This window comes from Dendronalium phyllosphericum CENA369 (assembly GCF_016056275.1).
In the GTDB taxonomy this organism is placed as follows: domain Bacteria; phylum Cyanobacteriota; class Cyanobacteriia; order Cyanobacteriales; family Nostocaceae; genus Dendronalium; species Dendronalium phyllosphericum.
Genome location: NZ_JAECZA010000025.1, coordinates 1 through 48,125, shown reverse-complemented (window position 1 = coordinate 48,125; position 48,125 = coordinate 1). Strand labels below are relative to the sequence as shown.

Sequence of the window (48,125 nt, the reverse complement as noted above, 5' to 3'; positions counted from 1 at the left end):
GAAAAGACATAAAATGCTTGGGAGATAAAGGTTATCAAGGTATTCAAAAACTACATAGCAATAGTCAGATTCCTAAGAAAAAACCTAGAGGAGGTAAGTTAACTTGTGAGGATAAAAAGAGCAATCAAGAATTAGCTAAAATCAGAGTTTTAGGTGAGCATGTAAATCGGAAGCTGAAGGTATTTAAAATTTTGTCCTTCACTTATAGAAATCGTCGAAAAAGATTTAGTTTGAGGTTTAATCTGATTGCTGCTCTCTACAATTACGAGCTTCGTCTTCCCCAAACCGAATTTGCTTAAGCGACTTTTGCAAGAGGTCTAATGATTTTAGAAATAAGTTATGAGTTATTATCCTTCTTTTATCCCGCAATCTGACCCGCCGCTTCCTCCTTGGGAAACTCTACCAACAATGTATGATTTACCAAGTGACAACCTAGAGGAACCAGGTTTGCCAGACGAATTTCACTTTTTACAACCCTTACTTTTATATTTAACTTTTCAACCAACTAACTGGAATCCCGAACTAGTTTATAGTGCTGCTGACCTCAATCTTTACTACACTATCCAACATCCTTTGTTGTACAAACGCCCAGATTGGTTTGGTGTAGTAGGAGTACAAAAACTACACAAAAGTCAAGACTTACGTTTAAGTTATGTAACTTGGCAAGAACCAGCCAATCCCTTTGTAATTGTTGAATTATTATCTCCAGGCACGGAAGAAGAAGATTTAGGTATTAGGAAAAGTTCAGAAGATAAACCTCCTAATAAATGGGAAGTTTACGAACGGATTTTAAGAATTCCCTACTATATTGTTTTTAGTCGCTACACTAATGAACTTCAGGCATTTCAGTTAGTAGGCGGTCATTATGAACCGATAAATTTGACTGATGGACGCATACTAATGCCAGAGTTAGGTTTAAGTTTAGGAGTGTGGCAAGGATCGTTTCGAGATATTGACAGGTTGTGGTTGCGGTGGTTCACCTCAGAAGGAGAAATAATTCCTGCGCCCACAGAGTCAGCCGTTGCTGCTAGTGAAAGAGCTATGATTGCAGAACAAGAAGCTAGGGATGCTAAACAAGAAGCTAGGGATGCTAAACAAAAAGCCGAACAAGCAAAAAGAAAAGCACAGCAATTAGCAGAACGTTTGCGTCAGTTAGGCATAAATCCAGATGAGATACATTAATTATTGGTTGCAACTCTAGGTATCTTGTGTTTATTGCTTTATTCACCTCTAGATAGACCTGCGATCGCTCATAACTTGTCACAATAATGGCGACAACCATTACTTAAACTATTAATCTTATGGGCTTCGGTATTGGCGATTTATTCTGGATTTTCCTCCTCCTATCTTCGCTACAACCAATCTGGCAAAAACGTCAAATAGAATATCGGCGCTTACGTGCCCTCCAGGAATTTCAACAGGAACGCAAAAGTCGAGTCATTTTGCTAATTCATCGCCAAGAGTCCATCAGCTTACTAGGAATTCCTTTATCGCGCTACATTACTATTGAAGACTCAGAACAAATACTGCGGGCAATTCGCCTCACACCCCCAGATGTCCCCATTGACTTAATTTTGCATACTCCCGGAGGTTTGGTACTAGCTACAGAACAAATTGCTAGGGCATTAATTCGCCACCCGTCAAAAGTCACTGTCTTTGTGCCTCACTATGCCATGAGTGGCGGCACAATGCTTGCCCTCGCAGCTGATGAAATTGTCATGGATGCTAATGCTGTTTTGGGGCCAGTTGACCCCCAACTCGGTAACTTTCCAGCAGCGAGTATTATCAAAGTGGTCGAAGATAAACCCATTAGTGATGTGGACGACCAAACCCTAATCATGGCAGACTTGGCACGTAAAGCAATTCAGCAGGTACAGCGCTTCGTGCGGACTCTATTGAAAGACAATATACCCAAGCAAAAAGTTTTGCCGGAAAATATCGAACCGATTATCGAAGCTTTGACAACAGGGCGCGTTACTCACGACTATCCCATCACTGTTGAAGAAGCAACAGAAATGGGGCTGCCCATAACTGTTGGACTGCCCCGTTCTATCTACGAACTGATGGATTTGTATCCCCAACCACAAGGCGGACGACCCACTGTACAGTACATTCCTATGCCTTATGATGACCGCCGCCCGATTCTACCCACACCTAAAGGTAGACCTTTAGAAGAACCAAATCAGAGAACTTGAGGTTTTGGCATCAGAATTAACTTTAGCGATGCTTAGGGTGTAGAAGTAGGTGTGGCTGTCGGAGTTGGCGTAGCTGTGGGGCTTGGTGTAGCCGTCGGAGTTGGTGTAGCTGTCGGAGTTGGTGTAGCTGTCGGAGTTGGTGTAGGGCTTGGCGTAGCCGTCGGCGTAGCTGTCGGAGTTGGTGTAGCCCCAGAAGTTGGCTTAGTTGTTGGTGTAGTCCTAGGAGTTGGCTTAGTTGTCGGTGTAGTCCTAGGGGTTGGGGACGGACTAGATGTTGGTTGAGGCGATGGCTGAGAACTAGGCTGGCTAAAGGCTTTTTTGGCCTCTTCATTCAGCTTCTGCCGGAGTGCTAAATTAGCAATTCCAGTTTCTTGCAAATTATACTTTTTCTGAAACTCCTTGACTGCGGCTTCGGTACGCGGCCCATAAAATCGATCGCGGGGTAGAGGAGGATTAGGTTTAAGCGTCGCATTCAAATTGGCTTGCAGAATTTGGATGATATTAGCAGCATAACTTTGAGTTCTGGGCCCTGCTATGCCATCAACAGGTTTCAACTTGTAACCGCTCTGAAATTCACGGATTGCTTTTTTAGTTTCTTCATCCGTGAGAGGTGTATTTGTAACCTTAACGTTGTAGCCTAATCCTCGCAAAACAGCACGGAATTGCTGTGGCGAATAATTACCCACGGGGGCTGCAAAAGTTGTATTTGAAATTACTAAACTAGCAGTTATCAAGCAAGTCGCAGTAATTGTTGCGCTTGATTTTCCAAACCCACACCACATAATCGAAAACTCCTTCGGGATGAATCAGCAGAATATATTAGTTTAACAGGTGCATTTTACGTTTCTTTAAAGTTTTTGTCTCAATTATTCATGATTTTTGATTAATTGGAACACGATTGATTAAATGTAACTAGCATTAGAATACCAATTTTTGGCATCTACCTACAGAAATATCTTGACTTAAATAGTAGTAATGAGATAGAAAAACTGAAAGCTCTATGCAAATGTGTATAATTCAAAACTAAAAATGACTAAACAAAAACCTATAAAACAGCGAAACCTATATTTCGAGAGATTAATGGCAATAATTGCCACAGTAAATTTGTGTTTGGTTTTGTTTAATTTGAGTTACGTGCCATTGCGAGATTTCTACTTGCGAAGAATGCCCGAAATTACCCAAATTTATGACCCAATTAAGGGCATTGAACCCAATAGAGAAACAAACAACTATCTCGAAAAAGTAAAGGCATTAGAAGAACAAGTAAGTCAGACAGGGTTAACATCAGCACAGGTTAACACTCAGATAGAAGAAATCCGTCGTCTTAGCAGAGATATGATTGATGGCAATCCTTTTGCAGCAGCAGATAAGAGTGGTACTCTAGAAAAAATCAAAAATCGGATGCGCGATCGCACCAATCAAGAATCGGCAAAAGTTGCATTTGCTACATTTTGGAGTCAAAATTATTTATCTCAAAAAGGCTGGCTGCAAGAAATTAATTTTTTTAACCAGAAAATTAAACCTTTAATTGCTACCAACTACTACCGTAAAATTGGGGAAAATGGCGAATTTCTCGATTCTTTTTGGTTAATCGACTTACCATTTGTGCTTTTATTTGGTATTGAGTTACTAGCGCGTTCTTTTTATATCCAGCGTCGCCATCCGAGCATGAATTGGTTAAATGCAGTTTTGTGGCGCTGGTACGACTTATTTTTGTTGCTACCTTTTTTGCGCTGGTTGCGAGTTATACCTGTATTAATTCGTCTCGACCAAGCACGCTTAATCAATCTTCAGCCATTACGACGGCAAATCAATCAAGCATTTGTCGCAAATTTTGCGGAAGAACTCACACAAATTGTTGTAGTGAGAGTAATTAATCAAATCCAGGGTTCAATTGAGCGGGGTGACATAACGCGCTGGTTGTCGCAACAACAAAACCTGCGTCCTTACATAGATATTAATAATGTCAACGAATTAGAAGCGATCGCTGGTATATTCGTGCAAGCCGTAGTCTATCAAGTTCTACCTCAAATTAAACCAGAAATTATTGCTTTGTTACGCCACAATATCGCCACAGTGTTCGAGCAAGTCCCCATTTACCGCAACCTCCAGAATTTACCTGGTATAGGAGGAGTACAAACTCAGTTTAGCGAACAGCTAGCAACTCAACTGACAACTAACCTATATAATGCTTTAGTCAATGCTGTTGAAGATCCCACAGGCGCAAAACTTTTCAATCAACTGGTGCAACAGTTCAGCAAAGCTTTAGGCGCAGAAGTACAGAAAAAACACGTACTCTTAGAAATTCAGAGCTTGCTATCTGATTTCTTAGAAGAAGTCAAGATTAACTACGTCCAGCGTTTGTCCGAAGAAGACATAGAGCAAATTGTCGAGCAAACCAGACAGCTAAGACAAAAAGCACCCGTTCAGCCATCGGTAGACAAAAATACTGCTCTTTCCAAAACAAGGGAAAGATAAAAAGCAGAAGCAGGAGGAAACAAGGGAGCAAGGGAGAAATAATAACTACTTCTGCCTGCTGACAACTGACTACTGACTACTGACAATTAAAGAAATGCGCTAAACTCAAATTAGAGGCGAACCAACATTAGGTTCGTTACAAGGCTTCTTGGAAGATATCCTTATCGCAGGAAGTGGGTCGATGCCCACTTTTTTTATTGATTTCTCACATGACTCATCCTTTAGTCCCACAAATTATCGATTTGGCGACACCAGTAGCAGAAGAACTGGGGTTAGAAGTCGTTGGCATAGTTTTTCACACTAACCAACGTCCACCAGTATTGCGGGTAGATATTCGCAATCCGCAGCAGGATACTGGGTTAGATGATTGTGAGAAAATGAGCCGTGCTTTGGAAGCTACCTTAGATGCGGCGGAGATTATTCCAGATGCTTATGTCTTGGAAGTGTCTAGTCCTGGTATTTCGCGGCAACTAGTAACCGACAGGGAGTTTATTTCCTTTAAAGGATTTCCTGTAATTATCTCCACTTCACCACCCTACGACGGACAACAAGAGTGGACTGGTCAGTTGATTCGCCGGGATGAGACAGCAGTTTATTTAAATCAAAAAGGACGTGTAGTTGAAATTAAGCGCTCCCTAATCACTAGGGTGCAGCTAGATGAGCGACGGTAAGAGTTGAGAGTTAGGAGTTCAAAGTTAAGAGTTAAGAGTAGAGACGCGATTATACTCTTACGAGAAGCCGCTCGTCAGAGCGTCTACGCGTCTGTACAAGAGTTAAGAGTTAATTATGAAGTTTTGAGTTTTGGGTTTTAAATTTTAGATTTAAAACTCCTAACTCCTGACTCCTAACTCTTGACTTTCGACTCTCAACTCCTAACTTTTAAATTTTGCTGGATGCCTAAATAAAATTTAAGGAGAACGCTTATGTCAATGGTTACTTTACCAGGATTAAAAGAATTAATTGAAAGTATAAGTCGGGAACGTAATTTACCTCGTCTAGCAGTTCAATCAGCGATTAGAGAAGCACTTTTGAAAGGTTACGAAAGATATCGTCGCGCCCAAAACTTGGAGCGAAAACAGTTTGAAGAAGATTACTTTGATAATTTTGAAGTAGAACTTGACATTGATGAAGAAGGTTTTCGCGTTCTTTCTACCAAAACTATTGTTGAAGAAGTCAACAACTCCGACCATCAAATTTCCCTAGATGAAGTACAACAAGTCGCTCCCGAAGCACAATTGGGAGATTCTGTAGTTTTAGATGTCACTCCCGACCAAGGTGAATTTGGGCGGATGGCGGCGATGCAAACCAAGCAAGTACTGGCGCAAAAACTTCGGGATCAACAACGCCAAATGGTACAAGAAGAGTTCCAAGATTTGGAAAGTACAGTACTGCAAGCAAGGGTACTGCGGTTTGAAAGACAATCAGTCATTTTGGCAGTAAGTAGCGGCTTTGGTCAGCCAGAAGTGGAAGCGGAATTACCAAAGCGAGAACAATTGCCCAACGACAATTATCGGGCAAATGCCACATTCAAGGTATATCTTAAGAAAGTTTCTCAAGGTCAACAACGAGGGCCGCAGTTATTAGTATCTCGAGCTGATGCAGGTTTGGTAGTTTATTTATTTGCCAACGAAGTGCCAGAAATCGAAGATGAAGTGGTACGAATTGTTGCCGTTGCACGGGAAGCCAATCCTCCTTCGCGTTATGTTGGCCCCCGAACAAAAATTGCTGTAGATACCCTAGAACGCGATGTAGACCCTGTTGGTGCTTGTATTGGAGCTAGGGGATCGCGCATTCAAGTAGTAGTCAACGAATTACGCGGTGAAAAAATAGATGTGATTCGCTGGTCTCCAGACCCAGCAACATATATTGCTAACGCTTTAAGTCCTGCACGGGTGGATGAGGTGCGTCTCATGGACCCGGAAACACGACAAACTCACGTACTAGTAGCAGAAGATCAACTCAGTTTAGCAATTGGTAAAGAAGGACAAAATGTCCGTTTAGCAGCGCGATTGACCGGTTGGAAAATTGACATCAAAGACAAAGCTAAATACGATCATGCTGGAGAAGATGCCAAGTTCGCCGCTGCTCGTGCTAAATATCAACTAGAGGAAGATGAGATTGAGCAAGAGGAACTAGAATATGAAGATGACAATCAACAAGATTTAGAAGAAGAATCTTTTGAGCCTAGCGATGATGAGTAACTTCTTAGCTGCCTGAAGTTCCGGTAAAATTAATCTCAATACTAGTCTTAATGATTATTTAGGATTGAGAATAATTGGTTTAGTAGAAATAAAGATTGGCATCGCCAACTTGATTTTCCCAACCAAAATGCTAACCTGGGGTCATTAAAGACCAATGAAACCGAATTATCGGCGCTGTATTAGTTGCCGCAAAGTCAGTCCTAAAGAAGACTTTTGGCGGATTGTCCGCGTCTTTCCTGAAGGAAAGGTACAATTAGATCGGGGCATGGGGCGTTCTGCCTATATCTGTCCCCAATTAAGCTGCCTACAAACAGCTCAGAAAAAAAATCGACTAGGGCGATCGCTACATGCGTCAGTGCCAGAAACACTGTACCAAGATTTGTGGCAACGTCTAGCCTAAAACAATACCCCAAAATAAAATTAAGTTGAACAACTTGGTGGCGGTAATCCCCAGAGGATATGTGCCAAAAGCCGAACTAATCGCGCTATAATCGCAGCCTCTGCAATTGTTATGGTTAATGTCAAAATAGTAAATGGGTGTAGTTAGCAAGCGGCTCTTTCAAAAAAAGAGAGGCAAAGCAATACTCCCTCCAATTTTCACTCGATTGTGTTGTGGAAAACTCAGAATCAGCAAAACAAGAAACTACAGAATGGCAACCTGGTAGCGCTCAGGCGCAGTTCGGCAACCATCACTCTTGGTGGAGCCAGCATTAAACCGAAACATCTCTCTTTCCTGATTGGAGGCACCGGCAAAATCTTAACGGCAACCTAAAAACAGTAATCAAAGGATGGAGATGTCGCACTCCCAGGCAACCATCCACAAAAAAACTGTAAATTAAAGGGGAAGAGTGGATGAACAACGGCAAAGTTAGAATCTACGAATTATCAAAGGAATTGAATTTGGATAACAAAGAGCTATTAGCAATTTGCGACCAGCTCAATATTGCGGTCAAAAGCCATAGCAGCACAATTTCAGAATCGGAAGCAGAACGTATCCGGACAGCTGCCGAAAAACTGGCATCTACGAATGTGATGCCAAAAAAGGAACTAGGTTCATCCAGTCATAAACCAAATTCACCACAAACTGGCTCTCGCAACCGACCTGCACCACCTCACAAACAACAAATTTTGGAAATTCGCAAGCCCAAAATATTGAGAAATTCTACCTCCAACGCCCCAGAGGCGTCAGTTGCTACCGACAATCAAGTTGCTTCTTCTGAAGTTAATTCTCCTGCACCTCCACGGCCCTTCGCTACACCTGTCTCGCCCATGAAGCCGACGGCACCAACTCGACCTGTACCCCGGAATCAATCTGAGAATTCCCCAGAACCCGCTGTAACAGAGGCAGAACAAATGCCCCAAACACAGGTAACGGAACAGATACCGGAAACAATAGCAGTACAAAAACCAGAAAAAGTAGTTACACCCAGACCAAAACCGGAAAAACCCCCGAAACCACAGCTGGTTTCTCCACCCGCAAGACCTGCGGCGGAAAAAACTTACATAGTAAGCGATCGGGAAAGTCCGGCAGAAAAACCAATTCTCAAACGCGAACGGCAACAGCGCGTCGAAGACGAACGCGACAGCATTAAGCCCAAAGTGGGTAAACCGACGCAGACGGAAACACCACAAGCCCCAGTTCAAAAACAGGCTCGTCCCACTCCGTCGCCAATGAAGCCGGAGCAAAGAGGGAATAGGCCTCCTGGAACAGCTCCATTAGGAGATGGACAAAGACCGACAAGACCAGTACGCCCATCGGAAGCAGTAGCAGCCATGCCGATTGCTACTCCACCCAGAGCGACTCCCGGAGGATCGGGAAAAGCAGATGGTGGAGATGATGCGACCGCACCCGATCTCCTCGATCTCAAACGCCCAACACCACCTCGCATAGCTAAAGGTGGTAAAAAGTGGCAAGAAGAGGAAATCATTGAGGAAGTCAAAGAAAAAGCTGGCAAGGGAGCTGTTAAAGGCAAGCGAGTCAAGCCGATCCTCGATGACGATTTTGAAGAAGACGATCTCCTTGATGATGAAGATCCAGATTCACCAGCAACCGTTCAGGTTAGCCTTTCTATAGCTCGTCCTCCCAAACCCAAGGCGACTCGTCCCGCACAAACAGCAGCCACAGCGCTTGCAACTGCCCCAACAACAGCTAGAAGTAAGAGAACTAGTTCTAGCCGCGACCAAAATCGTCGCCAAGAAGCAGAAACAAAACGCGAGCGACCAGAAAAAGTTGTGGTGACAGGGCCAATGACAGTCCAAGAACTAGCTGAACTTTTGGCTGTTGCCGATACAGAGATTGTAAAAATCCTGTTCATGAAAGGTATGGCGGTGAGTATCACCCAAAATCTGGATATTCCGACAATTACCTTGGTAGGCAAAGAGCTAGAAATCGAAGTCGAAACGGCTGAACCCGAAGCAGAAGCCCGCAAAGTCACTGAAATGATTGATGTGGCCGACCTGGAAAATCTCCATCGCCGTCCGCCAGTAGTGACGATTATGGGTCACGTAGACCATGGTAAGACTACTCTGCTTGACTCGATTCGCAAAACTAAAGTTGCAGCGGGCGAGGCTGGTGGTATTACCCAGCACATTGGTGCTTATCATGTGGACATCGAACATGAGGGTAAGAAACAGCAGATAGTATTCTTGGATACACCTGGTCACGAAGCCTTCACCGCAATGCGGGCACGAGGAGCAAGGGTGACAGACATTGCCGTTTTGGTAGTGGCTGCTGATGATGGTGTGCGTCCCCAAACTATTGAAGCCATTAGTCACGCTCAAGCTGCCGAAGTGCCGATTGTTGTAGCCATTAACAAAATTGACAAAGAAGGGGCACAACCCGATCGCGTCAAACAAGAACTCACCCAATACGGTCTCACACCAGAAGAATGGGGTGGTGAGACAATTATGGTTCCCGTGAGCGCGATCAAAGGTGAAAACCTAGATACCCTCCTAGAAATGATTCTGCTAGTAGCAGAAGTAGGAGAACTCTCAGCTAACCCGGATCGGGTTGCCAAAGGAACTGTAATTGAAGCACATCTGGATAAAGCCAAAGGAGCTGTTGCTACCTTACTCATTCAGAATGGCACTCTCCATGTGGGAGACATGCTAGTAGCTGGCTCAGCATTTGGTAAAGTCCGGGCGATGGTCGATGACAGAGGCAAAAGAGTAGATATTGCTTCTCCTTCCTTTGCAGTCGAGGTGCTGGGCTTAAGCGATGTCCCAGCAGCAGGCGACGATTTCGAGGTCTTCGAGAACGAAAAAGAAGCACGATCCCTAGCAGGCGATCGCGCCGACAAACAACGCCTATCTCGTCTATTACAAGGACGCGTCACCCTCACAACCCTCTCGGCACAAGCACAAGAAGGCGAGTTGAAAGAACTCAACTTGATCTTAAAAGCAGACGTGCAAGGTTCCGTGGAAGCCATTGTGGGAGCGCTCAAGCAAATCCCCCAAAACGAAGTCCAAATTCGGATGCTGTTGGCTACTGCTGGAGAAATTACCGAGACAGATATCGACTTAGCATCTGCTAGTAATGCTGTAATCATTGGTTTCAACACCACCTACGCCAGTGGAGCCAGACAAGCTGCTGACGAAGCTGGTGTGGATGTAAGAGAATACAACATCATCTACAAACTTCTAGAAGATATCCAAGGAGCCTTGGAAGGTCTCTTAGAACCAGAGTTAGTAGAAGAACCTTTGGGACAAACCGAAGTCCGTGCCGTCTTCCCAGTCGGTCGGGGTGCGGTTGCTGGTTGCTACGTTCTATCTGGTAAGCTAATTCGTAACTGCAAACTGCGGGTACGTCGTAACGGTAAAGTGATTTATGAAGGTGTTCTTGATTCCCTCAAACGGATGAAAGAAGATGCCCGTGAAGTCAATGCCGGTTATGAATGCGGTATTGGCGTTGATAAATTTCATGACTGGGCTGAAGGTGACATCATTGAAGCCTATCAGATGGTAACTAAGCGTCGTACTCTCACACTCACAAAATAGTGGTGGGTAAAACGTGCTGAGGAGCCACTGGGGTCTTGGGATTTCCCCACAGGGAGCAAGTGGCGTTGCTGAGTAAAAGTTTAAAAGTATTGAGTTAATTAAATACCGCTCAAAATTAAAAACTTAAAACTCAGCACTCAGCACTCAGCACTCAGCACTCAGCACTCACTATATGCGCTCATTTCGCTCTGAACCAATTTTGTGGATTCATGTCGCTGGATTAGCGACTTTACCAATTCTATTGGTAATGTGTTTATTGTTTCTGTCCGTGGGCAAGCCAGTTTTGCCAGTATGGATGGAGATATGCCTCGTGGCAACCGTTGGTGTTGTACCACTGCTATGGATGCAATTGCGTCGTCCTTTTTACATATTTGCTATCTTGGGAGTAGCGCTCAAGCCAGAAAATCTGACTGAGCAGCAACGAAAAATTCTTTGCTTAATTAATACAAAAATAAATCGCTTATTAGCCTTAGTGGCAGCAATATTATCTATTGGGATGCTGTGGCAACTTTATCAAATTGCTCCACGGGTCATCAATGTAGGAAGTTTTTTGCCCCAATGGCGTAGCCTAGCTTTACTCCTAGCTGGTTTAACTTTTTTAGCAAGCAATCTGTTTCTACAAATTCCCGTGAGCGTCATGCGGATTTTAGTGACAAAAGAGACAGAATTTGCTGCTCTAGAACCATTATCTTTAGAGAAGATTAAGCAGGATTTTACGATATTAGGGGTGCGGGTGAATCACATCTTGCCCCAACGGACTGTTAAAGTTGAAACTGAGGAATGAGAAACTATGGCTAAAATTACAGCTGCTAGCGATCGCCAATTTTCTCGTGATACTGAAATCTGGGACAATCTTCAAGATGCGATCGCTGCTAGTTCTGGTTTCCAGCGCTGGCAGTTAGAAGGCACTGCTCAATTGCAAGAACTGCGTCTAGAACAGCAGGTACAGCGCTATTTGCGAGAAACCCTAGAAACCTTAGCTTATTGAGGGCTGAGAATATCTTGCAAACTGTCTTGCAAGCGACGCAGTTGACGGTAGGCATCCTCTAAGCGGTCTCCTTCAATTTCCACTTCTGCGGTGGGATAATTTTGAATTATCTCTAACAGCGTGATTTGCCGATCTTGACTCGCAGAAGCTACAAAAGCAGAGCGCAAAGCCTGCCGATCTCCTCTTTGAGACGGTGGATGAACAACTTGACTTAATCGGTCTAATGTAGCGACACCAATCTCGCTATTTAAAACTTTTTCTAAAACAACAGGATTTATTTTTACTGGTGTAGTCAAATACTGCCGAATGATATCGGGGTCTTGTCGCGCCAAAGTTATTGTAATTAGCAGTTTATTTGAAAGTTTACCAGTTTGGGCGAAGGTAGATAATTCTTGTAGTGAAATAGACTCACGTAAAACACTATACTTTATTAACACTCGTTCAGCAGCAAAGGCTGGAGCGCTAAAGAATAAAAAACAGCTAGTAACTGCTACAACTAAGAATTGACGCAGCGATAAAAATTGATAACGCATTTCCCCTGATTTCCCAAAAACTTACTTTTTCTAAGATAGTATCCAGCACCATTAGTTGTAGCATCTGACTCTAGGCATCTGTCTTAGGGGAAGTAGCAGGCTAGCTTTGCCAAAGAAAAAATTAGAAGAGCCGTCCGTTTTCCAGCATCCTTATAGAAATACAGGACTTACGCAAGAACTCTCTGACACCCTCTTTACTTCGTGTCCTTTGCGTCCTTTGCGGTACCCTTCGGGTTCGGCAGTTCCTCTACTTGGGGAGACCCCAAGACCGGACTGCCTCACCGCTTGCGCGTCTACGTTTTTTCATAATTTTGCGTAAGTCCTAAAATATATAAATAGCGCTCATTACGGCTTTAAGAGGAAAAGGGAAAACCGGAAGAGCCGTCCATTTTCCAATTTCCTTGTCCTACTCGTAGAGCACCTTGGTAAAATTTTGTGAGCAGAGCAAAATTATTTATGTGTTTTCTTGCGAAACATAGCTGATTAAATGCTGGTCATCCGGTATAGTTTTGCATGGGTTTCACAGCTACACGGCTGCTACATTCAACCCTGTTTAACCAACTGTTATTCAGCACATCACAAACACAAAAATGAAATATCGAGGTTTTCACACTTTCTGTGCAAAAAATTTTCGCCCTTTTTCTAGTATTCACCTCGGTTCTACTTTACAGTTACGAGCTGGACTAACGGCTTTGTTATTTATTGGCGCTACGTCTGTGCTACTGCTTAGAGAAGCAAATGCTGGTATCGCCAACCAAAAAGCAATTGCCCCAACTTTAAACGCCCAAGTCCCTACAACTGCAACAGTAATTTATGTCAACTCAACAACTGGTGCAGATACATCTGGTGCTGGTACAACAGCAGCGCCTTACAAGACTATTACAGCCGCCCTCAGTCAAGCTCAAGCAGGTACAGTTATTCAACTCGCTCCTGGAACTTATAATGCGGAAACTGGAGAAAAATTTCCCCTTTTACTCAAACCAGGCGTAACCTTACAAGGTGATGAAGCGAGCAAAGGTCAAGCAACATTGATTACAGGTAGTGGTTTTTACACTAGTAAAACATTTGCTAGACAAGATATTACTATCCTTGCGGAACAAAATACAACTGTCACAGGCGTGAGTGTCACCAACCCAACTCAGCGTGGTAGTGGTGTTTGGGTAGAATCAACTAATCCTACTATCAAAAACAGTACTTTTACTGCCAGTGGCAGAGAGGGGGTTTTTGTTACAGGTACAGGTAATCCCAAAGTTGAAAATAATATCTTTGTGCAAAACAAAGGTAATGGGATTTCAATCGCCAAATCTGCCCAAGGTGAAATTCGTAACAACTTATTTCAAGATACTGGTTTCGGTCTAGCGATTGGCGGCACATCCACACCTCTAGTAGCGGAAAATCAGATCGTCCAGAACAAAGTTGGTATTTATATCTCGGAATCCGCTCAACCCGTACTGCGTAAGAATGTAATTCAGAACAATACGCAGGATGGTATTGTGGCTACGGTGAAGGCTTTACCCAACCTCGGAACCAATGAAGATCCTGGTGGCAATCTCATCCGCAATAACACTCGTTATGACTTGAACAACGCTACTACAAGTAATAAGATTATCGCTATTGGTAACGATATCGATCAAAAACGAATTGTTGGTCAAGTAGAGTTTGTAGCTGCAACTGTTGAGCCGCCTCCTGGAGGGCCTGTTGCTTTCAAGGATGTGCCAGCTAATTACTGGGCAAAAAGCTACATTGAAGCTTTAGCTTCCCAAAATATTATTGCTGGCTTTCCTGATGGCAGCTTTAAACCCAACGATCCGGTTACACGTGCCCAATTTGCCACTATTGTTACTAAAGCCTTAACACCACCAGTAAAACGTTCGGCAACTGAATTTAAGGATGTAAAAAGCAATTTCTGGGCTTACGCTGCGATTAAATCTGCTTATCAAAGTCAATTCGTATCTGGATATCCCGATGGTACTTTTAAACCGCAGCAGCAAATTCCGAGAGTGCAGGCTTTAGTTGCTTTAGCTAATGGTCTGGGCTTAACTGCAAATAATCAGAATGTGATTTCTTTTTACACTGATGCAGCCCAGATTCCTAATTATGCGATCGCTCCTGTAGCTGCCGCAACTACACGGCAACTAGTGATCAACTATCCCGCGCCGAAGCAACTCAATCCTAATCGGGAAGCGACTAGAGCGGAAGTTGCTGCCTTTGTTTACCAAGCACTAGTTAATGCTGGACGCGCTCAACCAATTCCCTCTACCTACTTGGTAACAGTTCAGTAAACCATTTTAGGAAAATTAAAAACGCCAAGGCTAACAAATAGTTAGTTTTGGCGTTTATAGCATTGTAAGTTTTTCTTACTCTAGGGTCTTTAAATATGGCTGACCCCATTTAAATTTGGAGTTTATATTCAGGGTCTTTATATTGGCTGACCCCGTTTGAACAATTATCAGTGTCTCAGAAATTTTCGCATTTTGAGATTTCATAATATTTTTTTTATTTTTCTCTCTTTATATTTCGGAATTTATCAATAAGTTAATTTTTATCAAAAATATAAAGATATATAAAGCTAATTTAAAGCTGAATCAGATAAATTCCTTTAGATAAAATAAGCAATTATACTTAATATTATTAAGGTCGTTGCCGACGTTGCTCCCAACGCCAAAGAAAGACCATTAAAGCAATGATTCCTACTTGGAGAGCGAAGTTAGGTAAAGCGCTGTCAATATTTCGTCCAGCAAGAAGTTGAAAAAAGAAAACAAATGCGCCAATAAAACCAGAAGCACCGACACCAAAATAAATAAATTGTCGCAACCCCCGGTAAGGAGTTTTCATTTCTGCTTTAAGTCGCGCGTATTGTTCAGGATTAAGACGATTTTTGGAATTCGGTTCTACCATAATGTTAATAATGCTATAATCATTAGCCGTGTATGCCGATGTGGCTCAGTGGTAGAGCACTCGATTCGTAATCGAGCGGTCGCGGGTTCAAATCCCGCCATCGGCTTTAATAAAAGTATTGCTGAAATGTGAGCTTGCAACCAAATGGTGTTGCAGAAGCGATCGCCTCTTCATCAAGTAAGTCTGGAATCACTCAAAATCTGTTTTGCAAAAGGCTTTTAACAAATCGATACAGTTAGCGATCGCTCCTAAATGGGCAATTTCATAGCCGTGGGTGTTTTGTGTGGGAAATGCCAAACAAGCAGCACGACCAACATGACCAAATTTCATGGCGATCGAAGCATCACTACCAAATTGACTCAGAGTTGTTAGCTGTACTGACATCTCTAGTTGTTTGGCACTACGGCGCAGCTGTCCATTTAGGTTTTCATCATAAATGCCATATGCATCTTGAGAAAGAATTACCGGACTTTTCCCATCCTCAATTGGGTATTCATCTGCTAGCGGACAAATTTCTAAAGCAATTAAAGCATCTAGGCGCTGGTTTTGGGTAAAAAATAAAGCCCCAATTGCTCCGACTTCTTCTTTAGCTGAGGCTACCAAATAAACATCAACTACTGGTTGTTTTAATGTTTGAGCCAAAGCCAGCAAAATAGCAACAGAGGCTTTGTTATCTAAGGTGTAACTAGCAATATGATCCCTTAAGCGAATGGGATGTTTGCGATGCTTACCAATTACCATTCTCGTTCCGGGTCGAATGCCAGCCGCTTCTAGTTCAGCTGTGGTAAGTTTGGTTTCAATCCAAGCATTTTCCCACTTAAGAATAGTATCTTCCTGCTGAACTTTTTGGGGGGATTCATGGGAAACGTGGCGGGAACCAAAGCTGAGGATACCGCTGATAGTTTCGTTGTCTCCTAGTAAATCGACAACGCCTTCACCGTAAACCCAAGGAAAAGCACCCCCAAGCTTGCGGACTTCCACGCGACCTCGATCGCCGACAGTTTTGACAATTGCCCCAATTTCGTCTTTGTGTGCTGTGATTGCAATCGCTCTATCTGGATTTAACCCTGGAATTTTAGCAATGATATTATCGGCGCGATCGCACCAGACTTCTACACCTGGTGCCGCAAATTGCTGGAGCAAAAACTGGTTAATTTCAGCTTCTGCACCACTAGGAGAATGGTGCATCACCAATTCTTCGATAATTTCAAATAGGCGATCGTAATTCCACATGGATATATGATTTAGAGTCAATAATACAGTATAAATATTTTCACTTTAAATGATATATCCAATGGCAATATCTAACCTATAGAAGTAGAAAGCAGTCCCGATGAAAAATTTTTCATCACCATACATGAAAAAGGAATATTCCCTACACCCCACACCCCACACCCTTTTTCAAGTCAGAAGGCAGGAGGTAAATGCCAGCTTATGACAGCGTTTCATCGGTTGGCATTTTACATTTAATTATGTCCACCTATTTACCAAGAAACACTAAACTTTCTTAGCAACCAACTTTTGTTTTATTAGGTGTATTAGGGACTTGACCTGCTATGGTCACTACTAACTTTTTGCGTTTGTACTTCATGAATGCGATCGCACCTAAAGTACCAATTCCCAAGGTTCCCAATGCCGTTGAAGGTTCGGGAACAGGCTGGGCTGATTTTTCAACTATTTCAAAGGCCCGATCTCCGATAATCTTATGAGCCGCAGCTGTCGGATGGATTCCATCCCAAAATAAATATTCTTTCTGCTTTGATGGGTCAATTGCACAAGATGGAGTCGATTGGTCAAAGATACAAGGTTTTGTCACTTCTTTGAAACCATATTTACTCGGTTCATCGATTACATTTTCTAAGACAGAATTAACATCAAAGGAAATGAGGTTAACGTCAGGAGCTAGAGCTTTGTCCAAATCTTCAATTACTTTGGATAAGTCAGAGTTATGCTCTTGAGTCAAATCGCTTAAACGTGGGGAAGTGCCGCTAGGTACGGGCAAATTAGCATCGAAATTCTGAGCGCGAGGAGTCAGACCTAAATTAGGTAAATTCACTACCAGAATATTTTTCGCACCAACATTGGTTAGAGATACAAGCGCTGTCTTTAAATTATTGATTGTTTGCGTAGTGTCAGTAAAGGGCTTGAAATTTGTCGCGTCAGTAGGCAAATAATCATTGGCCCCAGCCCATAATACATACAGTCCATTTGAGTCAGCTTTTTGATTAGTTTGAACTAACGGTTGTGTAAAAGCTCCAATTTGCTGCTGCAAGCCCGGTAAAGCTGAGGAGACTGTGTTTATACTTGTGGTGGTAGCTCCTCCGAAGGCAAAGTTAATACCATTCTTGGGGGTAGCACCATTTACGACATTAATATACGGTGTTGGTGTATCTAATTTCAGCTTTGTGGCCAGCTCCTCTATCCAGATAGGGCCATTAGAAAAGCGTCCTTGATAATACGGAGCAGGAGGGAAAGTTTCCCCAGAAGCCGCAAATACGTTACCTGTATCTGATAAACTATCGCCAAATACATAAAGGCTATCAATATTAAGACTGGCAGCTAAAGCTTTTAGCGGCAACATGAAAGAGAAAAGAACAAATCCTGCCGCCATGAGTTGCTGTTTCATAATATGTTAATTGCTGTATTACTTGCTAGACACGGAAATTCAAAAGTCAATAAATCCACAGCTTTCGCTAATGGGTTATTGCGAATTTAAGCACTTTTAATTAACTTGATGTGCGTAATTCTATTGAATTGATAATTAATAATAAATATATAGGTACGATTGCTCTCAATTTATAGATTTACTCGATTTTTACGATCGAAGAACTATATTGCAAAGAAATGATGAAGTTGACATCCAAAAATATACTAGGGTAGACAAATAGTCTACCCTAGTTTTAGGTATAAATTAGTTGTAATAAATTCAACTGGTCGCGGCGATAGCGCAGCGAAGCGCGAGTCATCGAACGTCGGAATCCCCCACCATACTTTTATGTTGGTGGCTCTAGGTACGCCGAGTCGTGGTACTGGGTACTGGGAAATTGTGACAAAATTTGGCAGGGTTTAAAGCAGAATTCCATAATTTTTCATTTGATAACCCAATCCCCAATCCCTAATCCCCAATCCCCAGTCCCTTTTACGTTGGCGATCGCTTTAACTTCAGGGCATCAACAGCTGATACACCTTCACCCTGCGTACCGAAATACCACAAAGCCCCAGCTGCTTCAGCGCGAGTCACAGGTTTTTTCGGTTGAAACAGTGTTGTATAACCAAACACCCGCCGAATATTAGATTGTTCGCCATTTTGAAAATCAGCTAAGACTGCGCGTAAAGCCTTGGGGTCAATCTTCCCGATATCTTGAAAACCCCAAGTTTGCTTAACTGCATCCAAATTCGCAGTGGGTAAAGCTTGGCGGGTATCTAAAGGTACTTTCCACAATACTAACTGCTCCCGCGTCAGGGGTGCATCTGGACGAAATAAAACTGTTGTCGAATCGCCAGACAAAGGACTAGGAATTAACCCAGCTTCAGCTAACCCCTGAATTTCTGGAAAATTAGGGTCAGTTTTTGACACATCGCTAAAAGCAGGTTGAGTACTTTCCGCAGCTAAACGAATCTGCTTGGCTGGATTGTTAGCATACATAGCATTATTGGCAGCAACTAACCAACGAGCATATTCTCGACGGGTAATAATCTTAGTTGGTTCAAATTGGTTAGTTGTCGCATTATTGCTCTTAGTTGTAGGAGATTCTACAGACAAAACACCTAAAGAGGATAAGTCTTGGATATGTTGCCGTAGTTCTTGCGGTGCTTTATTCAGATCGTTAAATGTCGCAGATGTAGCTGTAGCAGTCGTTTGGTCGTTAGACGTGCTTTGTGGTTGTGTTGCCAAGTTTGTCGGCAATACAGGGCCAATAAACTGAGGATCGCTCGGTTGGGGAACGTTGTTAGTAGTTTCAGTCGGATTTACAGTTGGGTTGGGTTGTGCTGTTGCTGTACTATTGGGTGTGTACTCAATTCGTAATCCAGTCGCTGTTTGTGGTTGATTGGGGGTGGGGTTAGTAACCGATTGAGCTTGAATCGACACTTTCACCAGCAAATCGTTACGACGTGCTTCAAAATCTCCTCCCACCTCATCTGTCGGCTGTTGCAAAATCTGCCAGTTGTTTGTCTGAAACTGGCTGCGATAAAAGCTAGCGATAAAATTGCTGGGGTCAGAACTAAACCAGCGCGTGGATACTTTATTTTCTGAACCACTGACTGGTGTAATTTCCTGGAGCTGGGCGTTGGGATATAAAGGGATATCTTTGGGAAAGTCAGCTGGTAACTCAACTTTGGGGTCATTTTGCCCTGTTTGTGTTTCACCCGCTTTCGCTTCCTCAAAGATACCAGTGTTATTTTGCAATCTCGGATCTGCCGCCAAAGATTGTTCGAGGTTTTTGGCGGTTGGACTGTTAGCACAGGCTGTTAAAGAAGAAAGTAAAACAGCCAAACTTAAAAATACAGCTGGATGTTTAAAGGGAAGCACAGGCAGTCAAAAATTGCGTGTCAATTCCTACCCTAGCGCAGACTATCAACTGAAAGCTAAAGTCTGAAGTCTGAAGTCGGAAATTTTTCAACCAACATTTATCTCTTTTAGAGGGAACGGGTTTAGCATAAAGCCTGTTTCACTTCAAATTCTGCCTTCTGAATTTTGGTGTATTTATTAAAGTTGCAATGAGAAATGCCGGAGAACAGCAAAACCGATAAGCCTCGTAGGTACGCTAGAACCTCGGATAACTTTCACTCGCAGAAAGCGTCCAGTTGCTAGCCGAGCGATTCCCTTAAGACGAGCTTTTAACCTCACCGTTAGCAATTTCATTTTGCTTTTTTCGTGGCTGGCGTACAAGGGCGTGAAAGCCAGTTTAGCGTAGAGTACATCAGCACGATGAGTTCTACTAAGCTTGTTTTGGAAATGTTCGGGATTTGGTAAACCTCCATGTTCGCCATAGTTCCGCCATCCAATGTAGTTCTTTAGTTTTCGGCGGCGGAGAAAAGAATCAACAGTGGAATCCCAAGTTGAGTAGTTAGCAGCGCCGACTTGTTCTTTAACTTGCTCTGCCAGCTCGATCAAATAGTTAGCACTTTTTGGTGTGACTATATAAGCTACCGTTGAAGTTGAAAACCCTTCAGCATAGCCATCAACTGAGACATGGTACACTTGGGGCGCACAAGTGTATAACCAGCTAACTCCCACATCACTTTGGTTGGGATTAAAAGGTAGAGGAAGCTGGCCAAAATTAACTACTGGAACAAAATCTGCTTCAATGATGATAGTTGGTTTCTTCTCTTGAGTGGCTTTGGCCCAAGCTCGTTGATGGTTCAGCAAGCATAAATAACTCCGAGAACAATGCTGAAATTCGGGTTTATTTTCCTGCCTGAGAACTTCGTACTGCAACTTTTGTTGAGTTAATACTTCTTCGAGTTGTCGAGTTGATTCTTGATAGGCAATTATCAAGACTCTACTAATGCAGTTTACTAGGTGATTTTTACCAATTTGGTTAGCAAGCGTTGCTGCAATTGCCTTCATGTCGATCCGAAGATGCGATCTAAGTAAAATCTGGCAAAAATATTATACAGAATATTTACTCTACATCTACAAATTGCGGTGCTGGTAATCGATCTAAAATTCGCCAAAGCACAGTGTAAGTGACATCAGAACGGCGACGCACTGCTCGGAAGGCAACAATTGTGTCACTGCTTTGGATTTGCTGCAATTGGTCTAGATAATAGGGACGTTCTTGCTGGGAAATTGGTTGACCGATCGCAATTGTCTTAGGAACTTGGAATTGTAGCGATCGCACCAGATAAGTATGATTTAATTCGGCCGTCGCATCTGCTAAAATCGTTTGGCTTTGATTCCAGTTCTGGTCTTTGCCAGTCAAAAATCGCCGCTTTTCTACTTGTAAAGCATTTAACTGCTTGGGAGGTTGGTAGTTAAGAAAAAATTGTCGCGTCGGCGATGCCAAAGTTTGCAACTTTCCATCCAACTGTTCTAACGGCACATCGCCCACATCCACCATGAAGCTATAATCTACTCCTTGGTGTCGGAGTTGGAAGCGATCGCCAACTAACTCAAGTGCTAAACTGGGATTAAATTCTCCCCCAGCATTACCCAACAAAGGAAAAGGATAGCGCTGGCTAACGTTAGGTTGCAATCGATTCTGGAGAGTATTCAGCGGACGTTGGTAAGCCGAAGAATGCAACACGCGGAAAATACCAGTGTCGGGCAATCCCAGAAACTTGGCGTAAGTTTGTGATTCTTGGGGGTCGAGGTCGTAGGCAAAACGATCGAGTCTCACCGCAGTTTCCTGGGGATCTGTAAATTTAGTCTCTGGGGGAAATGCCTGTTGTGTTGCGATTAAAATCTGCTTGGCATTTGCCAGAATTGTCAGTGCTTCTTTTGGCGCTGCGATCGCAGGTTGCAAAGGCGGTGTATAGTTAGCTATAGCTGTTTTTGCAGTTCTAGCGACAATTGCTGATGGGGAAGATATCTCTGTAAACTGTTGCTCGGTTGCTAAAGCGTCCATTGATATATTTGGTTCCCTTGTAGAGAAAGGTGTAGCTACCTGGCTCAAGTTTGGATGCTGTATGGGCGCAATCGAAAGCACAGGATCGAATTGGCGTTCCCCAGTCACTAAGGGTAGCTGTCTGACCAAGCCTAATTCGCCGCGTCGAGATAACAGTCTATTCAACACTGGAGAAAGTTTTGATAATTCTTGGTTAGAAGTGTACAAAGAGCAGTAAATTTGTGCTTGTGACTGAGTTAATTGGTTGGGTAAGGGGGAAGCTGATAAATCCACTCTGGGAACACACAAAGTCATAGGACTTTTGTACTGGCGGTTGAGAAATCCATCTACAGTCTTGGTTTGGACAATCGATTGTCCCCGCACAGCTCGCAAGCGATTAGCATCTGGGTCGATAAGTGCTTGCTCAATGCGAGCGATCAAATCGATTTGTTGCTGAACTAACTGACTTGCCTTAGTATAAAAATTTTCACCACTTGAGTTAGAAGCAAAGTCGTAATTGGAGGAATATCCGGGCTTATATTCCAAAGCGAGAGTGCTTTTAGCGAATGAAGTCAAGTAAAAAGGAAGTAAAAGGCTAAAAAAGATGTATTTCATGTTAAAAACCCAGATCGGATAGGAGTACGAAAAATCTAAAATAGATATTAAATTGAAAAAAGAACGGCCATCGACAACCGTCTGTCCATTTTTTCTGTAAAGCGTCGTCGGGTTGTTACCAGTGCTGAAATACGATTACATGCAAGTTTCCCAGGATCGGCCTATTCATTCTGAAGCACCACTCCAACTGTTACTATTTGTCGATGGACGACCCAAGTCCCGACAACAAGTACAGCGACTACGTGCTTACTTAAAAGAATTGCAGGCTCAGTATAAATTTGAACTACAGATCGTCGATGTCGGGCAACAACCCTATTTGGCAGAACACTTTAAATTGGTAGCGACACCAGCTTTAATTAAAATCCACCCGGAGCCTAGGCAGATTTTAGCTGGGAGCAACATTATTGCTCAATTGAAAAACTGGTGGCCTCGTTGGCAAACTGCTGTAGATACTTACTTAAAATTCCAAGAAGATTTACAAGAACGTATTGATGAACATGGTCGAGTGCCGTCTCCCAAATCAACAATCAGTTCTGTAGCCGTTTCTGCGGAACTTATGCGCCTCTCAGATGAAATTTTTCTTTTGAAACAAGAAAAAGATAAACTTCAAGAGCAGCTCCAGTTTAAAGATCGGGTGATCGCGATGCTGGCACACGACCTCCGCAATCCCCTAACCGCTGCTGCGATCGCCATTGAAACTCTGCAATCTAACTACAATACAGAAACAGGAAAATTCGAGCGCCTCAAACCAGCAATGTCGGCGCATTTATTAAAACAGTCCCGCACTCAAACAAAGATCATCGATCGGATGATCGCCGATCTTTTGCAAGTGGGTCGAGGGGACGATACAGAGTTTCCAATTATACCGCAGAAAATAGCACTCGGTCAACTTTGCTTGGACGTACTGGAGGAATTGCGCGATCGCTGCATTGCCAAATTACTACACGTAGAAACAGATATCCCCAAAGATTTACCTAGTGTATATGCCGATCCCGAACGGATACGTCAAGTAATAGTCAATCTCTTAGACAATGCGATTAAATACACGCCACAAGGTGGCAAAATTAGCGTCGCCGGATTGCACCGCACAACTCAAAAAGTTCAGTTTAGCGTTGGCGATAACGGCCCTGGTATTCCTCTAGAAAATCGCGATCGCATCTTTGAAAATCACTTTCGCCTGCAACGAGATGAAGGTACAGAAGGTTACGGCATCGGTCTTTGTTTGTGTCAACGCATAATCAGAGCGCACTACGGTCAAATTTGGGTAGACACTGCCCCTAATGGCGGAGCATGGTTTCACTTCACGTTGCCAGTATATCCTTCTTAGTCAGTGGTCAGTGTGGGAGAAAATAACAACTAACCCTTTGGGTTCGTCAGTTGTTCATGGGGGAAACCCCCAAGACCACACTGACAACTGACAACTGACAAATACTCACTTGATAACAATACGGTTTCGTCCTTCTGCTTTTGCTTGATAAAGTGCTTTGTCCGCTGCCACAATCAAATCTGAAGGTGAAGATTCCCAGGTAGGAACAGTAGTAGCTACTCCCATACTTAGGGTGACATACTGACTGACCATAGACCCATCGTGAGTAATTTGTAAATTTCTAACCCCTGCCTGCATCGTCTTAGCAACGTAAACTGCACCAGTTGCATGGGTATATGGCATAATTACAGCAAATTCTTCACCTCCATAACGCGCTACTAAATCTTGATGTTTCTGTGCTTTATTGTTTAAAATAGCGCCTACCTTTTGTATACAAAGATCCCCTGCTGGATGACCGTATTGGTCGTTATAGAATTTAAAGAAGTCAATATCACATAAAATCAGCGACAGGGAAGCTTCTTCCTGCGCTAAATTAATCCATTGTGTATTTATATAATCATCAAAGCGGCGACGATTAGCCAGCCCAGTTAAGCCATCGACGTTGGCAAGGTGCTGCAAAGCCAAGTTTGCTGCTTCTAGCTGTTTGTATATTTGTGCTTGTTGCAGCAGTCTCCGTAACCGCTGGCGTAACACTGCCCAATGAATTGGCTTGGTAACATAATCAGTTGCACCTGCCTCAAAAGCTCGGTCTACCGACTCTTCATCGTCTAGACTTGTGATCATCAATATAGGAGTACGTTCCCATATTTTTGAAATCACAGTATTGCCTAAGGCAGAGTCAGTATCAAGGCTTGCGAGTGCTGACATCAAGTTATTTCTGGCAATTTGGAGTAATTGCTTGCAGCAGGTAAACCCATCCATTACGGGCATAAGAGCATCCAGTAAAACTATGTCTGGTTTAACTGTTTCATAAGCATCTAAACACTGCTTTCCATCAGTAACCTCGACCACTCGATAGCCTTCTTGTTCCATAGCTTCACGCAATAGTACTCGGATGGTCTTGTCATCATCAGCCACCAGAATTACGGGAGGTTGTTTAGAAATAGTAAATGGGCTTATGGCTGACATGAGTTGCGTTCCACAGAAAATGAAAGTATCGGGGAGCAGTAAACCAGGAAAAACCCGGACTATTAACCAAACTGCCTACTAGCAATTTTTTTACAGCAGTCAAAATCCTACTGAAAGAACTATGAGTGAAACGGTTCGGTTATTACCAAATTGAAAAAACAGGTGAGCTATCGCTCTTCAAATGACTCATTTGTTGAAAATCAGATGGTACTTAGCTCTGGTTGGATGATTTATCTGCCCAGTGAGGTGCAGGAATATCCAGAAAATAGTCTATGATGCGATCGCATAAGGGCAATTGCTTTCCTATGGAGACGAGAAATTGTAGTAAAGGTCTACATACCTTCACAATCAATTTTTTTCGAGCAATTAACTGCTTGATGGTTTGAAGCCAAAAAAAACGTAAATAACTAGTTTGCATAGACAATTGATTGAGAACGCAAAGGTAATTGTTTCCTTTTTGTCCAGATGCAGTTCTGTGAGGAAATGTTACTTTTATATTTCCCTGGCGATAAAGTGTAATTACAATTATGAGCAAAACTTCAAATGTACACTTTATTTCTTTGGTTCTTTAGTGACTTTGGACACCAACTAATACAAAGTAGAGTAATTGCGAAAATCAAGTCAAAATATAGCTAATACTAGATCCTGCGATCGCTCAACTTCCATCCATTCAGACTAGTCAACAGGTGTCACCATACTCAAACTTTGGGATAATTACATACAATACATAAGGTTAATATCAAGCTAAACGCAAAACTAAATTTTTTAGCTATCTTCAGGCTATAGATTTAAGTGAAATTTCTTACCTTCAAGATACATACCTAATATTTGGTAAGCGAATACAGGTCTAAATTGCATAACTGCTCGTGGTGGGAGTTGACAGTCAACGGTCAACGGTCAACAGTCTAATCGAGCAAAGCAAGGATAGCTCCGCCTCCGATCGATGTGCAATTTTTATAGAGAACAGCTTAATAAATTCCATGTAACTTTTTCTGAAAAATACAAATATACTAACTCAATGTTATGGGAATGCCCAGTCTAGGTAAGTTTACTTGAAAGATAAAACTTATAATTGATTAGTCGATGGACAATAAAGTTGTGTTTTATTAGACAGAATAGCCAAAACAAAAAATTTATGTTGATTAGTTCAATAAAAATTAAAATAGATTTACATTAACAGAATTCTTCAATGCCAGACTCATTAATGTATCAACAAGATAATTTTGTTGTCTTAGAAACTAACCAACCAGAACAATTTCTGACAGCCTCAGAATTATTAGAGAAGCTCAAAATTGTTCTACAACAAATTAGCGATCGAGATTTACCACCAGACTTATACAAGTTTAATTCTGTAGAAGCTCAAGCCCAATATTTAATCGATACAAGTTGCGAGTTAGATATTGGGCCTGGAGAATACTTACAGTGGTATGCAGTGCGCTTAGAGAAATAAATTTTGAGATGAAAGTGCATAATAAGAAGCAGAGGACGCAAGGATGCGACAACAAAGATAATAACTTCTGACTTCTTACTCCTGACTTTTAACTATATTCTTAGTTACTCCTTTTGCGTACTAATCAAAGATAATTCAATTCGATTTTCATCAGGTTGTGTGATTTTCACTTCTACTCCAGGGCCAAAATAACTAGTCATTTTCTCCTGCTTTGCTTGCCAATCTTTGACTGATATGTAGGGCGAATCAAATTCTAAAGTTAAAGCGTAAGCACCATTAATTTCTGTTTCTCGCAAACCTGTGACTGTCGGTCTTTTTTCATCTGTAGGACTCAGACCCAAGTAAGAGAGCGCTCCATCTAAATGAGCGTCTTGACCATAGCAATATCGAGTAATGTCTTTGCGAATTTTATTTTGAGTAACAGTTGCTTGTTGCTGTCGCAGAATTAACACAGAGGGGGTTGTAGTTTGGCTGAAGGCAATGGGCTTTAGCTCGTTGGCTTTGAGTGCTAGTCCTCCTAACAATAAGGGAAAACCATAAAAAAAACCTACAAGATTGAGTGTGGCATTATCAGCTGCATAAGCAACAAAGCCGACAATCGTTAATATGCTACCGACAGTTAAACCGAGCGTTCCCAAGGAAATTTGGCGTAACATAAGCTGAGGATCGTATAAATTCTTTACAGATTATTTGTACTATCATCGGCTATGAGTAACAACTTAGGGAATAGTAACGCCCGAAAATCAGCAAGTGGCGTGGAAACTCCTAGGACCTTCCCTTCGGCTATGGCAGCCCTCCAGACGCTCGTTTCGACATTACGATGACTCGCTAATGCTTCGCTAGCGCTAACGATAGAAATCCCTAAGATAGAGGCTACTTCAACTTGCTGGCTCACCTTTAACCTTTTCTCCATCCTTAGGGCTTCTGATAACTGACAACTCTTACAAGTTAACTTTAAACTTAAAGATAAAGATATTGAAGGACTCAAAGAAGACAAATGGATCTACAAACTATCAAAGAACGAATTGCCGTTGTTCAAAGCAAACGCGAGTACTTGCTAGACCTTTTAGAACAACCAAACTTAGGAATTTTAAAAGTTGATGTCAATCAGGCCTTAGAAGAATTGGATGAGTTAATTGACGAGTTTAAACGCACCATCCCGGAAACAGAAAATAATTAAACTGAACTAAGCCACATATAAAACATGCGTCGGTAAAACTGCCAACTGACAGCTATGCCGACGCTATTAAGCCACGCAATATTCATAAATCCCCAGAATAGAGCTCGATCTGGGTTAATCGACCAGCAAGTTCGCAGCATCACTTATCCCGTAACTGAAGCGTTTCCTGCACGCTGCCCTAGCTGTCTCACCAAAGCAATGAGTTCGCTTGTCGGTACGTCTTTCTTGCAAATATAGTCAAAATTAAGCACAGACTTTGTTTGAGAAATATTTGCCTCTTCTACTGACGAATAAGCCAGTATTTGAGTATTCGGAGACATAGCTTTTATCTGGTGGGAAGCACTCCAACCATCCATAACGGGCATTTGTAAATCTAAAACTATCACATCAGGGTGAGAGCGTTTTACCATTTCTACAGCTTCTTTACCATTACTGGCTAACCCTACTACTTGAATATTTTCCTGGCAAGAAAAAGCTAATTGTAGGGTTAGACGAGTTAATTCGTGGTCATCAACCACTAAAACTCGCAAGGTAGAAGACTCACAAGAGAACATTAACATTCAAGAAAAAAATAAATTTTGATGACCCTTACAGTTTATGGGAATAAGTGCCAGCAATTACTCTATCCTATGGTTGAATAACTTGCGTTTACCCATAGCGATTAGTTAAATAAATTGTGAAAACATTAAAGTTTGCTAAAAAAATCAACTTAACCTAGCTGTCAGTATACAAAGAACTTTTTTTTGAATCAATCAGGTTTGAGGCTATACTCGTCGAACGTAATGCCATATTTATGAGAGTTTTTTGTGAATTAGCTTCTGGACAATCATCACCAGGACGGCGTTGAATATAACTACCATCAGCTTGTAAATCCCAAGCTTGACGGTTATCTGCTAGCAAAATACCCAGTATTTCTTGCAAATCTTTGGCAATATCTTGGTCTTTTACAGGCGTAATTACTTCCACTCGGCGGTCTAAGTTACGGCGCATCCAGTCAGCACTGCCAATATAAATTTCTTCTTGTCCATTGTTATGGAAGTAATAGATACGGGAGTGTTCTAAAAAGCGACCGACTATGCTGATAATACGAATATTTTCACTAATATCTTTGAGTCCAGGACGCAAACAACAAATGCCACGAACAATCAGGTCAATTTGCACTCCAGTACGAGAAGCTTCATATAAAGTGGCAATGATTTGAGGATCGACAAGGGAATTCATCTTGGCAACAATGCGGCCAGAAAATCCATTTTGCACATTCTCAATTTCACGATGAATTAATGCTAGAAAGCGATCGCGCATATTCACAGGTGCAACTAAGACTTCCCGATAAGCTTTTTGGCGAGAGTAGCCTGTTAAAAAATTAAATAAATCTGTAATGTCTGCACCCAATTCTTCCCGACAACTAAATAATCCCAAGTCAGTGTACAGTCGGGCTGTTTTCTGGTTATAGTTGCCAGTGCCTATATGCACGTAACGACGCATACGGTCTTTTTCCCGACGTACCACCAGGATGGTTTTACAATGAGTTTTCAGTCCGACCAAACCATAGACAACATGCACCCCAACTCTTTCTAGTCGTCTTGCCCAGTAAATATTATTCTCTTCATCAAACCGCGCCTTTAATTCCACTAGTACAGATACCTGCTTGCCATTTTCAGCAGCAGCAATTAAGGCATTGACTATGGGTGAGTCTCCCGAAGTCCGGTAAAGAGTCATCTTGATTGCCAGTACATTCGGATCGTGGGCAGCATTAGTAATAAAGCGCACCACTGTTGATGAAAAAGATTGATAGGGATGGTGTACTAGCAGATCCTTTTCCCGAATCACAGCAAAAAAATCATTTCCTTCATCCAGTCCATCACTTGATTCTCTCAATCTTTGCAGCCGCGAAGGGACGACGGACTGACGGGGTGGGTCTTTGAGTTCCGGCAATGGTAATGCCATGAAATACATCAAATCCCGCAGTCCCAAAAGACCGTCTACTTCGTAAACATCGTTTTCTGTTAAATCCAAATCTTCTAACAATCTTACACGTACTGGTTCTGGAGTCTGAGATTGAATTTCCAGCCGTACTGGAGATCCACCAATGCGTCGTTTTCGTAATTCTTGTTCGATCGCTAACAGCAAATCATCTGCTTCATCTTCTTCTAATGCTAAGTCAGCATTGCGGGTAATGCGGAAGGGATGATATTCCTGAATGTTCATTCCTGGGAATAAAGACTCTAGATTGTGAGCGATCGCTTGTTCTAAAGGTACTCCCGTCCAGTGGGCAGGTTGTTCGTTTTCTTGAATTCCTAACTCTGGCGGTAAAGGTAAAAATCGCGGCAAAACATTAGGAACTTTGACTCTAGCAAAAAATTCTTCTTCTGTATCGGGGTTTTTAACTACAACTGCCAAATTCAAACTGAGATTAGAAATGTAGGGAAAGGGATGGCTAGGGTCAACCGCCAGAGGAGTTAAAACTGGAAATATTTGTTCTTCATAGTAGTTGTCTAGATAAGTCCGCTGTTTTTGATTCAAATTGATGTAATCCAGGATATGAATTCCTTGATTTGCTAACAGCGGTTGCAGTACTTGTTCAAAATGTTGGTGTTGTTTTGTTACCTGGGGGACAAGAGTAGACCAAATCTCATCCAGTTGTTGTTGCGGCGTGCGACCATCGGGAGTTAACAGGCCGACTTTCGCTTCTACTTGTTGCTTTAAAGCTGCGACGCGCACCATGAAAAACTCGTCCAAATTCGAGCTGAATATTGCTAAAAACTTCAGTCGTTCGAGTAGCGGCGTTCGTGGGTCGCAGGCTTCGTGCAATACTCTGTTGTTAAATTCCAACCAGCTTAACTCACGGTTAAGATAATATTGCGGATCGTTTAAATTGATGGGATTGACACTCTTTTTAGCTTTTGGCATAACGATCTCAAGGTAGCCAGATGTAACCCATACAGCTGGAGAACAATAAATATAGTAAGTTAAATCGCGCCTGAGTTGAACTCTCAGACAATGGTTAGTTATGGCAACTTTTTAGAGACAAGAATTAAAATCGTAGTCAGCAGCATATTAACCATTAAGATGCACTGAAGATATAGCAAAGATATAACACGAGCATTTATAAAAATTTTGGGAGTAATTGTTAAGCAAATTTTACGCCTCACTTGGTATTACAAGCAGTACCAAGCGATGTTTGTAATAGTTGGAAAAAATGTTTAATAGAATACAAGTTTGTGTAAGCATTGCCACAACTATCATCCAAGCCTAGAAGAGCTATAAGTCATGCTGTGTAATCAGTATTGTTTAGATATTGGCACTGTCATTCAGAACTGCACTAAGTGATTTCGTGTATGAAACTTTCTCATTTAGAACCCTTGATATTTTCCAAAAATCTAGTATTGTTACTGAGATATTTCTTCTCAAGGCTGGTTATATTGAAAACGCAAAGATAAACAACACGAGGAGTTTGTTAATCATGAAAATCTCTGCGATCGTTAAGGGAAGTATTTGTTTGTTAGGTTTGGTTAGTGTTGGTAATATCCTGGCTGCACCAGCAAGTGCAGGTCAAGGACAAGCTTCTGCTCGGGGTGCAGTTACAATAGTTAGACCATCAGGTTCTTCTATCAGCGTTAGTGGTGAGTTGGTTGCAGCTGAAGGTACAGACTTTAGCGCACTAGATGTTGTCGTTAATAGTCCTGCTGGTGAAGGTACAAACCAAGAAACCGTTGGAGGGCTTACACTAACCCCAACTGTTACAACAGCTTCAACAACACCTCCCAGCACAATTGAAGGAGCTATTGCAGCACAGATTGCTGCTAGTTCTTTTTCAAATGTTGAAGATTTAGCAGCCCTTGTTAGAGCAGCTGCTTCTAATGGTGGTCTAGAGTAGATTGAATTTTTGCCTTGTAAGTACTTACAAAATTTTTCACAACTGACACAGTTGAATAAATAGAAGATGATAGGGAAAAGAAGCAGCAATGCTATATCTGTTCCCTATATTTATTTTATGGGTTAGATTCCCGGTTTCTCTAAGAAATCGGGAATTCTATATTTGATGCACTACTACAGACTTTTCAAATATTCTCTTAGGTTTCATTCCTCAACACAATCTACGCTTCACCAAAAATTGAGATTTCGTAACTCGACTATGAGGGTTTTATCTGTGTAGATGCTGCTTCTAAATACCCTTATAACTCCTCATCATTCCTTTACATAGGTTTGGTTATATCAATATAAACCCTGAAACTGTCATCAAATAATAAATAGAGCGCTTATGTAAAAATACGAACGCCCAAAATGTCCATTGTTAACAAAACGCTCATATCAGGAATTCTATATTTTTACCTACTGAAAGTTATAAAACCAAGATAAAAAAGGTTGCACCTCTACTTTTGCTAGTCGAGGTTAAATCTGCATTATCAAACAAAATCTGAAAAATAACTGAAGGTAAAAATATCAGGAGTTGATCAATGATGACTAATTTATCCAACAAATTATCTATAATCTTTCGGGGTAGTATCTGCCTGTTAGGTTTAGTAAGTGTAGGAAATTTTTTAGCTGCACCTGCACGCGCACAACAAGCTACTGCTGTTGGTGCTGTTACTCTAATTAGACCTTCTGGTGCTTTTCTCAGTGTTAGTGGAGAAATAGTTTTACCATCAGGCTCTTACATTGACGGAGGTTTAACAGTTGCACCTACCTTTGGCGGTATAGTAGGTGGAAATCAGGAAACCATCAAGAGTTTGACTATAACTCCAGGAGCTATTAAAACTACTACAATCTCTAATCCAAATTCAATTATTGATGCAGTAGTAACTTCAATAAATAATAATCCTTCTGCTTCGGTTGAAGATATAACAACTCTAATTAGAGCAGGCGCTGGTAATAATAGGGTAGGTGCTTTAGATTAAGCAGAATTTCCGACCGAAGGTGTTAAAGATTTTCTACCAAAGAATAGTAGGGTGTGTTGTTGCGCAGCGCAACGCACAATTTTGAGATAGTCTATTTATCCGGGTGCGTTAGGCGTTCCGCCATAACACACCCTACATTTTATTGACTTATTTTAAGTATCAAAATCGATAACCACCTTGAACTTGGAGGTCAAATCCATTATCGCCCGTACCAATTTGAGTTTCGATAAACACACTATTATCTAGAAAATTGTGTCTCACAATAAGTCCATAATTAAAGCCAGAAACTCGACTGCTCAAACCTACGTTATTAATGCTGTAATTTTTTAGATAAGCCCCTAGAGAAATACTTTTACTAACTTTTTGTAATCCTTGAAATATAAAGAAAAATTCTTTACCTATTTCCAGATTGCTTTGTAAGCTTAAACCATGACTAGTACCAAATTCTCCATTCACAAGACCTAATAATTCACCATTGCTATTATCTTGAACAAAAGCGACACCAGGAGCCAAGGAAAAACCAATCTTTTTCCCTTGATGTTGATATAAATAACCTAAGTACGTAGTAAAAGGATTATTTTTATTAGAAGCACTATTCCAGCTAATATTTAAGTACGGTACATGAGTATTGACAGCTACAGGTTTTTTAGCTGAATCTAAGCGTACACTAGTTTTAATATAATTAAATAGGACATTAGAATATAAACCTAAAGTTGGTTCTTCTATCCCCAAATTATTGTTGTCAACGCCAGGTGCAGAGTTGGCATCTATATTGAACCAAGTTCCTAAACTGGCACTATAGTTAAAATCTCCAGAAGAACCTGCTGCCAAAAATTCAACTGTTGGTAATGACAAATAACCGTTAAAACTGTTGAAATTAATACCTATTTTGTCAACTCTGCTGAGTTCCATGTAATCGAATGCTAAATCAGATGCTCGGACTTCGATTGGTACTATAGTAGAATCGGCTGAATTATATTGCTGTACAAATCGTTGTCCTCTGGAATTTGTTAAAATTACTTCTACAGCCGAAGATTCGTTAATAGGATTAATAGAAGTATCATTTAAAGGTATTGAATTTCCGATGTAAGTTAGAGGGCCAAATTTCTCATTAGATAGCCTGAGATCGGAAAAAAATGTATCACCTTCATCTAAAACAGTAATATTTCTTCCAAGAAACTGAACTGCTCTTTTGTGGTTTCCCGTTCTTATTTGTAGGACACTGGATTTCTTCGGGGTAATTTTGCTAGGAAATGTGTAAGTTCCAGATACTTGTTCTAGTCCGCTACCTGTATTAGCGTAAGCTAAAGTCCGATTAAGTCTGTTATTAATTTGTCTCCTTTGAGTAGGTGTAGCAGCTGTATTTAATGGAGTAAAACTTTCACCATTCTTAAGTTGATCTCTAGCTTCTTTTAGCCCTTCTTCAATTTTCTCAATTTTAATAACTTCAAAAGCTCCACCTAATAGCAATCCTAATGTAGAGTTTACTGACTGTATAGCATCGACGTTGGTATCGCTGAATTTAGCTGTTAGCGATAAACCTGGAGCAGCAAAAATATTAGAATAAGTTGCTTTAACTACTTTTGAATCGTATTGAATTAAGCTGCGATTATGAGGATAGCTAGCGTAAAGTCTGTACCAATTATAATGATCTTGTGTTTGAGATAGTGTTTCAAATGTAGGTTCTCTTCTTCCTAAAGATACCCACTCTAAAGAATTAAAATAATGAAGGTTTTTTTCTGATTGTGAAAGAGAAGGATTAACTGCTACATTTAGCAAATCATAGTTATCGAATTTTCCTAGTTGAGCAACTTTGATACCTGGAAGAGAAGAGATAGGAGCATTAAAACCAAAACCTTTTCCTGTTAAAATGTCTCCCCAAAAAATTCCGGCATTCTCTAAAGCACTTTTAGGTATAATTCCGCCTACCTGGAGTCTGACATTCCCATTATCTAAGAGAGGTTTTAGATTTGTCGTCGGAAAACTTTGCAGGATTTTGGGAGCATTAATAGCATCTAAAGATTGAAATAAATTTTCTCCACCTTGAGAACTTAAAGTTGAGCCACTACCAATATTTAGATTAGGATTTTTGAGAATTGTAACATTAGGATCGTTTAAGTCAATGCTACTACTAATAGTAACTTTGCCAGCAGGTATACCTTCAGGATTTATTAATTGTCCTGCTATTGACGTTATAGATAAATTATCAGTATCAACTTCTCCTGTTAAACTTTGAAAATCTGTAGGTATGGCGAATAAAGCTTGCAATCCCCAAAATGCCTGCTGTGAGGTGACATTTTGCGTAATGTAAGTATCAGTTTCTCTTCCTTGATAGAGAATACCTGCTTGCGAACCTTTAGTTTCTACTACTATTCTGTTGTTATTGAGAACCCAGTAAAATTGGTCATTTTTAGGAAAATCAGCATAAGTAAACTTTTCAATAATTGGATAATCTCCAGAAAATCTGACTCTGATATCTGTATCTATATAATTTTCGCTGCTATTTGGTTTAAATAATTGTGTAGAAAATGTTAAGTTATCTGTTGGGTTAACAATCCAGGGATACTTATCAGCGCTAAAAGTGAGAGCTTCAATAATTATTTTTTTTTGCGTTTGTTGTCGTTGTTGTCTGGCTTGACGTAGTTTGTCTATTAGTATTATTTGCGATGGTGTGTGTGGTTCTTGTTGATTTAAAGTTGATGGTTTATTTGTACCTGTATCGGGTTTATCTTCATCTGGTTCTAAAGGTTGAGGTGGTTTTCCCTTATAGTCTTCAATGGGAATAACATCAGCAATTATTATCGCTTCTGGAAACTTTTTTTTTGCCGATAAACTAAGCTGAAACTGTTGTGTAGTCTGTGGTGTTATTGCTTCGTTTATGGGATGATTTACTGCATCCAATTTGTTGGTTTTTTTTAAAGATGTTGGTAAATTATCAGGAGAATTTATTTTATTTAATACTTGTATATTCATCTGATTTTCACCCTTTAATACTAGGGCGATCGCAGATGGATCGACAAATATAACTTTGATTAAAATAGTGGGTGAGAGCAACCACAATGAAATAACTTGTCTATTAATTTTAAGTCTCATGAGTAATTTACTTCAGTATTTTCCTGAGCGAAAACCTTACTATTTGCCATTTACATAAAGCATGAAAAATTTTTGCGTAGAATTACTGCAAAAACTGTAACATTTAGGCAAATAAGAGACCTCAGCAAAACCACTAAAATTACAAAATGAGACTTTATTTAGCTCGTATAAATACTGACAGGACTTACGCCATATTATGAAAAAACATAATAGAGCGATCGCTTATTTAAAGTACTTACAAAATTAAGTTAAGGCTGTGTTTTTTCTTCAGTAACTAATGTTAGGCTAGTCCATTCACCTTTGTCGTTGTAACTGCGAACCATCCGCTGGCGCAGATTTGGCTGAATTAACCAACCCGCTTCTAAAAATAAAGGTTGACGCGGTTGTACCTGCAATGGAGAAGTCGCAGAAGCGCCATCAGGTAACAGTAATACTTGCACTTGCTTTTGGGAATCTTTATTAAAGTGGATGATAGAACCTTTGATGGTAGCAGTTGAAGTAATTGTACGTTCGCCAAAATTCAAGCTTTGAATTAATTGCCCGGTTTGATCGATTTGTAACTGCAAAGTTGTAGAGTAAAGATCGGGCAATCGCCAATCTGGATATATTGTTATTGCTTGCCCTTGCCATGTTCCTAATAAGTCTGCTACTTGCAAGGGTGGACGTTCTACTTTTGGAGTATCAGCTAAATGTTCTCGAATTAAGGTAAGTCTGTCTAGTTCACCGTTTTGGGCGAATAGTTGCACCAAACGTAAGCGGCGATTTTCATAGATAAAACTAAATTCTGCCCCAAATTCAGTAAATGGTGCGAGTTGAATTGAACCTTGAGAAAAAGCTCCATTTTCAAAAAATAGCAGACTCCCACCGACAGAAGTAAATTCTAAGACCATATCATTTAGCCCCGAACGACACAGAGTCAGACGAACTTTCTCGCTATCGTTCGGCTTTTCTAGTGTGAGACGGCTAGGAATATCCTTGACAAATGTACCTTCAGGTGAAAACACGGTGAATGAACCTTCCCATACACCGAGATTTTGCTGAAAACTTTCCCATTGAGATTTCATATGTCAGTTGTTAGTTGTCAGTGGTCAGTTGTCGTAGAGACGCGATTAACCCAAGTCTTTCCAAGAGTCTAACCTTTAGCAAAACGTTGCACGGCAAACAAGCTCCCCATTAATCCTACCGCTGCACCAAAGCTTAAGAGAATTAGTGGTAATAGTAAAATTTGAACAGGAGTAAGTTGCAATCCATTGCTAAGAAATTGGATAAACTCAGGTTGATTGGCTATTAATTTACTCAGAAATTGTTGAATTATAGAAATAAAACTCCAAGCGATCGCACCGCCCAGCAAACCAAAGGCAATACCTTGTAAAATAAACGGCAGATAAATCCAAACAGCGGTTGCTCCCACCAGTTGCATGATTTCAATTTCTCGCCGCCGCGCCATCACAATTAATCGAATAGTCGTAGTATTAACGGCGATCGCTGTCGAGGTGAGAATAATTGTAATTGTCAAAGTGATCCAGTTCAATCCTTGGTGTAATTGAGCGATGCGTTTAACTGCTTCATCTACATACTGCACAGTCTCAACTCCCTGCAACTTGGCTAATTGAGTTGCTAAAGTCGGTACAGCTTGAGAGTTACGAGCTTTCACTTTCATTTCATCAACCAAAGGATTATCCCCTAACTGTTGGGTAGCACCATCAATATCGGAAATTCCCAGTTCCTTGACTAACTTAGTCCAAGCTTGCTCTTTAGTAATTGTTTGCATCGCCACCACCTCTGGCATTTTCGCTACAAATGGTTCAATAGCTTGGGCTTGAATACCTGGCTCTAGATAAACTGACACTTCTAACTGGCTACCAAACTGGTTCAGGAGTTTTTCTACTTGCCAGGAAGTTTGTAAACTCAAGCCGAATAAAAATAGTAACACTGTCACAGTACTCACAGCTGCCCAATTCATCCACCCTCCGCGCAGTAAACCGAGAAAAGTTTCTTTGAGCAAATAGTCAAGTTTTGTGAGAAATTTCAACACGCATCACCTCAAAATTTGAACTTAACGCTAAGGCGCTAAATTCAGCTTTTGCGTCTTCCCTTCGAGAAGCCGCTTCGCGTCTATGCGTCTTTGCGTGAGATAACATCACCATTTATACTCGACGCAACAAACTTTTGGATGAACTACAGCCAAAAAACTATTCACTAGTAAGCTAATAGGCATTTAATCTAGATAATTAAGGCGGGCAAGATGCCCACCCCACAATAGTTTGATTGAATTCAATTATGCAATTTAGATGTTTTTTCGCTTAAGTACAACTGACTTTTGTATAGACAAGGGTTAATCGCGTCTCTACGACCACTGACCACTAACGAGCTTGATAGAATTGAAGTAGTAGGAATTTTCACAGTTTAGCCATTAAGAATCATGCCCTCTGAAATTGCTGTTGAGAAAAAAAAGTTAAAAAATCCGCCTTTGGAACTGCACTATTTAGGCGATCGCGTGCTGCGTCAACCTGCAAAGCGTATCACTAAAGTAGATGATGAGCTTCGCCAACTGATACGCGAAATGCTGCAAACTATGTACAGCAATGATGGCATTGGTTTGGCTGCTCCCCAAGTAGGAATTCACAAGCAACTAATTGTCATTGACATCGAACCAGATAACGCCGCCAATCCCCCATTGATATTGATTAATCCCACGATTAAGCAGGTGAGTAAAGAAATCTGCGTTGCCCAAGAAGGATGTTTGAGCATTCCCAACGTTTACATGGACGTTAAGCGCCCTGAAGTAGTGGAAATTGCTTATAAAGATGAATATGGCCGTCCCCGAACATTAAAGGCTAACGACTTACTAGCACGCTGCATTCAGCACGAAATGGATCACCTGAACGGAGTAGTATTTGTAGACCGTGTAGATAACTCCTTGACTTTGGCACAAGAGTTATCTAAGAATGGCTTCTCATATCAAGCTGTCAAACCAGTAGCATAGGGGGCTAGTAGTGTATTTAACTCCAAAAAGCGGTTTATTTCTGGGTGGTTCTTGTATAACAGCGATCGCAGCCGTCGGTTCAATTTTTGAACTTAGTTACGGACAGCCAGATTTGGGCGTTCCAGCAACTGCAATTATCCTCGCGTTGAGTATTCCTCTGACGGGATTATTTTTCTTTGCCGCAGTGAGGGACGCAAGGGCTAACATTAAATAAGCATCAGGTACATAAAAAGGTAAAAGGATGGAATCAAAAGGCAAAATTCATTCTTTTACCTTTTATTTTTCTACATCTTTTACGCACCTCCAGCTTTTAGAGTATATGGGGTGCTGTTAACCCTGTAATCACAGTAATTTTTACTCTTCTCAGGATATGGGCGATCGCTAGATTGCGATCGCCTTATTTTGTGCTTACTGGTGTAAAAGGTCTATTACTTGTTCGAGGTGTAATTTGGCTTTGTAGATAGCAAGCAGCATTTCTTGGTCAAAACGATTGGGATAAGGCAGCTTTTTCCCTTCCATCGTGGCTTTGATTAATGCTGACTGTTCGTCAGTAGGCGTACCCATCTCATCTAAGCATTCTCCCATAACTTGTAATTTGTCCCAGCTAGGTCTTTTCAACCCTCTAGCTTCTTTGGTTTGCTTGATGGCTAACTCCGGAAATGCCATCAACGAGGTGATATAGCTAACTTTATAACCAGGATTACCTGTTGGTTTAATGCCGTACTTGTGGCACAAGTCGCGTAATTCGTTAAGGGTTTTAATTTCGAGTTGCGATCGTGTAAACATAGTATTGTCTGCTTGTAAAAGTGGATGTGGTGGCTAGGCTCCCTGGAAGTTGCATTAGCCACCAACAAATCTATAATAGCAAGCATGCTCGCTATTTACAATAGCTAGTATAAAAAATAATATGGCAAGAAAGAAGGGAAACCCGGAGATAAAAAAATACAGTTTCTCCACGCAAAGGGATGAACCGCTAACTGAAAGATTTAATATTAGAGTCACACAATCAATGCTGGCTAAACTAAAAGCTTTAGATAGTCCGGCAGATTTTGCTAGGCAAGCTATTCAGAAAGCACTAGATGAATTAGATAATTTAGAATCTAGTGAGGAATGATTGTTGAGGGTTGCGATCTTTAATTTTGAGTTGCGATCGCATATTTAGCTAACGAGAGGCTAGCAAAATTACAATCAAAATAGCCCAATACTTACTTATCAAAAACTTTATGAGCTTGGCTCGATACCTAATATATGTATTTATCTGACGAATGGTTAAATTGAGGCGATCGCACAATATAGATTTTAATTAATGCCCATCAAGTAATAATGATAAAATTAACGCGAGTTTTGGGGCGATTTTAAAAAAATGTAGTAAGAAACTAAATTGATTGACTTGCCCAAAAGCTCTGTTTATAAGGGTTATAGTGAGGAGCGACCTCTCAACTTCCTTGCGAGGTAAAGGTTAGCAGATGGCAGAAGCATTGAACCTAATCTAAACTCATAACTAGCAATCTCTTAATTTGGGTATTCTCGAAATTCGCCAACGGTATTTGAAAATTTCAAAAGATGGATAATGCCCTTGAAAAACTAATTAAACAGCTTCATAGTATCCGTTTACCTAATAATGTAGCTAATGAAATTATCAAACTTGGTAAAGATGTTTATGATTATCTGTTAGTTAAAATAGATGATCCCAGTCTCAGTGAGTATCAAATCATCAACTTACTTCGCATTTTATATCAGATGAGGTATCACAATATTCAAGATTTCATCAAGAAAGTTTTTTTATTTACTCAAGACGAAAGAATTAATGTACGCTCAACAGCGTCATTGCTGGCGATTTGTTTATTTAAGACTTCATTATATCTGAAAAAAGAATTTAATGAATTAAATAATATGCCTTTATACCAAGAAAGGTTAATACAATTACTTGATAATTCTTTAGCAATGGGATTACATCAAACAATTAGACAACAAGTAGAAACTTTTATTGAAGACAAGATTTAGTTGAACCACTAGTTTAGTTAATTAAGTAAGTAGTAGAACTGGCAGATATTATGACGAAAACAGCACCAATGTCGGTTTATGGGGGTTAACCGACATTGAAAGGTGATTGTGAAGTCGAAGTCAGAGCGATCGCTTTATTTCACGATAATATCTAAACAGATGTTATGGAGAAATCAGCATGAAATAAACGCAGACTCATCTTTATGTCAAAAATTATCAGGAGAGATGATAATGGTCAGCAGCCTTAAAGAACTAATTGATGAGCCAGAATTAGATCATAGTAACGACCCAGAAGAAAGGTTTATGAGTAGTGGTGTAAGTTGGGAAAGCTATGAATCGCTACTGGCGAAACTAGAAAATAACTCTCATTACCGTGTTAATTATTTAGATGGAATATTAGAAATAGTGTCGCCATCAATCAGACATGAAAAAATCAAAACGAATTTAGGGATGCTGTTAGAGCGTTTTTTCTACAGCAAGCGCATTCGGTTTGTACCGATGGGAAGTTCTACTTTTAAAAACAAAGCAAGAAAAGCTGGTGCAGAACCAGACGAGTGTTACTGCATAGGTGAAGAAAAAAAAGTACCAGATTTAGCTATAGAAGTAGTTCTTACTAGTGGAAGTGTAAGCAAACTGGAAATCTACCGAAGATTAGGAGTTGCAGAAGTCTGGTTTTGGGAGAGCAACCAGTTTAAGTTATACCATTTACGGGATAATTCCCAAAAAGAGCAAGCCACTGTTTACTCTAATACTTATGGGTATGAAGCTCTCTCTAAAAGTGAGATACTGCCAGAATTAGACATTTCTTTGCTAGAGCAATGTCTGACAATCTCAGATTCAATTCAAGCTATTGACGAATTTGAGCAGGGGTTAAAAGCAGCCGATGAGCAAAAGCAATAGCCTTTACCTCACAATAGAGATGCGAAGCATTGGCTCACAATTTTACCAGTGAAGCTATCATTCATTAAATTCTATGTGTATTACTTATTTCTTTAGTAATAAAAAATCATCTTCGAGAAGAATAAGACATACTTGATAAATTGCCTTACTGTTGCGATTATGTCTTATAGAGTTGACAGTGATGACAAGGTGCGTTCATCAGAGGCGATCGCAAAAGTAATTTTGAGATAGTTCACTTTATTTAGAGAAACATTGTGCGTTAAGCGTATTTTAACTTCAAATCGATAGTTGATAAACGCTGTAACGCGCTACATGTCGTGATAACGAAGTTAAAAATCACCTATTATCCTGGAAGTCGCTTTTTCAAAGCTTCCAACCCAGCCCAGCGGTTATCAATAGGCTCATCTGAACTGTCAGCAGCACTATTCAAAATTCCTGGGCAATTGAGATCGCATAGTTGGCGCTGGGGCAATTCTAAGCACATCTGCTCGTATAGCCATTCACTAGGGTAAAAGTAACCATCAGGAGGTAAAGTCTCTACCAAATCTTCCATCGCCACTTCCCTTTCTAAAGGCAAGTCTTGTGCTTGACTGGCGGACTCGTCTAACCAAATAATTTCCTTGGTATCAACCGTCAAACGATGATTGTACTGCTGCAAACAGCGGTTACAGGTACAAGTAATAATTGCCTCTGCTTGACCGGACACTTCCAGGTAATTGCCTTGATGTTGGATGCGGACGCGACCGCGAACTGGTGTCAACGTTTCCAGACCAGGCAGAAACTCTTTCACCTGAAATTCCTCTGTCCGCTCCGGGGCTTTAGTTAGCTGCGGAATAAAAATTGCGTCCATAGGATTTGTGAGATTTCCTCACGAAAATTTATACTAATCGCCAGCAATTCTGCTGATACTTTCTTATTAGTTTATCTTGTAGGAACAATAGAAATTTTGAAATTACGATGTAGTTACAAGCTTTCAAGTGCTGAGTGCTGAGTTAGGAGTTAAGAATTTTTTCTCTGCTCCTCTGTTCTCCTACTTTCTCATCTTCCTCATCTCTTTACGTCTTTGCGTCCTCTTTCTACTGACAACTAACTCTTGTACAGACAAGGGTTAATCGCGTCTCTAAGACAACTGACAACTACTCATTCCCCCACAGCCGGACGAACTACCAAATGGCGATGCGGCTCTTTACCACGACTAAAGGTTTCCAAATCTCCAAATTCCTTCAAGAATGTGTGGACTTGACGGCGTTCGGCGGAACTGAGGGATTTGATTTCTACTTCTTGACCTGTAGAGCGCACTTCATCAGCTGCGGCTTCTGCTAGCGAACGAATTTCCGCTTCTCTTTTAACCCGGTACCCATTCAACTCAATGGTATAAGAAGCTTGACCCTCGTGTGGTTGGCTCAGATTTAAAACGGAATTAGCTAGATATTGAATCGCATCTAGCACAGAACCGTCAGCACCAATTAAAACTTGAATTTGTTCTGGTGTCAGGTTAGTTTCATCAATAGTCAACCAGTAATTATCTGGTTCTGGAGAATCACTGTCTTGAGATTGGGCAGTTTCTAATTTGCCCTGAATCTCAGCAGATACCCCAGTGAGTTGCAGCAGTGTTTTTAACCACTGCTGACCTCGCTGCATGGGACTGTCGCTCATCTATCAACCTGTAGTCTTTTTCTTAGAACTTTTTGGCTCAAAAGGTAATGACTTTTGTTCTGCCGCTACTGCTTTCTCTTGGGAGTCTACTATTTTTTGTAGTTCCTCTGGTAGGGGTTCGCGGGAAAGAATGTAGGTTTGCAGTGTTTGGAAAATATTCCCAATCACCATATACATCAATACCCCTGCTGGTAGGGGAAAGAACAAAAACATCCCAGAAAAGATGACTGGGGTAATTTTGTTGACTGTATCTTGCTGTGGGTTGCCGCCACTGGAATTTTGCCCAGAAAGCATTTGGCTTACATAAAGGCTGATCCCAAAGAAGACTATCATAGCGACGATATCCCAGTGGATTGTGTTGTCGGGATCTATTGCGCCAACTCTACCTAAAGCATCAATGAATAAAAATCCTTTGTCTGCTGCTAGTCCGGGAATTGTCCCTTGAATTGTCACATCTCCCGGTTGTAGGGCTTTTATATTACCCTCAGCATCAATCTCGATCCTATCTTCGCCTTTGGTGACTTTCCATTGAGGAATCAACTTATTTTCTGGGTGTTCTGCTAAGAGAACCTGAAATGGTTTGCCTTCAAGGGTCTGATATTGTATCTTGGTTTGTTCTCCTACTGTTAATTTGTTACCACTAGGAATAATGGCACTTACTTTAACATGATCCCCATCGGCAATGTAAATATTTTGGGGAGGAGTCGCAAAGGCTTGGGGTTGAATTCGTTCGATTTGTTCGGCAGGAAAAACTTGCAGATTGACAGAGTAGTTCACTCCAGCAAAAGGCGAACCCCGCAACGTGGCAAATAGCGCTAAAAGAACTGGCATTTGTAGTAGCAGTGGCAAACATCCTGCTAGTGGGTTGCCAAATTCTTTTTGAACGTTGACCATTTCCTCTTGCTGCTTTTGCGGATCGTCCTTAAAACGCTCTTTGATTTCTGCCATCCGCTTTTGCATCAGAGGTTGTACAATTCGCATCCGCCGCATATTACGAATTGAACCAGCACTCAGGGGATAGAGCGCGAAGCGGATTATCAATGTCAAGGCAACGATCGCCAATCCATAGCTAGGCACAATGCTATAGAAGAAGTCTATGATTGGCAGCATTACGTTGTTCGAGAGAAACCCGATACCAAAATCCATTATTCTGAATCCAACCTGAGGTACTGTAAACTGAACTGAATCTAATTTATCTAAATCATAATTAGTCTGCGACTATCCTACGCTACGGATAGCCGCACTTCAAAGAAAGTGGTGAGTTGAGAGTTAGAGACGCGATTAACCCTTGTCTGTACAAACGCGATTAATCGCGTTTGTATAGGAGTTTTGAATTCTATCTCCCTTATCTTCCTCATCCCTCTTTCACTATCACTTGTTAGCTGCACCGGTGTACTGGGGATTTTTGGCGGTGACTTTTTCATTGATATAATCGTAGACTTCTCGAAATTTAGGAACAGCCCGCATTTCCAGACGGCTACCATTTCTCAGGGTTACCACCATATCTCCCCAAATACCAAGACCGCGTGGGACTTTGACAATATTGACAATTTCTGAGTAAATCACGTCAGTGCGATCGCGTCCCATCCAACCCCCCATTACAGAAATCCGGCGATCTGTAATCCGGTAACGCAGCCATAATGCTCTAACGATTGCCCCTACTGCCAATGGTATGCCGACGACAGTTAGCCCAATTAACAGGTTTAAAATCAAGTCCCCAATGTGAGGGCCGCCTTCATAATAAATTTCTTCACGAATTCCCATTGAATACCTCAGCTTGTGCCAACAACTGCTCTAATTCTTGCAGAAATTGTTGGCTTACGCACTTAGATTCTGCTGCTGTTGGTTTCACAACAACCACTAGCCGCCAGCCTGGGGACAATTTCGGCAACAAGTTATGTAAAACAGCAGTAATCTGACGTTTTATCCGGTTACGAACTACTGCTCTTTTGCTAACTTTTGTACTAATCGAAATGCCAATTCGCGTGCTGGTGAGCTTTTGTGAGTTAGTTGGAAATTTAGTTATGGCAGCATCCAAGGATGGCTTGGTGAAGCATGATGGCCCTAAAGCTCTCAAAGTGAAATGAGAACTATGTCGCCGGATTCCTTGCTGGAAAACTGCCTGAAAATCTTTTCGAGATTTTAGTCGATTCGCCTTGGGCAAAGCCACAGTTGTTTTAGCTGAAGAACCCTAAACGCTGAGACGATAACGCCCTCTTTTTCTTCTTGCCCGAATCACGTTTCTTCCATCTGGTGTCCGCATTCTGGCACGAAAACCAGAAGTTCTTTTTCTCTTACGGCAAGTGCCGCCCAAGGTTCTCTGCATACTGTTCTCCTGCTAGGCGTTTTATATAAAAACTCACAATCTATTATTGTATCACTTTACATGTAAAAGCGAAAGATTCCGGCAAAAAATTAGTTTGTACATCTTTTGGTGTTGACTGGTGACTGTTGACTGGTGATTGTTAACCGTCTGCGAGTGACGAATTTCACGAGTAATTGTGGAATTTCAAAGCGAAATAGCTTAACTCATTGATTTTTACTCAGCTTGAGGTCAGTCAGTTACTGGGAAATTCTACAATCAATAAAAAAATAACCTCCGTAGATACGGAGGTTGATTTATCTTAAACTATTTTTTCAAAAAATCTCAAAATGGAGCGATCGCCAAACAAATTGCAGCCAGGAAAGCAGCGACTATATAAAACACCCCAACTACTTGCAATTCTGACCAACCAGTTAGTTCCAAGTGATGGTGTAAGGGAGCCATTCTCAACAAGCGTTTGCCTTTACCATCGGGGCCTTTAGTAGCTTTGTAATAACTCACTTGCGCCATCACAGAAAGGGTTTCCACGAAAAAGATGCCACTAAGAATAAACAGCGCTACTAAGCTATTAGTTAGCAATGCGACAGCAGCTAAAGCCCCTCCCAACGCCAAAGAACCTGTATCGCCCATGAATACGCGGGCTGGGTTGCGGTTATGAGCTAAGAAACCTAAGCAACCACCACTCAAAGCAGCACAGAAAACCATCAATCCAGGGGAAACAGGTGCGATTAATGCTCCTAATGCTAGTAAAGCGATCGCTACGGTTCCTGCTGCTAAACCATCAATACCATCAGTGAGATTAGTTGCATTGCTTTCTGCCACTAAGACAAAACCAGCCAAAGGCCAGAATAGGAACCCTAAAGGTAATGCAAAGCTCACCCAAGGCAAAGCAATACTTGTAATATTAGAAGGTTGATTGAACATCAACCACAGACAAAACATTGCTGCAAAACCGATTTGCAAAGCTAGTTTCATCCTGGGAGATATACCTTTATTCGATTTCCGGCGGAGAATCTGCCAATCATCGATCCAACCAATAAATCCGTAGCTAAGTGTTAATGCAGATACAGCAAGTACTTCTTTATTAAAATTAGACCCCACGCAGGCAATTATCACAGCTACAGGTATAAAGAATATACCTCCCATTGTTGGAGTCCCAGCTTTTTTTAAGTGGGCTTGAGGGCCATCTTCACGAATGATTTGCCCCGTTTTGAGTGCTTGCAGCAGTGGAATTACCACAAAGCCCATAGCAGCCGAACTCACCGCACATAATACTAGTGGTAAGGTGAGCGAGGTTACTTGCCAAGGCAATCTATTGCCCATCCAATCAAAAATTAATGCTGCCACACTTAGCCCTGCGGCCAAGCCAGAGGCTAGCCCGATTCCAGAAAAGTTCAATCCTTGGTTAGGAGATAATTTAGCGTCCACAGAATTCCCCTTCACTCCACACTTAAAAATATTTTGGATAATAGGGACGATAGATATCACCAAGTCCCAGCCGCAAAGGGCTAGTCTTCAGCTATGCCGATATCATCATCGTCATCATAATCAAGGTCAATACCATCTTCTCCACCTAGAAACTCTGATATTTCTTCTTCTTCATCGGAAAAATCAGGTTCGTGAACGTCACGCGCTATGAGACGACCGTTGCTTTGCAACCAGTCCAACAAAGAGGATTCTTGTTTTAATGGAATTACAGCAGCTCGCTGATTGCGAGGTTCTTCACGTAAGGGAGAATTTAACATATGACAAATACACAATAACGTTCATGTAACTAGACATTAAGAAGTCTATCACTTGACACGGCTTTATTTAGTTATTCATACATTCAACTTGTGGATTGATAAATCCGCAAGCTGCCATAAATATTTTATTTAATAGTAGTAAAGCAACCAGAGATAGATGTTTAGCGATTTGCACGGCTTGAGACATAGGAAATTAATATCGAATTGTGTGAGTTTAATCCTGATAATTTTTGAGGTAATAAGCGATGATTGGAAAAGCGGCCTTATTAGATACAATCGCTGGTACAAATCGCGGGTTATTAGCTAGCGAGCAACAAAAACAAGCTATTTTATCAGCGATCGCTCGATTAGAAGACGTTAATCCGACACCGCGTCCAGTGGAAGCAAACAACTTGCTAGATGGCAATTGGCGATTACTTTATACCACAAGCAAGGCTCTTTTAAACTTAGATCGCGTACCTTTTTATCAACTGGGTCAAATATATCAGTGTATACGGGTACAAACTACCAGTGTTTACAACATTGCTGAGATTTATGGCTTACCTTATCTTGAAGGATTAGTCAGCGTAGCTGCTAAATTTGAGCCAGTTTCTGGTCGTCGCATCCAAGTAAAATTTGAGCGCTCTATTATCGGTCTAAAAAACTTAATAGGGTATGGTTCTCCAGAAAATTTCATCCAGCAAATTGAAACTGGTAAAAAATTTATAGGTATTGATTTTCCCCTAAATGACGATACACAACAAGGCTGGTTGGATATCACTTATATAGATAGCGATCTCCGCATTGGCAGGGGGAACGAGGGTAGCGTGTTTGTTTTGAGTAAAGCATGAGATTCTACTACGTGTATTTGAGTATTTGCGAATGAACTTAGTCTATTGTTTGGACTTTGTCAAGGAGGGTCTGAGACCATTTTAAATTTGAGATTTGGAATGGGAAAGTACCAACAGGGGGAGATGGGGGAGCAGGGGAGGTAGGGGGAG

General features: G+C 41.2%; 48 protein-coding genes and 1 tRNA gene. 23 read left to right on the top strand and 26 right to left on the bottom strand.

Translation table 11 applies throughout. The features are described from left to right. The 3 genes from I8752_RS09035 to I8752_RS09025 form a co-directional block, all read left to right on the top strand. On the top strand, nucleotides 1-299 hold a 299-nt coding region (locus I8752_RS09035; protein WP_318780825.1), incomplete at its 5' end, for a transposase family protein. Between the two features lie 40 nt (nucleotides 300-339). Then, the gene (locus I8752_RS09030; protein ID WP_214431976.1) at nucleotides 340-1,182 is read left to right on the top strand and encodes a Uma2 family endonuclease; all 843 of its coding nucleotides are present in this window, start codon (nucleotides 340-342) and stop codon (nucleotides 1,180-1,182) included. A gap of 119 nt (nucleotides 1,183-1,301) precedes the next feature. Further along, nucleotides 1,302-2,195, top strand: a complete 894-nt coding sequence (locus I8752_RS09025; RefSeq protein ID WP_214431975.1) for an SDH family Clp fold serine proteinase — start codon at nucleotides 1,302-1,304, stop codon at nucleotides 2,193-2,195. Nucleotides 2,196-2,227: 32 nt separating this feature from the next. Here I8752_RS09025 and I8752_RS09020 read toward each other — a convergent pair whose 3' ends face one another. Continuing rightward, complete coding sequence (locus tag I8752_RS09020) at nucleotides 2,228-2,977, bottom strand: peptidoglycan-binding domain-containing protein (RefSeq protein WP_214431974.1); 750 nt, start codon at nucleotides 2,975-2,977, stop codon at nucleotides 2,228-2,230. A gap of 247 nt (nucleotides 2,978-3,224) precedes the next feature. Here I8752_RS09020 and I8752_RS09015 point away from each other — a divergent pair, with 247 nt between their 5' ends. From I8752_RS09015 to I8752_RS08985, 7 genes are all read left to right on the top strand, one after another. Beyond that, nucleotides 3,225-4,673, top strand: a complete 1,449-nt coding sequence (locus I8752_RS09015; RefSeq protein ID WP_214431973.1) for a hypothetical protein — start codon at nucleotides 3,225-3,227, stop codon at nucleotides 4,671-4,673. Nucleotides 4,674-4,882: 209 nt separating this feature from the next. Further along, a complete protein-coding gene (gene rimP, locus I8752_RS09010; RefSeq protein WP_214431972.1) occupies nucleotides 4,883-5,344 on the top strand; it encodes a ribosome maturation factor RimP in 462 nt (153 codons plus the stop codon). A 252-nt stretch (nucleotides 5,345-5,596) separates the two neighbouring features. After that, a complete protein-coding gene (gene nusA, locus I8752_RS09005; protein WP_214431971.1) occupies nucleotides 5,597-6,874 on the top strand; it encodes a transcription termination factor NusA in 1,278 nt (425 codons plus the stop codon). A 154-nt stretch (nucleotides 6,875-7,028) separates the two neighbouring features. Beyond that, nucleotides 7,029-7,274 (top strand): YlxR family protein, encoded by a 246-nt coding sequence (locus I8752_RS09000; RefSeq protein ID WP_214431970.1) that lies wholly within the window; start codon nucleotides 7,029-7,031, stop codon nucleotides 7,272-7,274. 452 nt (nucleotides 7,275-7,726) lie between these two features. Further along, nucleotides 7,727-10,870 (top strand): translation initiation factor IF-2, encoded by a 3,144-nt coding sequence (infB, locus tag I8752_RS08995; protein ID WP_214431969.1) that lies wholly within the window; start codon nucleotides 7,727-7,729, stop codon nucleotides 10,868-10,870. A gap of 172 nt (nucleotides 10,871-11,042) precedes the next feature. After that, nucleotides 11,043-11,654 carry a low-complexity tail membrane protein gene (locus I8752_RS08990; RefSeq protein ID WP_214431968.1) on the top strand — a complete coding sequence of 204 codons (612 nt, stop codon included), beginning with the start codon at nucleotides 11,043-11,045 and terminating at the stop codon, nucleotides 11,652-11,654. 6 nt (nucleotides 11,655-11,660) lie between these two features. After that, nucleotides 11,661-11,858 carry a hypothetical protein gene (locus tag I8752_RS08985; protein WP_214431967.1) on the top strand — a complete coding sequence of 66 codons (198 nt, stop codon included), beginning with the start codon at nucleotides 11,661-11,663 and terminating at the stop codon, nucleotides 11,856-11,858. On the opposite strand, the gene I8752_RS08980 is transcribed toward I8752_RS08985, so the two are convergent. Beyond that, on the bottom strand, nucleotides 11,852-12,391 hold the full coding sequence (locus I8752_RS08980; RefSeq protein WP_214431966.1) for an alpha/beta hydrolase: 540 nt from the start codon (nucleotides 12,389-12,391) through the stop codon (nucleotides 11,852-11,854). The two genes, I8752_RS08985 and I8752_RS08980, sit on opposite strands and share 7 nt — an antisense overlap. 590 nt (nucleotides 12,392-12,981) lie before the next feature. On the opposite strand from I8752_RS08980, the gene I8752_RS08975 reads away from it, so the two are divergent. After that, nucleotides 12,982-14,673: a DUF1565 domain-containing protein gene (locus tag I8752_RS08975; protein WP_214431965.1), complete on the top strand. Its 1,692-nt coding sequence runs from the start codon at nucleotides 12,982-12,984 to the stop codon at nucleotides 14,671-14,673. A gap of 349 nt (nucleotides 14,674-15,022) precedes the next feature. Here I8752_RS08975 and I8752_RS08970 read toward each other — a convergent pair whose 3' ends face one another. Continuing rightward, nucleotides 15,023-15,289: a DUF3493 domain-containing protein gene (locus tag I8752_RS08970; RefSeq protein ID WP_214431964.1), complete on the bottom strand. Its 267-nt coding sequence runs from the start codon at nucleotides 15,287-15,289 to the stop codon at nucleotides 15,023-15,025. Nucleotides 15,290-15,323: 34 nt separating this feature from the next. Between I8752_RS08970 and I8752_RS08965 the strand changes: the two genes are divergently transcribed. Continuing rightward, nucleotides 15,324-15,395 (top strand) — tRNA-Thr (locus tag I8752_RS08965). Between the two features lie 83 nt (nucleotides 15,396-15,478). Here the strand turns inward: I8752_RS08965 and I8752_RS08960 are convergent. The 5 genes from I8752_RS08960 to I8752_RS08940 all read right to left on the bottom strand — a co-directional run bounded on the left by I8752_RS08960 (nucleotide 15,479) and on the right by I8752_RS08940 (nucleotide 22,455). After that, nucleotides 15,479-16,522, bottom strand: coding sequence for a M42 family metallopeptidase (locus I8752_RS08960; protein ID WP_214431963.1), 1,044 nt, complete (start codon nucleotides 16,520-16,522; stop codon nucleotides 15,479-15,481). A gap of 274 nt (nucleotides 16,523-16,796) precedes the next feature. Continuing rightward, nucleotides 16,797-17,915: an SGNH/GDSL hydrolase family protein gene (locus I8752_RS08955; protein WP_214431962.1), complete on the bottom strand. Its 1,119-nt coding sequence runs from the start codon at nucleotides 17,913-17,915 to the stop codon at nucleotides 16,797-16,799. Nucleotides 17,916-18,428: 513 nt separating this feature from the next. Beyond that, on the bottom strand, nucleotides 18,429-19,820 hold the full coding sequence (locus tag I8752_RS08950; RefSeq protein WP_214431961.1) for an S-layer homology domain-containing protein: 1,392 nt from the start codon (nucleotides 19,818-19,820) through the stop codon (nucleotides 18,429-18,431). A 177-nt stretch (nucleotides 19,821-19,997) separates the two neighbouring features. Then, complete coding sequence (locus tag I8752_RS08945; RefSeq protein WP_214431960.1) at nucleotides 19,998-20,861, bottom strand: LPS biosynthesis glycosyltransferase; 864 nt, start codon at nucleotides 20,859-20,861, stop codon at nucleotides 19,998-20,000. A 55-nt stretch (nucleotides 20,862-20,916) separates the two neighbouring features. Next, on the bottom strand, nucleotides 20,917-22,455 hold the full coding sequence (locus I8752_RS08940) for a hypothetical protein (protein WP_214431959.1): 1,539 nt from the start codon (nucleotides 22,453-22,455) through the stop codon (nucleotides 20,917-20,919). Between the two features lie 121 nt (nucleotides 22,456-22,576). Here I8752_RS08940 and I8752_RS08935 point away from each other — a divergent pair, with 121 nt between their 5' ends. Then, entirely contained in the window at nucleotides 22,577-23,782 is a 1,206-nt protein-coding gene (locus tag I8752_RS08935) for a histidine kinase (RefSeq protein ID WP_214431958.1), read from the top strand. Nucleotides 23,783-23,887: 105 nt separating this feature from the next. On the opposite strand, the gene I8752_RS08930 is transcribed toward I8752_RS08935, so the two are convergent. Continuing rightward, entirely contained in the window at nucleotides 23,888-24,910 is a 1,023-nt protein-coding gene (locus I8752_RS08930) for a response regulator (RefSeq protein ID WP_214431957.1), read from the bottom strand. A gap of 211 nt (nucleotides 24,911-25,121) precedes the next feature. Then, nucleotides 25,122-25,328, bottom strand: a complete 207-nt coding sequence (locus tag I8752_RS08925) for a hypothetical protein (RefSeq protein ID WP_214431956.1) — start codon at nucleotides 25,326-25,328, stop codon at nucleotides 25,122-25,124. Nucleotides 25,329-26,099: 771 nt separating this feature from the next. On the opposite strand from I8752_RS08925, the gene I8752_RS08920 reads away from it, so the two are divergent. Continuing rightward, nucleotides 26,100-26,360: a chlororespiratory reduction protein 7 gene (locus I8752_RS08920; protein ID WP_214431955.1), complete on the top strand. Its 261-nt coding sequence runs from the start codon at nucleotides 26,100-26,102 to the stop codon at nucleotides 26,358-26,360. A 104-nt stretch (nucleotides 26,361-26,464) separates the two neighbouring features. Here the strand turns inward: I8752_RS08920 and I8752_RS08915 are convergent, their stop codons facing one another. Together I8752_RS08915 and I8752_RS08910 are read right to left on the bottom strand one after the other, a co-directional pair. Beyond that, on the bottom strand, nucleotides 26,465-27,016 hold the full coding sequence (locus tag I8752_RS08915) for a DUF2854 domain-containing protein (RefSeq protein ID WP_214431954.1): 552 nt from the start codon (nucleotides 27,014-27,016) through the stop codon (nucleotides 26,465-26,467). 23 nt (nucleotides 27,017-27,039) lie between these two features. After that, nucleotides 27,040-27,273: a hypothetical protein gene (locus I8752_RS08910; protein ID WP_214431953.1), complete on the bottom strand. Its 234-nt coding sequence runs from the start codon at nucleotides 27,271-27,273 to the stop codon at nucleotides 27,040-27,042. A gap of 84 nt (nucleotides 27,274-27,357) precedes the next feature. On the opposite strand from I8752_RS08910, the gene I8752_RS08905 reads away from it, so the two are divergent. Beyond that, nucleotides 27,358-27,540, top strand: coding sequence for a hypothetical protein (locus I8752_RS08905; RefSeq protein ID WP_214431952.1), 183 nt, complete (start codon nucleotides 27,358-27,360; stop codon nucleotides 27,538-27,540). Nucleotides 27,541-27,683: 143 nt separating this feature from the next. On the opposite strand, the gene I8752_RS08900 is transcribed toward I8752_RS08905, so the two are convergent. Together I8752_RS08900 and ppk1 are read right to left on the bottom strand one after the other, a co-directional pair. Continuing rightward, nucleotides 27,684-28,100 (bottom strand): response regulator, encoded by a 417-nt coding sequence (locus I8752_RS08900; protein ID WP_214431951.1) that lies wholly within the window; start codon nucleotides 28,098-28,100, stop codon nucleotides 27,684-27,686. Between the two features lie 154 nt (nucleotides 28,101-28,254). Then, entirely contained in the window at nucleotides 28,255-30,450 is a 2,196-nt protein-coding gene (gene ppk1, locus I8752_RS08895) for a polyphosphate kinase 1 (protein WP_214431950.1), read from the bottom strand. 553 nt (nucleotides 30,451-31,003) lie between these two features. On the opposite strand from ppk1, the gene I8752_RS08890 reads away from it, so the two are divergent. Together I8752_RS08890 and I8752_RS08885 are read left to right on the top strand one after the other, a co-directional pair. After that, entirely contained in the window at nucleotides 31,004-31,417 is a 414-nt protein-coding gene (locus tag I8752_RS08890; protein ID WP_214431949.1) for a hypothetical protein, read from the top strand. 580 nt (nucleotides 31,418-31,997) lie between these two features. After that, nucleotides 31,998-32,438, top strand: coding sequence for a hypothetical protein (locus I8752_RS08885; protein ID WP_214431948.1), 441 nt, complete (start codon nucleotides 31,998-32,000; stop codon nucleotides 32,436-32,438). Between the two features lie 159 nt (nucleotides 32,439-32,597). Here the strand turns inward: I8752_RS08885 and I8752_RS08880 are convergent, their stop codons facing one another. The 3 genes from I8752_RS08880 to I8752_RS08870 all read right to left on the bottom strand — a co-directional run bounded on the left by I8752_RS08880 (nucleotide 32,598) and on the right by I8752_RS08870 (nucleotide 37,566). Further along, nucleotides 32,598-35,531 (bottom strand): hypothetical protein, encoded by a 2,934-nt coding sequence (locus I8752_RS08880; RefSeq protein ID WP_214431947.1) that lies wholly within the window; start codon nucleotides 35,529-35,531, stop codon nucleotides 32,598-32,600. Nucleotides 35,532-35,779: 248 nt separating this feature from the next. Beyond that, the gene (locus I8752_RS08875) at nucleotides 35,780-36,595 is read right to left on the bottom strand and encodes a DUF3598 family protein (RefSeq protein WP_214431946.1); all 816 of its coding nucleotides are present in this window, start codon (nucleotides 36,593-36,595) and stop codon (nucleotides 35,780-35,782) included. A 68-nt stretch (nucleotides 36,596-36,663) separates the two neighbouring features. Further along, entirely contained in the window at nucleotides 36,664-37,566 is a 903-nt protein-coding gene (locus tag I8752_RS08870) for a cell division protein FtsX (RefSeq protein WP_214431945.1), read from the bottom strand. Between the two features lie 387 nt (nucleotides 37,567-37,953). On the opposite strand from I8752_RS08870, the gene def reads away from it, so the two are divergent. Together def and I8752_RS08860 are read left to right on the top strand one after the other, a co-directional pair. After that, nucleotides 37,954-38,517, top strand: a complete 564-nt coding sequence (gene def, locus I8752_RS08865; RefSeq protein ID WP_214431944.1) for a peptide deformylase — start codon at nucleotides 37,954-37,956, stop codon at nucleotides 38,515-38,517. A 10-nt stretch (nucleotides 38,518-38,527) separates the two neighbouring features. Continuing rightward, nucleotides 38,528-38,731: a hypothetical protein gene (locus I8752_RS08860; protein WP_214431943.1), complete on the top strand. Its 204-nt coding sequence runs from the start codon at nucleotides 38,528-38,530 to the stop codon at nucleotides 38,729-38,731. 194 nt (nucleotides 38,732-38,925) lie between these two features. Here the strand turns inward: I8752_RS08860 and I8752_RS08855 are convergent, their stop codons facing one another. Beyond that, a complete protein-coding gene (locus I8752_RS08855) occupies nucleotides 38,926-39,303 on the bottom strand; it encodes a hypothetical protein (RefSeq protein WP_214431942.1) in 378 nt (125 codons plus the stop codon). Nucleotides 39,304-39,424: 121 nt separating this feature from the next. On the opposite strand from I8752_RS08855, the gene I8752_RS08850 reads away from it, so the two are divergent. The 3 genes from I8752_RS08850 to I8752_RS08840 all read left to right on the top strand — a co-directional run bounded on the left by I8752_RS08850 (nucleotide 39,425) and on the right by I8752_RS08840 (nucleotide 41,421). Further along, nucleotides 39,425-39,631 (top strand): hypothetical protein, encoded by a 207-nt coding sequence (locus tag I8752_RS08850; RefSeq protein WP_214431941.1) that lies wholly within the window; start codon nucleotides 39,425-39,427, stop codon nucleotides 39,629-39,631. A gap of 449 nt (nucleotides 39,632-40,080) precedes the next feature. Next, nucleotides 40,081-40,521, top strand: coding sequence for a hypothetical protein (locus I8752_RS08845; protein WP_214431940.1), 441 nt, complete (start codon nucleotides 40,081-40,083; stop codon nucleotides 40,519-40,521). Nucleotides 40,522-40,752: 231 nt separating this feature from the next. Further along, on the top strand, nucleotides 40,753-41,421 hold the full coding sequence (locus I8752_RS08840; protein ID WP_214431977.1) for a Uma2 family endonuclease: 669 nt from the start codon (nucleotides 40,753-40,755) through the stop codon (nucleotides 41,419-41,421). Between the two features lie 343 nt (nucleotides 41,422-41,764). Here I8752_RS08840 and I8752_RS08835 read toward each other — a convergent pair whose 3' ends face one another. From I8752_RS08835 to I8752_RS08800, 8 genes are all read right to left on the bottom strand, one after another. After that, entirely contained in the window at nucleotides 41,765-42,271 is a 507-nt protein-coding gene (locus I8752_RS08835; RefSeq protein ID WP_214431939.1) for a YceD family protein, read from the bottom strand. 290 nt (nucleotides 42,272-42,561) lie between these two features. Then, nucleotides 42,562-43,077 carry a Jag family protein gene (locus I8752_RS08830; RefSeq protein ID WP_214431938.1) on the bottom strand — a complete coding sequence of 172 codons (516 nt, stop codon included), beginning with the start codon at nucleotides 43,075-43,077 and terminating at the stop codon, nucleotides 42,562-42,564. 3 nt (nucleotides 43,078-43,080) lie between these two features. After that, nucleotides 43,081-44,223, bottom strand: coding sequence for a membrane protein insertase YidC (gene yidC / locus I8752_RS08825; protein WP_214431937.1), 1,143 nt, complete (start codon nucleotides 44,221-44,223; stop codon nucleotides 43,081-43,083). Between the two features lie 225 nt (nucleotides 44,224-44,448). Continuing rightward, nucleotides 44,449-44,841 carry a PH domain-containing protein gene (locus tag I8752_RS08820; protein WP_214431936.1) on the bottom strand — a complete coding sequence of 131 codons (393 nt, stop codon included), beginning with the start codon at nucleotides 44,839-44,841 and terminating at the stop codon, nucleotides 44,449-44,451. After that, nucleotides 44,828-45,247, bottom strand: coding sequence for a ribonuclease P protein component (gene rnpA / locus I8752_RS08815; RefSeq protein ID WP_214431935.1), 420 nt, complete (start codon nucleotides 45,245-45,247; stop codon nucleotides 44,828-44,830). The genes I8752_RS08820 and rnpA overlap by 14 nt, the downstream gene beginning before the upstream one ends. A 21-nt stretch (nucleotides 45,248-45,268) precedes the next feature. Next, nucleotides 45,269-45,403: a 50S ribosomal protein L34 gene (gene rpmH / locus I8752_RS08810; protein WP_096558233.1), complete on the bottom strand. Its 135-nt coding sequence runs from the start codon at nucleotides 45,401-45,403 to the stop codon at nucleotides 45,269-45,271. 321 nt (nucleotides 45,404-45,724) lie between these two features. Beyond that, nucleotides 45,725-46,828, bottom strand: a complete 1,104-nt coding sequence (gene mraY, locus I8752_RS08805; protein ID WP_214431934.1) for a phospho-N-acetylmuramoyl-pentapeptide-transferase — start codon at nucleotides 46,826-46,828, stop codon at nucleotides 45,725-45,727. An 80-nt stretch (nucleotides 46,829-46,908) separates the two neighbouring features. Then, a complete protein-coding gene (locus tag I8752_RS08800) occupies nucleotides 46,909-47,145 on the bottom strand; it encodes a DUF3134 domain-containing protein (RefSeq protein ID WP_214431933.1) in 237 nt (78 codons plus the stop codon). A gap of 245 nt (nucleotides 47,146-47,390) precedes the next feature. Here I8752_RS08800 and I8752_RS08795 point away from each other — a divergent pair, with 245 nt between their 5' ends. Next, a complete protein-coding gene (locus tag I8752_RS08795; RefSeq protein WP_214431932.1) occupies nucleotides 47,391-47,975 on the top strand; it encodes a PAP/fibrillin family protein in 585 nt (194 codons plus the stop codon). Nucleotides 47,976-48,125 lie beyond the last annotated feature (150 nt).

Excerpts from the sequence above, each read along its gene's own strand:
- I8752_RS08920 (WP_214431955.1), top strand. The coding sequence starts at position 26,100 with ATGCCAGACTCATTAATGTATCAACAAGATAATTTTGTTGTCTTAGAA.
- I8752_RS08890 (WP_214431949.1), top strand. The coding sequence starts at position 31,004 with ATGAAAATCTCTGCGATCGTTAAGGGAAGTATTTGTTTGTTAGGTTTG.
- I8752_RS08915 (WP_214431954.1), bottom strand. The coding sequence starts at position 27,016 with ATGTTACGCCAAATTTCCTTGGGAACGCTCGGTTTAACTGTCGGTAGC.
- I8752_RS08845 (WP_214431940.1), top strand. The coding sequence starts at position 40,081 with ATGGATAATGCCCTTGAAAAACTAATTAAACAGCTTCATAGTATCCGT.
- I8752_RS08975 (WP_214431965.1), top strand. The coding sequence starts at position 12,982 with ATGAAATATCGAGGTTTTCACACTTTCTGTGCAAAAAATTTTCGCCCT.
- rimP (WP_214431972.1), top strand. The coding sequence starts at position 4,883 with ATGACTCATCCTTTAGTCCCACAAATTATCGATTTGGCGACACCAGTA.
- I8752_RS08830 (WP_214431938.1), bottom strand. The coding sequence starts at position 43,077 with ATGAGCGACAGTCCCATGCAGCGAGGTCAGCAGTGGTTAAAAACACTG.
- infB (WP_214431969.1), top strand. The coding sequence starts at position 7,727 with ATGAACAACGGCAAAGTTAGAATCTACGAATTATCAAAGGAATTGAAT.
- I8752_RS08900 (WP_214431951.1), bottom strand. The coding sequence starts at position 28,100 with ATGTTAATGTTCTCTTGTGAGTCTTCTACCTTGCGAGTTTTAGTGGTT.
- I8752_RS08850 (WP_214431941.1), top strand. The coding sequence starts at position 39,425 with ATGGCAAGAAAGAAGGGAAACCCGGAGATAAAAAAATACAGTTTCTCC.
- I8752_RS08910 (WP_214431953.1), bottom strand. The coding sequence starts at position 27,273 with ATGGAGAAAAGGTTAAAGGTGAGCCAGCAAGTTGAAGTAGCCTCTATC.
- I8752_RS09000 (WP_214431970.1), top strand. The coding sequence starts at position 7,029 with ATGAAACCGAATTATCGGCGCTGTATTAGTTGCCGCAAAGTCAGTCCT.
- I8752_RS08985 (WP_214431967.1), top strand. The coding sequence starts at position 11,661 with ATGGCTAAAATTACAGCTGCTAGCGATCGCCAATTTTCTCGTGATACT.
- I8752_RS08960 (WP_214431963.1), bottom strand. The coding sequence starts at position 16,522 with ATGTGGAATTACGATCGCCTATTTGAAATTATCGAAGAATTGGTGATG.
- I8752_RS08905 (WP_214431952.1), top strand. The coding sequence starts at position 27,358 with ATGGATCTACAAACTATCAAAGAACGAATTGCCGTTGTTCAAAGCAAA.
- I8752_RS08840 (WP_214431977.1), top strand. The coding sequence starts at position 40,753 with ATGGTCAGCAGCCTTAAAGAACTAATTGATGAGCCAGAATTAGATCAT.
- I8752_RS08820 (WP_214431936.1), bottom strand. The coding sequence starts at position 44,841 with ATGGGAATTCGTGAAGAAATTTATTATGAAGGCGGCCCTCACATTGGG.
- I8752_RS09030 (WP_214431976.1), top strand. The coding sequence starts at position 340 with ATGAGTTATTATCCTTCTTTTATCCCGCAATCTGACCCGCCGCTTCCT.
- I8752_RS09025 (WP_214431975.1), top strand. The coding sequence starts at position 1,302 with ATGGGCTTCGGTATTGGCGATTTATTCTGGATTTTCCTCCTCCTATCT.
- I8752_RS08855 (WP_214431942.1), bottom strand. The coding sequence starts at position 39,303 with ATGTTTACACGATCGCAACTCGAAATTAAAACCCTTAACGAATTACGC.
- I8752_RS08800 (WP_214431933.1), bottom strand. The coding sequence starts at position 47,145 with ATGTTAAATTCTCCCTTACGTGAAGAACCTCGCAATCAGCGAGCTGCT.
- I8752_RS08925 (WP_214431956.1), bottom strand. The coding sequence starts at position 25,328 with ATGCAAACTAGTTATTTACGTTTTTTTTGGCTTCAAACCATCAAGCAG.
- I8752_RS08955 (WP_214431962.1), bottom strand. The coding sequence starts at position 17,915 with ATGAAACAGCAACTCATGGCGGCAGGATTTGTTCTTTTCTCTTTCATG.
- I8752_RS09015 (WP_214431973.1), top strand. The coding sequence starts at position 3,225 with ATGACTAAACAAAAACCTATAAAACAGCGAAACCTATATTTCGAGAGA.
- I8752_RS08930 (WP_214431957.1), bottom strand. The coding sequence starts at position 24,910 with ATGTCAGCCATAAGCCCATTTACTATTTCTAAACAACCTCCCGTAATT.
- I8752_RS08980 (WP_214431966.1), bottom strand. The coding sequence starts at position 12,391 with ATGCGTTATCAATTTTTATCGCTGCGTCAATTCTTAGTTGTAGCAGTT.
- I8752_RS08880 (WP_214431947.1), bottom strand. The coding sequence starts at position 35,531 with ATGAGACTTAAAATTAATAGACAAGTTATTTCATTGTGGTTGCTCTCA.
- rpmH (WP_096558233.1), bottom strand. The coding sequence starts at position 45,403 with ATGCAGAGAACCTTGGGCGGCACTTGCCGTAAGAGAAAAAGAACTTCT.
- I8752_RS08885 (WP_214431948.1), top strand. The coding sequence starts at position 31,998 with ATGATGACTAATTTATCCAACAAATTATCTATAATCTTTCGGGGTAGT.
- I8752_RS08970 (WP_214431964.1), bottom strand. The coding sequence starts at position 15,289 with ATGGTAGAACCGAATTCCAAAAATCGTCTTAATCCTGAACAATACGCG.
- I8752_RS08990 (WP_214431968.1), top strand. The coding sequence starts at position 11,043 with ATGCGCTCATTTCGCTCTGAACCAATTTTGTGGATTCATGTCGCTGGA.
- I8752_RS08940 (WP_214431959.1), bottom strand. The coding sequence starts at position 22,455 with ATGAAATACATCTTTTTTAGCCTTTTACTTCCTTTTTACTTGACTTCA.
- yidC (WP_214431937.1), bottom strand. The coding sequence starts at position 44,223 with ATGGATTTTGGTATCGGGTTTCTCTCGAACAACGTAATGCTGCCAATC.
- def (WP_214431944.1), top strand. The coding sequence starts at position 37,954 with ATGCCCTCTGAAATTGCTGTTGAGAAAAAAAAGTTAAAAAATCCGCCT.
- I8752_RS08875 (WP_214431946.1), bottom strand. The coding sequence starts at position 36,595 with ATGAAATCTCAATGGGAAAGTTTTCAGCAAAATCTCGGTGTATGGGAA.
- nusA (WP_214431971.1), top strand. The coding sequence starts at position 5,597 with ATGTCAATGGTTACTTTACCAGGATTAAAAGAATTAATTGAAAGTATA.
- I8752_RS08795 (WP_214431932.1), top strand. The coding sequence starts at position 47,391 with ATGATTGGAAAAGCGGCCTTATTAGATACAATCGCTGGTACAAATCGC.
- I8752_RS09020 (WP_214431974.1), bottom strand. The coding sequence starts at position 2,977 with ATGTGGTGTGGGTTTGGAAAATCAAGCGCAACAATTACTGCGACTTGC.
- ppk1 (WP_214431950.1), bottom strand. The coding sequence starts at position 30,450 with ATGCCAAAAGCTAAAAAGAGTGTCAATCCCATCAATTTAAACGATCCG.
- I8752_RS08835 (WP_214431939.1), bottom strand. The coding sequence starts at position 42,271 with ATGGACGCAATTTTTATTCCGCAGCTAACTAAAGCCCCGGAGCGGACA.
- I8752_RS08945 (WP_214431960.1), bottom strand. The coding sequence starts at position 20,861 with ATGAAGGCAATTGCAGCAACGCTTGCTAACCAAATTGGTAAAAATCAC.